This is a genomic window from Ruminococcus sp., assembly GCF_017549005.1.
GTDB lineage: Bacteria > Bacillota > Clostridia > Oscillospirales > Ruminococcaceae > Ruminococcus.
On sequence record NZ_JAFYYT010000040.1, the window covers coordinates 1 to 57,671 of the forward strand.

The 57,671-nt window shown below is 43.2% G+C and carries 56 protein-coding genes, 4 tRNA genes, 1 other RNA gene and 1 other annotated feature; of the genes, 20 read left to right on the plus strand and 41 right to left on the minus strand.

Going from position 1 to position 57,671, the window contains the following annotated elements; all coding sequences use genetic code 11:
- The coding region (locus tag IKW96_RS10275) for a recombinase family protein (protein ID WP_296574142.1) at positions 1-1,618 on the plus strand (1,618 nt) is incomplete at its 5' end.
- Positions 1,619-1,719: 101 nt separating this feature from the next.
- Here IKW96_RS10275 and IKW96_RS10280 read toward each other — a convergent pair.
- From IKW96_RS10280 to IKW96_RS10295, 4 genes are all read right to left on the minus strand, one after another.
- A tRNA-Leu gene (locus IKW96_RS10280) sits at positions 1,720-1,806 on the minus strand.
- 408 nt (positions 1,807-2,214) lie between these two features.
- Positions 2,215-3,408: a dockerin type I domain-containing protein gene (locus IKW96_RS10285; RefSeq protein ID WP_296574144.1), complete on the minus strand. Its 1,194-nt coding sequence runs from the start codon at positions 3,406-3,408 to the stop codon at positions 2,215-2,217.
- Positions 3,409-3,493: 85 nt separating this feature from the next.
- Positions 3,494-4,597: a hypothetical protein gene (locus IKW96_RS10290; protein WP_296574148.1), complete on the minus strand. Its 1,104-nt coding sequence runs from the start codon at positions 4,595-4,597 to the stop codon at positions 3,494-3,496.
- Positions 4,584-5,138 (minus strand): sigma-70 family RNA polymerase sigma factor, encoded by a 555-nt coding sequence (locus IKW96_RS10295; protein WP_296574150.1) that lies wholly within the window; start codon positions 5,136-5,138, stop codon positions 4,584-4,586. The genes IKW96_RS10290 and IKW96_RS10295 overlap by 14 nt, the downstream gene beginning before the upstream one ends.
- Before the next feature lie 264 nt (positions 5,139-5,402).
- Here IKW96_RS10295 and IKW96_RS10300 point away from each other — a divergent pair, with 264 nt between their 5' ends.
- Positions 5,403-6,266, plus strand: a complete 864-nt coding sequence (locus IKW96_RS10300; protein WP_296574154.1) for a radical SAM protein — start codon at positions 5,403-5,405, stop codon at positions 6,264-6,266.
- Between the two features lie 69 nt (positions 6,267-6,335).
- Here the strand turns inward: IKW96_RS10300 and IKW96_RS10305 are convergent.
- A tRNA-Pro gene (locus IKW96_RS10305) sits at positions 6,336-6,411 on the minus strand.
- A gap of 231 nt (positions 6,412-6,642) precedes the next feature.
- On the opposite strand from IKW96_RS10305, the gene IKW96_RS10310 reads away from it, so the two are divergent.
- The 9 genes from IKW96_RS10310 (at position 6,643) to IKW96_RS10350 (ending at position 13,460) form a co-directional block, all read left to right on the plus strand.
- A complete protein-coding gene (locus tag IKW96_RS10310; RefSeq protein WP_296574158.1) occupies positions 6,643-6,894 on the plus strand; it encodes a hypothetical protein in 252 nt (83 codons plus the stop codon).
- A 19-nt stretch (positions 6,895-6,913) separates the two neighbouring features.
- Positions 6,914-7,192, plus strand: coding sequence for a hypothetical protein (locus IKW96_RS10315; RefSeq protein WP_296574161.1), 279 nt, complete (start codon positions 6,914-6,916; stop codon positions 7,190-7,192).
- A 9-nt stretch (positions 7,193-7,201) separates the two neighbouring features.
- The gene (locus tag IKW96_RS10320; RefSeq protein WP_296574164.1) at positions 7,202-8,203 is read left to right on the plus strand and encodes a dockerin type I domain-containing protein; all 1,002 of its coding nucleotides are present in this window, start codon (positions 7,202-7,204) and stop codon (positions 8,201-8,203) included.
- Positions 8,204-8,347: 144 nt separating this feature from the next.
- On the plus strand, positions 8,348-9,604 hold the full coding sequence (gene glyA / locus IKW96_RS10325) for a serine hydroxymethyltransferase (protein ID WP_296574167.1): 1,257 nt from the start codon (positions 8,348-8,350) through the stop codon (positions 9,602-9,604).
- A 92-nt stretch (positions 9,605-9,696) separates the two neighbouring features.
- On the plus strand, positions 9,697-9,933 hold the full coding sequence (locus IKW96_RS10330; protein ID WP_296574170.1) for a hypothetical protein: 237 nt from the start codon (positions 9,697-9,699) through the stop codon (positions 9,931-9,933).
- A gap of 52 nt (positions 9,934-9,985) precedes the next feature.
- The gene (locus IKW96_RS10335) at positions 9,986-10,336 is read left to right on the plus strand and encodes a VOC family protein (protein ID WP_296574173.1); all 351 of its coding nucleotides are present in this window, start codon (positions 9,986-9,988) and stop codon (positions 10,334-10,336) included.
- 18 nt (positions 10,337-10,354) lie between these two features.
- Positions 10,355-11,629 carry a replication-associated recombination protein A gene (locus IKW96_RS10340; protein ID WP_296574175.1) on the plus strand — a complete coding sequence of 425 codons (1,275 nt, stop codon included), beginning with the start codon at positions 10,355-10,357 and terminating at the stop codon, positions 11,627-11,629.
- A gap of 174 nt (positions 11,630-11,803) precedes the next feature.
- Positions 11,804-12,247 carry an ACT domain-containing protein gene (locus tag IKW96_RS10345; RefSeq protein WP_294754523.1) on the plus strand — a complete coding sequence of 148 codons (444 nt, stop codon included), beginning with the start codon at positions 11,804-11,806 and terminating at the stop codon, positions 12,245-12,247.
- A 19-nt stretch (positions 12,248-12,266) separates the two neighbouring features.
- The gene (locus tag IKW96_RS10350) at positions 12,267-13,460 is read left to right on the plus strand and encodes a homoserine dehydrogenase (RefSeq protein WP_296574179.1); all 1,194 of its coding nucleotides are present in this window, start codon (positions 12,267-12,269) and stop codon (positions 13,458-13,460) included.
- 107 nt (positions 13,461-13,567) lie between these two features.
- Here IKW96_RS10350 and IKW96_RS10355 read toward each other — a convergent pair whose 3' ends face one another.
- The 6 genes from IKW96_RS10355 to IKW96_RS10380 form a co-directional block, all read right to left on the minus strand.
- Positions 13,568-14,356: an MIP/aquaporin family protein gene (locus IKW96_RS10355; protein ID WP_296574182.1), complete on the minus strand. Its 789-nt coding sequence runs from the start codon at positions 14,354-14,356 to the stop codon at positions 13,568-13,570.
- A gap of 128 nt (positions 14,357-14,484) precedes the next feature.
- Positions 14,485-15,381, minus strand: coding sequence for a hypothetical protein (locus tag IKW96_RS10360; protein WP_296574184.1), 897 nt, complete (start codon positions 15,379-15,381; stop codon positions 14,485-14,487).
- Positions 15,378-16,064: a class D sortase gene (locus IKW96_RS10365; RefSeq protein ID WP_296574187.1), complete on the minus strand. Its 687-nt coding sequence runs from the start codon at positions 16,062-16,064 to the stop codon at positions 15,378-15,380. Before IKW96_RS10365 ends, IKW96_RS10360 begins: the two co-directional genes overlap by 4 nt.
- Complete coding sequence (locus IKW96_RS10370) at positions 16,065-16,880, minus strand: hypothetical protein (RefSeq protein ID WP_296574191.1); 816 nt, start codon at positions 16,878-16,880, stop codon at positions 16,065-16,067.
- A gap of 178 nt (positions 16,881-17,058) precedes the next feature.
- Complete coding sequence (locus IKW96_RS10375) at positions 17,059-17,478, minus strand: hypothetical protein (protein ID WP_296574193.1); 420 nt, start codon at positions 17,476-17,478, stop codon at positions 17,059-17,061.
- Positions 17,479-17,738: 260 nt separating this feature from the next.
- Positions 17,739-17,812 (minus strand) — tRNA-Arg (locus IKW96_RS10380).
- Positions 17,813-17,989: 177 nt separating this feature from the next.
- Here IKW96_RS10380 and IKW96_RS10385 point away from each other — a divergent pair.
- The 3 genes from IKW96_RS10385 (at position 17,990) to IKW96_RS10395 (ending at position 20,685) form a co-directional block, all read left to right on the plus strand.
- Positions 17,990-18,065: transfer RNA gene (locus IKW96_RS10385), tRNA-Lys, on the plus strand.
- A gap of 136 nt (positions 18,066-18,201) precedes the next feature.
- Entirely contained in the window at positions 18,202-19,218 is a 1,017-nt protein-coding gene (locus IKW96_RS10390; protein WP_296574197.1) for a glycosyltransferase, read from the plus strand.
- Positions 19,219-19,233: 15 nt separating this feature from the next.
- Positions 19,234-20,685 (plus strand): lipopolysaccharide biosynthesis protein, encoded by a 1,452-nt coding sequence (locus tag IKW96_RS10395; RefSeq protein ID WP_367112957.1) that lies wholly within the window; start codon positions 19,234-19,236, stop codon positions 20,683-20,685.
- 68 nt (positions 20,686-20,753) lie between these two features.
- On the opposite strand, the gene IKW96_RS10400 is transcribed toward IKW96_RS10395, so the two are convergent.
- From IKW96_RS10400 to alaS, 12 genes are all read right to left on the minus strand, one after another.
- Positions 20,754-21,659: a dockerin type I domain-containing protein gene (locus IKW96_RS10400; RefSeq protein WP_296574203.1), complete on the minus strand. Its 906-nt coding sequence runs from the start codon at positions 21,657-21,659 to the stop codon at positions 20,754-20,756.
- 14 nt (positions 21,660-21,673) lie between these two features.
- Positions 21,674-22,351, minus strand: coding sequence for a 5'-methylthioadenosine/adenosylhomocysteine nucleosidase (locus tag IKW96_RS10405; protein WP_296574205.1), 678 nt, complete (start codon positions 22,349-22,351; stop codon positions 21,674-21,676).
- Between the two features lie 134 nt (positions 22,352-22,485).
- Positions 22,486-23,025: a hypothetical protein gene (locus tag IKW96_RS10410; RefSeq protein WP_296574207.1), complete on the minus strand. Its 540-nt coding sequence runs from the start codon at positions 23,023-23,025 to the stop codon at positions 22,486-22,488.
- Positions 23,025-23,804 (minus strand): SDR family oxidoreductase, encoded by a 780-nt coding sequence (locus IKW96_RS10415; protein ID WP_296574210.1) that lies wholly within the window; start codon positions 23,802-23,804, stop codon positions 23,025-23,027. The genes IKW96_RS10410 and IKW96_RS10415 overlap by 1 nt, the downstream gene beginning before the upstream one ends.
- 4 nt (positions 23,805-23,808) lie before the next feature.
- Positions 23,809-24,954: a DHHW family protein gene (locus tag IKW96_RS10420; RefSeq protein WP_296574214.1), complete on the minus strand. Its 1,146-nt coding sequence runs from the start codon at positions 24,952-24,954 to the stop codon at positions 23,809-23,811.
- A 16-nt stretch (positions 24,955-24,970) separates the two neighbouring features.
- Positions 24,971-26,350 (minus strand): MBOAT family O-acyltransferase, encoded by a 1,380-nt coding sequence (locus IKW96_RS10425; protein ID WP_296574217.1) that lies wholly within the window; start codon positions 26,348-26,350, stop codon positions 24,971-24,973.
- Positions 26,340-26,939: a toprim domain-containing protein gene (locus IKW96_RS10430; protein WP_296574220.1), complete on the minus strand. Its 600-nt coding sequence runs from the start codon at positions 26,937-26,939 to the stop codon at positions 26,340-26,342. The genes IKW96_RS10425 and IKW96_RS10430 overlap by 11 nt, the downstream gene beginning before the upstream one ends.
- 11 nt (positions 26,940-26,950) lie before the next feature.
- The gene (gene holA / locus IKW96_RS10435; protein WP_296574223.1) at positions 26,951-28,033 is read right to left on the minus strand and encodes a DNA polymerase III subunit delta; all 1,083 of its coding nucleotides are present in this window, start codon (positions 28,031-28,033) and stop codon (positions 26,951-26,953) included.
- Positions 28,033-30,078, minus strand: coding sequence for a ComEC/Rec2 family competence protein (locus tag IKW96_RS10440; RefSeq protein WP_296574225.1), 2,046 nt, complete (start codon positions 30,076-30,078; stop codon positions 28,033-28,035). The genes holA and IKW96_RS10440 overlap by 1 nt, the downstream gene beginning before the upstream one ends.
- An 11-nt stretch (positions 30,079-30,089) precedes the next feature.
- On the minus strand, positions 30,090-30,629 hold the full coding sequence (locus IKW96_RS10445; protein ID WP_296574229.1) for a phosphoribosyltransferase family protein: 540 nt from the start codon (positions 30,627-30,629) through the stop codon (positions 30,090-30,092).
- Between the two features lie 12 nt (positions 30,630-30,641).
- Positions 30,642-30,995 (minus strand): histidine triad nucleotide-binding protein, encoded by a 354-nt coding sequence (locus IKW96_RS10450; RefSeq protein ID WP_296574232.1) that lies wholly within the window; start codon positions 30,993-30,995, stop codon positions 30,642-30,644.
- A gap of 48 nt (positions 30,996-31,043) precedes the next feature.
- Positions 31,044-33,671 (minus strand): alanine--tRNA ligase, encoded by a 2,628-nt coding sequence (gene alaS, locus IKW96_RS10455; protein WP_296574235.1) that lies wholly within the window; start codon positions 33,669-33,671, stop codon positions 31,044-31,046.
- A gap of 59 nt (positions 33,672-33,730) precedes the next feature.
- Positions 33,731-33,926 (minus strand) — a binding site (T-box leader).
- A 190-nt stretch (positions 33,927-34,116) separates the two neighbouring features.
- Here alaS and IKW96_RS10460 point away from each other — a divergent pair.
- A complete protein-coding gene (locus IKW96_RS10460; RefSeq protein ID WP_296574237.1) occupies positions 34,117-34,707 on the plus strand; it encodes a sporulation protein YunB in 591 nt (196 codons plus the stop codon).
- Between the two features lies 1 nt (position 34,708).
- On the opposite strand, the gene IKW96_RS10465 is transcribed toward IKW96_RS10460, so the two are convergent.
- The 10 genes from IKW96_RS10465 to nrdD form a co-directional block, all read right to left on the minus strand.
- The gene (locus IKW96_RS10465; RefSeq protein ID WP_296574241.1) at positions 34,709-35,341 is read right to left on the minus strand and encodes a class I SAM-dependent methyltransferase; all 633 of its coding nucleotides are present in this window, start codon (positions 35,339-35,341) and stop codon (positions 34,709-34,711) included.
- Between the two features lie 60 nt (positions 35,342-35,401).
- Positions 35,402-37,240, minus strand: a complete 1,839-nt coding sequence (gene glmS / locus IKW96_RS10470; protein ID WP_296574243.1) for a glutamine--fructose-6-phosphate transaminase (isomerizing) — start codon at positions 37,238-37,240, stop codon at positions 35,402-35,404.
- 140 nt (positions 37,241-37,380) lie between these two features.
- On the minus strand, positions 37,381-37,863 hold the full coding sequence (locus tag IKW96_RS10475; protein WP_296574246.1) for a hypothetical protein: 483 nt from the start codon (positions 37,861-37,863) through the stop codon (positions 37,381-37,383).
- 12 nt (positions 37,864-37,875) lie between these two features.
- The gene (locus tag IKW96_RS10480; RefSeq protein ID WP_296574250.1) at positions 37,876-38,961 is read right to left on the minus strand and encodes a hypothetical protein; all 1,086 of its coding nucleotides are present in this window, start codon (positions 38,959-38,961) and stop codon (positions 37,876-37,878) included.
- A gap of 44 nt (positions 38,962-39,005) precedes the next feature.
- Positions 39,006-40,244 carry a hypothetical protein gene (locus IKW96_RS10485; protein WP_296574252.1) on the minus strand — a complete coding sequence of 413 codons (1,239 nt, stop codon included), beginning with the start codon at positions 40,242-40,244 and terminating at the stop codon, positions 39,006-39,008.
- A gap of 74 nt (positions 40,245-40,318) precedes the next feature.
- On the minus strand, positions 40,319-41,662 hold the full coding sequence (locus IKW96_RS10490; RefSeq protein WP_296574256.1) for an SPFH domain-containing protein: 1,344 nt from the start codon (positions 41,660-41,662) through the stop codon (positions 40,319-40,321).
- Between the two features lie 254 nt (positions 41,663-41,916).
- Entirely contained in the window at positions 41,917-42,258 is a 342-nt protein-coding gene (locus tag IKW96_RS10495; protein WP_296574260.1) for an arsenate reductase family protein, read from the minus strand.
- Positions 42,258-45,035 carry a glycoside hydrolase family 3 C-terminal domain-containing protein gene (locus IKW96_RS10500; RefSeq protein WP_296574263.1) on the minus strand — a complete coding sequence of 926 codons (2,778 nt, stop codon included), beginning with the start codon at positions 45,033-45,035 and terminating at the stop codon, positions 42,258-42,260. Before IKW96_RS10500 ends, IKW96_RS10495 begins: the two co-directional genes overlap by 1 nt.
- A gap of 134 nt (positions 45,036-45,169) precedes the next feature.
- A complete protein-coding gene (locus IKW96_RS10505) occupies positions 45,170-45,721 on the minus strand; it encodes an NADH peroxidase (RefSeq protein ID WP_296574266.1) in 552 nt (183 codons plus the stop codon).
- A gap of 74 nt (positions 45,722-45,795) precedes the next feature.
- Positions 45,796-46,062 carry an anaerobic ribonucleoside-triphosphate reductase gene (gene nrdD / locus IKW96_RS10510; RefSeq protein WP_296574268.1) on the minus strand — a complete coding sequence of 89 codons (267 nt, stop codon included), beginning with the start codon at positions 46,060-46,062 and terminating at the stop codon, positions 45,796-45,798.
- Positions 46,063-46,165: 103 nt separating this feature from the next.
- On the opposite strand from nrdD, the gene IKW96_RS10515 reads away from it, so the two are divergent.
- Both IKW96_RS10515 and IKW96_RS10520 read left to right on the plus strand, forming a co-directional pair.
- On the plus strand, positions 46,166-46,834 hold the full coding sequence (locus IKW96_RS10515) for a Crp/Fnr family transcriptional regulator (RefSeq protein ID WP_296574270.1): 669 nt from the start codon (positions 46,166-46,168) through the stop codon (positions 46,832-46,834).
- Between the two features lie 62 nt (positions 46,835-46,896).
- Positions 46,897-47,760, plus strand: a complete 864-nt coding sequence (locus tag IKW96_RS10520) for an undecaprenyl-diphosphate phosphatase (RefSeq protein ID WP_296574271.1) — start codon at positions 46,897-46,899, stop codon at positions 47,758-47,760.
- A gap of 36 nt (positions 47,761-47,796) precedes the next feature.
- Here the strand turns inward: IKW96_RS10520 and IKW96_RS10525 are convergent, their stop codons facing one another.
- From IKW96_RS10525 to IKW96_RS10545, 5 genes are all read right to left on the minus strand, one after another.
- Positions 47,797-48,033 (minus strand): YdbC family protein, encoded by a 237-nt coding sequence (locus IKW96_RS10525; RefSeq protein WP_296574273.1) that lies wholly within the window; start codon positions 48,031-48,033, stop codon positions 47,797-47,799.
- A gap of 100 nt (positions 48,034-48,133) precedes the next feature.
- Positions 48,134-48,436 carry a hypothetical protein gene (locus IKW96_RS10530; RefSeq protein WP_296574277.1) on the minus strand — a complete coding sequence of 101 codons (303 nt, stop codon included), beginning with the start codon at positions 48,434-48,436 and terminating at the stop codon, positions 48,134-48,136.
- 136 nt (positions 48,437-48,572) lie between these two features.
- Positions 48,573-49,265: a GTP pyrophosphokinase family protein gene (locus tag IKW96_RS10535; protein WP_296574279.1), complete on the minus strand. Its 693-nt coding sequence runs from the start codon at positions 49,263-49,265 to the stop codon at positions 48,573-48,575.
- 31 nt (positions 49,266-49,296) lie between these two features.
- Complete coding sequence (locus IKW96_RS10540) at positions 49,297-51,153, minus strand: ABC transporter ATP-binding protein (RefSeq protein ID WP_296574282.1); 1,857 nt, start codon at positions 51,151-51,153, stop codon at positions 49,297-49,299.
- 27 nt (positions 51,154-51,180) lie between these two features.
- Positions 51,181-52,041 (minus strand): TPM domain-containing protein, encoded by an 861-nt coding sequence (locus IKW96_RS10545; protein ID WP_296574285.1) that lies wholly within the window; start codon positions 52,039-52,041, stop codon positions 51,181-51,183.
- Positions 52,042-52,153: 112 nt separating this feature from the next.
- Here IKW96_RS10545 and IKW96_RS10550 point away from each other — a divergent pair, with 112 nt between their 5' ends.
- Together IKW96_RS10550 and IKW96_RS10555 are read left to right on the plus strand one after the other, a co-directional pair.
- Complete coding sequence (locus tag IKW96_RS10550; protein ID WP_296574288.1) at positions 52,154-52,963, plus strand: DNA glycosylase; 810 nt, start codon at positions 52,154-52,156, stop codon at positions 52,961-52,963.
- 13 nt (positions 52,964-52,976) lie between these two features.
- Positions 52,977-53,840, plus strand: coding sequence for an AraC family transcriptional regulator (locus IKW96_RS10555; RefSeq protein ID WP_296574290.1), 864 nt, complete (start codon positions 52,977-52,979; stop codon positions 53,838-53,840).
- A 38-nt stretch (positions 53,841-53,878) separates the two neighbouring features.
- Here the strand turns inward: IKW96_RS10555 and rnpB are convergent.
- From rnpB to IKW96_RS10570, 3 genes are all read right to left on the minus strand, one after another.
- Positions 53,879-54,225, minus strand: an RNA gene (gene rnpB / locus IKW96_RS10560) — RNase P RNA component class A.
- A 32-nt stretch (positions 54,226-54,257) separates the two neighbouring features.
- Positions 54,258-55,721, minus strand: a complete 1,464-nt coding sequence (locus IKW96_RS10565; RefSeq protein ID WP_296574292.1) for a PH domain-containing protein — start codon at positions 55,719-55,721, stop codon at positions 54,258-54,260.
- Entirely contained in the window at positions 55,711-56,163 is a 453-nt protein-coding gene (locus IKW96_RS10570) for a PH domain-containing protein (protein ID WP_296574294.1), read from the minus strand. The genes IKW96_RS10565 and IKW96_RS10570 overlap by 11 nt, the downstream gene beginning before the upstream one ends.
- Before the next feature lie 97 nt (positions 56,164-56,260).
- Between IKW96_RS10570 and IKW96_RS10575 the strand changes: the two genes are divergently transcribed.
- On the plus strand, positions 56,261-57,517 hold the full coding sequence (locus IKW96_RS10575) for a sodium:alanine symporter family protein (protein ID WP_296574298.1): 1,257 nt from the start codon (positions 56,261-56,263) through the stop codon (positions 57,515-57,517).
- Positions 57,518-57,671: the final 154 nt, after the last annotated feature.

The following is a 57,671-nucleotide window of genomic DNA, read 5'->3' on the forward strand; positions in this document are numbered from 1 at the left end:
CCGGACAAGGTGCTGCGACTGCCAAAAAAAGGAGAGTGATTATATGAGAGCATGGCTCTATTACAGACTGTCCCGTGACGAGGACACTGAGATGAACAGCTTACAGAATCAGAGGCAGATACTTGCGGACTACGCAGAGCAAAACGGCTACGACATCGTAGGAGAAAGCTTCGATGATAACGTTTCCGGTATGACCTTCAATCGAAAAGGCATTGGTGAGCTTGAAACAGCTGTTGATGAGGGAAAGATCGACATAGTTTTAGTCAAAGACTTATCCCGACTCGGCAGACATCGAACTCAGACTGCACTGTTCATCGATCACCTGCGAGAAAACAACGTAAAGGTCTACTCGGTGACCGAGGGCATAGACTCAACCAATGAAAACGATGATATGCTCATCGGCTTCAAGCAGCTATTCAACGACTTCTATGCAAAAGACATAAGCAAGAAAGTACGCGCAGGAGTGCGGCAGAAGCAGAAAAACGCAGGACTTGTGGAAACGCTTCCATTGGGATATCTGAAGGATAAAAATACAGGAATCATAAGTATCGACGAGGAGACAGCGTGGATAGTACGAGAAGTTTTCAGGCTGTACATAGATGGATATGGACTGACAACCATAGCGAAGAAGATGAACGCAGAAGGGATCAGGTCGCCTGACTTCTACTTCAACAGAAAGCTTGGCGACCATAAGCCTGACATCTCGAAGAAATATCTGTGGGTTCAGACGACTGTGAAGCGCATGCTGACTAATGAGCTTTATCACGGAACACTTGTTAATCACAAGACTGTCAGCTCAAAGATATACAAAACTATAACAGCCGTGCCTGATGATGAACAGTACCGCCACGATAATTACTGCGAACCTATAATAGACGAAACTACATGGAAACAGGCGCAGTTCATGCTGGAGCAGAGGTCAAAGATCAATCCACGCTCGCAGTGCGGACGTAACATTCACAGATATGCAGGAATTATAAAATGTGCCGAGTGTGGTGCGAGTCTTATCGCACGGCGAAGGAGGTGGAAGGACAAGGAGTACGTTGAATACACCTGCAACAGCAACCACCGTTATGGTAAGGAATACTGTACACCACATTCAGTTCGCGAGGAGCAGCTTGATGAACTTATCAAAATTGAAGTTGTGTCGCTGCTTGAGTTCATTCAAGATGAGAGCGTAAAATATGAAAAGATCGTCAAGGACTGGCTGAAAAAGAAGCCTAAGTTTGACAGGGAGATAAACACTCACACAGAACGTATAAAGCAATGCCGCGATGAGATCGAGCAACTCATCATAGAGCGTATCAATGACCGCGAACACGCCAAGGTCTATAATAATATGATCGAAAAGAGAGAAGCAGAGATACAGACAATCGAAAATAAAATTGCAAACCTCAGGAATTATGATGAGGTCTGCAAGAAGCGCCGTGATGAACTGAAGAATACTTCAGAGCTGATAGAAACTATACTTGCAGACGGACATATCTCAAATGTCAACATGAGAATGCTTGTACGGCAGGTAACAGTCCACCAGAATGCAGACAAGTCCATTGACGTACGATTTGAGATGAACGGCAGCTTCAACAATGGCTCGATAATTGAAATCGAGCCTGATTGACAATACATCAGATATGTGATACAATGACAAAGAGTGCCCAGCAAACTTTATGAGCTTTTTGATGCTTCCTCATAACTTTTGCTAAGGCACTCTTTGATTTCTGGTGCGGATAACAGGACTTGAACCTGCATGTTCTTGCGAACATATGGACCTGAACCATACGCGTCTGCCAATTCCGCCATATCCGCTTGTATAATTGAGTCGAAAATTTTAGACGGTACGACTCTTGACCGAGGTGGACTTATTACAAGTTGCTCTACAGAAATGCTGATAAGTAATGCGAAATTAATTTTTACACTGACGTAACGTAACCTGAACCATACGCGTCTGCCAATTCCGCCATATCCGCATATGTCTGATAATTTTTACACGGTACAGACTTACCGAGGCGGACTTTATTAACAGTTGCTCCGCAGTACCTAAACATTTTATCATAAACGGAGTGATTTGTCAAGCGTTTTTTTCAAAAAAAGTTATGACCGACTTGCTGTTATTTTATTGAGCTCGGAATTCGTTTTATAATAAGCGTAAAAAGCCGACCCTGTTTTTCACAAGGTCGGCATATAGCTATCCTCTCTCAATATAGCGTCCGCAATTTATGTCTGAGGTACAGTTGCGAGCTTTGCATAGCAGGAAAGAATGGTCGCGGCGTCAACTGCATTGATGACGTTATCGCCGTTTACATCTGCCGCGTCTGACTGTTCGCTGCTGAATATACCTGTTTTATTTGTTGAGATATTGGCGTAATGGGCAAGTACAAGCGATGAGTCAACTGCATTTATGAGTTTGTCACCGTTTACATCGCCAAGGAGATGTTCACTGTCCGGGGACGTGAGCCCATTTACGGTGAACTTAACAACGAGATAAGGCACTTCCTTCCATATGCCCTCACCGCTGCTGTTCCTGAGAGTATTGGACATTTTGATAATGTTGCCGTTGTGGTAACCGTCTGTTCCGAAAATATAGATTGAAGGATTTATCTTGCCGAAGTACTTGAATCCGCCCTGATATATCTCATTGACGGTAAGCGTCACCTTGTCTTGCTCGCCGAGTTCAAAGGGCTCGATGTTCTGAATGGTGAAATTAAGGTAAGTAGAATCCGCTATTTCGGGGTAGTTATGGAGATCCCATTCAGCCACATAGTTTCCGTCGTCGGATATTGCGATACCTTCTATACAATGTTCTCTGTCGGTCTTGTATTCGAGGCAGGCAGTACCTATGGGAGTCCCTTCGTGCTTCTGCTTATAATCGGTAGTATCAGGAACTGCAAGTCCTGAGATGGAGAATACCACCCTTACAGTATCATCTGCCTTAAAATCTGGAATATCACTGTTTTTCAGCGATGTAAGTATCCATATATCGGCTGTACCGATAGAAGTGTCTGTCATATAGCCGTAATTCGTCTTAATCTCTTCAGGAATGTCATACTTCTCGCCGTCCAGCCATATTTCTCCGATGCTGAATTTTACATCGCGGTATTTCCCAAGAAAATAGGGCTTTATCCTCTCGACCTCGATATAGATATCCTCAGCTTCGCCGAAATCGGGCATATCCTTTACGTTCCAGGTCATGTCGTATTTTCCGTCGGTGGTAATTTCACCGGCTTCTATCCGCGGCATCTGCTCTATATCCTTCGTGCCTTTGCCTTTCCCGTATCTGAGAGATACCGTTCCGATAGCCGTTTTCTGAGTTGGCTCCGTACTTGTCTCTGCGATTGAAGTCATGCTGATAACTGACGTTATTCCCATAACAATGGAAAGAACCGTCGATAAAACTCTGGCTTTTTTCATAATGATACCTCCTTTTCGGAAAGCGGCGTTACTGCCGCTTTAATACTTCTTTTACTTTCATTTCAAAAGAGCAATTATGCTCATTTTAACGTGTGAAAAGCTCCTTTATGTCGCCGATTATGTCCTCTTTTCTGAAACGCAGGTGTGTAGAGTATTTTGCTTCCTCGGGGAGAAGCTCCTGAACGTCCTCATAGGGAATGTCCTTTGCAAGGACGCTTTCGTTATCCTTGAAAAAATCATAGTACGGCAGTACTATATCGTTGATAATGGGTAATGCGTTTTCACGGGTGCCGTTGATATACATATCCGCGTGTTTATAAGGCTCCGTCCTGTCAAGCGGATTTTCCGCAAGATGTGCGTAGTAGTCGTTGTCGAAGGCGTTAGCGATAAAGATATACTCCTGACTGTCGTTAAGTCCGAATATACCGTCGCCAGATTGTCTGAAACACGACGGGAAGTATATTTTCAGAGTCTCCTTGTCACTCTGTCCATAGTACACCTCGTCAACTCTGACCTCGAAAACGCCGTTTCCATAAGGTCCCCAGTTTTGACCGTTGTCGTCAGTCCAGCTGACTTCGTATTCTTTTCTGTCGGTGATAGTGCCTCTGAAAACAAGGTCTGCGTTATTTACGACTTCATCAAGTTTAAAGGGCTTGAGCATAGTCGAACCATGCTGATTCGGGTCTTTAGGCTTGATATCCACCTCGTTCCATTCTGTACCGTAATCGGGCGGACGTGGAACGAATACAGTCGTTGTAACAGGCGAAGCTGTCACTTCTGTGGTGATATCAGTTTGAGTGGTCTCAGTTTCCACGGTGGTGACCTTTACGGTTGTTGATGTGGTATTTGCAGTTGATGTAGTAGTTTTTGCGGTAGTCTTTGAAGTTGTTGCGGATTTTTGTGTTGTTTTTCCTGCGGTTGAAGATGAAGTTGTTGTATCAACGATGTTTTCAGTAGTTACAGAAGTAGTGACCGGGGTTGAAACAGGCTCGTAAATGATGTTGTCAGGCTGCTTTATCTCAAAACCCGGAGCATTTTTCCAGGCAAGGAAGCCTATTAGAACTGCTGCAAAGACGCCTGACGCGCTGAATACAGAACGACGAACGGCAGCGTTTTTTCGTCGTTCAGCTATAACTTTTTCGTCATACTTGCGAAAAATGCTTTCGATCCTTTCGTCATAATTCTTCATATTCAAAGTCATCCTTTTCAAGTTCTTTTTTCAGTGCCTGTTTGGCTCTGAACACGAGGTTTTTCATTTGCTTATCGCTTTTTTTCATTATTTTCGCCGCTTCTGCGTTGCTGAATCCCTCGAAAAAGAGCAGATACAGTACCTGCTGATAATCAGGAATGAGTCTGGCGATGATCTTGTGGAGCTGTATCTTGCGTTCCTCGCGGATATAGGTCTTTTCCAGATCCTGTTCATCGCTGATATTATGCATTTCATCAACGGGGATATCGCTGTATCTTGCATTCCTTTTCAGGCAGTCTATGGAGGTATAGCGAGCTATCGCATAAAGCCATGTCTTGAAGGAGCTTTTTCCTGAAAATTTAGGCTTTCTGAAAGCAATCTCCACGAATACGTCCTCCATTATCTCCTCGGAAAGGCTGATATTCTGTACATAGCTGTTTATATAGAAGATGAGTCCGTCGCTGTACTCACGGACTATCTCCGCTAACCCTTCATTATCTCCTGCAAGGAAACGGCGGTAGCTACTTGCACCGTTATCCATATATTGATTCTCCTTTTGTGATATTTTGTCGTCTATAACTTAGTCTTTTTTATAGGTCAAAGGTCTCACGAGAAAATATATATAATTTTATTTTAACATATAATATTATTTTGTCAAGTATTATCGAAAAAATGGGCCCCGATTATCGGGGCCTATTGGATAAATGACAAAAAACAGTTGATGTTTTTTTACGTTTATGATATAATGTTCGTAAAATGAACATTATAAAATGCTTTACGGCTTTATTATATGTAAGGAGAAAATATGCACCTTGTTGAAGCTAAAGGGATTCTTTCAAACACAAACGGTATCAATATCTACAGGGGCTGTACTCACGGATGTATTTACTGTGACAGCAGAAGCCTCTGCTACAATATGACTCACGCATTCGAGGATATAGAGGTAAAGATAAATGCGCCCAAGCTTCTGGAGAAAAAGCTGGCGGCCAAAAGGAAAAAATGCATGATAGGAACCGGCTCGATGTGTGACCCGTATCTTCCTGCCGAGAAAGAGCTCAAACTCACGCGCAGCTGTCTTGAGATCATAGAAAAATACGGCTTCGGAGCGGCAGTTCTTACGAAATCAGACCTGATACTGCGCGATACAGACATACTGGCGTCGATCAACGAGCAGACGAAGGCTGTTGTGCAGATGACGATGACAACCTTTGACGAGGCGCTTTGCCGGATAGTTGAGCCTAATGTCTGCACCACGCAAAGGCGCTTTGAAGTCCTTATGGAGATGAAAAAAAGAGGCATTCCGACGGTGGTCTGGCTCTCCCCTTTTCTGCCGTATATCAATGATAATGAGGAAAATCTCAGAGGATTGCTGAACTATTGTGCTGAAGCAGACGTAAAGGGCATTGTGTGCTTTGGTATAGGCATGACGCTTCGTGACGGGAACAGGGAGTACTACTATGCCGCTCTTGACAGACATTTTTCCGGGCTTTCAGAGGTATATCGCAGAGAATACGGCAATTCCTACGAGATAGTGAGCAGAAATAACGACAGGCTTATGAGAATGCTCAATGATTTCTGCGATAAGCGTGATATTATATGTGATGTGCAGAAATGTTTCGGTTATCTCAATGAGATGCCCGAGAAGTATGAACAGCTTTCGTTCTTCTGAAATGTATATAACGTAAAAAGAGTCCTCAGTAAAACTGAGGACTCTTTTTTGGGGTCGCTAATCGCAATCTGGTCTGAGTGACGGGACTTGAACCCACGGCCTCTACCACCCCAAGGTAGCGCGCTACCAACTGCGCCACACCCAGACAAGTAATCACTGCAATCAACGTTAATTATTATATCACACTGATTTTGTTTTGTCAAGCATTTTTTGAAAAAAAACATGATTTTTTGTTTTTGCGCTTCATACGGCGTTTTATTGCGGCTTTTGCGAAAAAATGTTCCTGTTATCGTTCATAAAAAACGTTTTACTATGGACAAACACAAAAATTTATGATATAATACATTTTAAAGGTTCAGATCAGGGAGTTGATGATATGCGTAAGTTGTTAAAAAAGACTTTGTTCAGCTTTATTTCCGTATGTTTTGTATGCTTATCGCTCTCCTGCTGTCCGCTGTACGCTTTTGCAGCTGATGATACTTCGGAAAAAGGCGTATCAAAAGGTCTTACAGCCTTTATAATGATCGCTGTATTTCTTGTTACAGCCGCTGCGGCAGGATTTATTTCCTATAAGCTCAAGGTAAAGAAAATACGTAATAATAAGGAAGATTCATCGGATAACGAATAAAACGGGTCTGGTGCTGTTTATGGATATTGATCTTTATATTGACTCCGTTTATCACGGCTTTTACAGGCTTGCTGATATAGAGGCAAGATTCGAAGAATATCGCTCCATTGCTGAGGAAGCGGCAAAGGATATCTCTGATGACGAGGTTATCCTATATGCCGTATATGCATTTGACGAAAAGACTCAGCGCTTCCTTTATGCTAATTTTATGATAAAAAAGCTTAAGCTCGCACATTACGCCGGCGTTTGCGGAAAGCTTTCGCATTTTTGTCGGTTATTTTGTACTGGGAACGGTTAGGTGGAAAAAATGCATTTGAAAAACATAGTGGCTGCTGTTTTCTCGGCAGTAATAATGACAGGCGCAGGGATAGCTGTTAACGCAGCTTCATCAGTCTGCACACATAAGATTGGCGGTCATGCCTCGGCTGCTACTGAGGCTGCAAGTACTACTGTTTCAGACAGCGGCACTGCAACGACTAAGACTTCTTCGACTACTGTTTCTTCGACATCATCTGCTACTGAAACAGCGACCGAACCTACCACAGTTAAGAAATACACCATCACCTTTCTTGATTTTGAGGGAAAGGTACTGACGACCCGCGAAGTTGAAGAGGGCGGAAATATAGATTACGCTTCCGTTGATACAAGTCCTCTCCACAAGTATCTTGACACAAACACAGAAAAGGACTTCTCCTCATGGGATATAACGCCTTTAAAGGCGGATAAGGACTATACTCTCCGCGCTCTTTCAAAGGTAGCTACTATTTATTATAAGAAAAAGCCTGACAAATATAGGTACTTCTCCACCAAAGGCAAGGTAAATCTTGACGGTTTGCAGGCTTATATCGACATTTCCGTGCAGACTCCGCAGAAAAACAAGGACGGCACTTATATCACCGAAGAACAGACCATTGATATTTCCTCGAGCTGTGTTGCTAAGCCTGCCGCTCTTTCCGCTGCTTTTGCTCAGAATGATAAGGCAACGATATCTGTTTACCCTATCGGCGCTAAAAAATCACTTTTTTCCTTTGATATCATATGCTACAGGAACCTCGGAGATATAAATGAGGACGGTACGATAGATTCTGTTGACGCTTCGATGGTGCTTACCATATATGCAAATCTGGCAGCTTCAAAGAGCTACAAGGCTACGGAGCAGATGAAAAAGCTTTCCGACGTCAATATGGATAACAAGATAGACGCTCTTGACGCTTCATACATTCTCAAATATTATGCCATTACTTCGACTGCTAAGAACGTTATGGACTGGGAGAATATCCTCGATTACGACAAAATATTAAAAAAATAATCCTATTTCCCCCTGCTTTTGCAGGGGGTTTTTAGTATAAAATCACTTTTTTCTGTTTTCCTATTGAAATTTTACAAAAACTAATGTATAATTATAAGGTAATGCATTTGCGTAAATTCACTAATTTTTAAAGGAGTGCTTATAATGTACAACGATCTTATGGATTCAATCGGCTTCGTAACAGGCTATGATCCGGCTGTAGGCGAAGCTATGGGCAAGGAGCTTGCTCGTCAGCAGAGAAATCTCGAGCTTATTGCAAGTGAAAATATCGTTTCTCCCGCAGTTATGGCTGCTATGGGAAGCGTTCTTACTAATAAGTATGCAGAAGGTTATCCCGGAAAGCGTTACTACGGCGGATGTCAGTGTGTTGACGAAGTCGAGTCTATTGCTATCGAGAGAGCTTGTAAGCTTTTCGGTGCAAAGTACGCAAACGTTCAGCCCCATTCTGGTGCTCAGGCTAATACAGCTGTATACTTCGCAGTTCTTCAGCCCGGTGACACAGTTCTCGGTATGAGCCTTGCAGACGGTGGTCACCTTACACACGGTTCACCTGTAAACCTCTCTGGTAAGTACTTCAACTTCGTTTCATACGGTCTTGATGACGAGACAGAGACTATCAACTACGATGAGCTTTACAAGCTTGCTAACAAGGTAAAGCCCCGTCTTATCGTTGCAGGTGCTTCTGCTTATCCGCGTGCAATCGACTTCAAGCGTCTCTCTGAGATCGCAAGGGCTGTCGGCGCGCTCCTTATGGTAGATATGGCTCATATTGCAGGTCTTGTTGCTGCAGGCTGTCACGAGTCACCTGTTCCCTATGCTGATATAACAACAACTACCACACATAAGACTCTCCGCGGACCAAGAGGCGGACTTATCCTTACAAATAATGAATTCCTCGCCAAGAAGATCAATTCTGCTATCTTCCCAGGAACACAGGGCGGTCCTCTTATGCACACTATCGCTGCTAAGGCTGTATGCTTCGGCGAGGCTCTCAAGCCCGAGTTCAAGGACTATCAGCAGAGAATAGTAAAGAATGCCAAGGCACTTGCCGACGGACTCCTCAAGAGAGGCTTCAACCTCGTATCAGGCGGTACAGACAACCACCTCATGCTCGTTGATCTCCGTCCTTTCAACATCACAGGTAAGGAGCTCGAGCGCAGACTTGATGAAGTATATATCACAGTTAACAAGAATGCTATCCACAATGACCCTGAGAAGCCTTTCGTAACAAGCGGTATCAGAATCGGTACTCCTGCTGTTACAACAAGAGGTCTCGGTGTTGAGGAAATGGAAAAGATCGCTGAGTATATCTACCTCTGCGCTACAGATTTCGAGAACAAGGCTGATGAGATCCGTGCAGGCGTAAACGCTATCTGCGAGAAGTTCCCGCTTTACAAGTAATCAATAAGTATCAAGGGACGGACAGGCTGTCCGTCCCAATATTTTTATATGTGATTTTGATGCTATAAATCAGGGTTTGATGAGGAAAATATATGGATAAATATATTGAGATGTTAGGCAGTATCAATTGCAAGGAAGACTTTATTGAATTTATGCACCTTTATACGTCAGCAACACAGGATAAATCTCTCAGGACCTATTTTGAAGCTTTAACAGCTTGGGCAGAGGATATGGACGGATATTATCATAATACTGATAATGATATGCCTGAAAATATCAACTGGGATTTTATTGCCACTTTACTTTATGCAGGCAGTATTTATGAGTGATATATAAAGTTACACAAATTCTGTTTTATAGTATCAAAATAAGGGAATAGCTATGGAATTTCATATAAAATCACTCTATCTGTGCGTTAAGAACATGGAAAGAGCTATAAAGTTCTATGAGGAGCTTTTTGAGCGGAAAGTCACCGAAAAAGATGACATCTACAGCGTTTTCGATGTAAACGGTTTCCGTCTGGGCTTGTTTGCCTTTGAAAAGACTGATGAACCTCATACTTTCGGCAGCAATTGTCTGCCCAGTATCAGTGTTGAGAGTCTTGAATGTCTTAAAGAAAAGCTTAACGGGAAAGAAATATGTTTCCCCATAACAAAAATAGGCAGCAACTGGGTCGCTGAATTTGCTGATTCCGAGGGAAATCATATCGAGATGACCGCCCTTGCAAAGTAAAATGAAAGGAGAACTGCTATGTCTGCGCCTTTAGCTGATAAAATACGCCCGAAAACTCTTGCTGATGTGGTAGGTCAGGAGCATATACTCGCAGAAGGTAAGCCCCTGCGCCGAATTATAGAAAGCGGTACTGTTCCCAACATGATTTTCTACGGTCCGTCAGGCGTGGGCAAGACCACTGTTGCACGTATCATCGCGGAAAACTGCGGAATGTCCCTGTACAAGCTCAACGGCACCAATGCTTCACTGGCGGATATCAAGGATGTTGTTGCCGATATTGGCACCTTTGGCAGCGAGAACGGCATACTCCTTTACCTCGATGAGATACAGTACCTCAACAAAAAACAGCAGCAGAGTCTCCTTGAATACATAGAAAACGGCGATATCACTCTTATTGCTTCAACTACTGAAAATCCTTATTTTGCTGTTTATAACGCAGTTATCAGCCGGAGCACTGTGTTCGAGTTCAAGCCTGTGACCGCTGAACAGCTCGTCCCTGCAATAAAACGTGCATTCCGTATAATGTCTGAGGAAAACGGCTGCGAAATAATCGTGTCCGATGAAATTATTAAAACTATAGCCTACAGCTGCGGAGGAGACGTCCGCAAAGCTATGAATACAGCTGAGCTCGCCGTTGTCTGCGGCGAACCATCTGACGGCAGGATAACTATCACCGAGGATTCCCTCGAGGTGCTCGCGCAGCGCAGCAATATGCGCTATGACCGTGACGGTGACCAGCATTACGACATATTGTCGGCTTTTCACAAGTCCGTCCGCGGTTCGGATGAGAATGCGGCTCTTCACTATGCAGCACGTCTTATCGAAGTGGGTGATATCATTTCCCTGTGCAGGCGTATGCTCTGCATAGCCTCCGAGGACGTGGGCCTTGCCTATCCTATGGCTGTTCCTATTGTAAAAGCCTGTGTGGACTCGGCACTTCAGCTGGGACTTCCCGAAGCGAAGCTTCCTATTGCTGAGGCAGTTATACTTATGGCTACTGCTCCGAAGTCCAACAGTGCCTGCATGGCTATTGACGCGGCGCTGGACGACCTTAGAAGCTGCGACGCCCTTGACTTCCCGCGTCATCTGCAGAACGTTCACTATGACGGAAAGGGGGCAAAGGTCGTGGGACAGCATTATCTTTATCCCCATGACTTCCCGAACCACTATGTCGAGCAGCAATATCTCCCCGACGCTCTGGCAGACCATGTTTATTACAGATTCGGAGACAACAAGCAGGAGCAGTCGGCATTGCAGTACAGACTGAAAATCCTCGGAAAAACTGACAAATAAGCATATCCCACGTTTTTTTGCGTGGGATTTTGTCATCTTATATAAAATATTGCCTTTATACTGTAATTATTTGGTCTTGACAAAAGTGTGAAAAAATGTTATAGTAATTAAGTAGTGTACAATTGTTCACCGTAGGCGGACGATTTTGCACAATAAACATTAGGGTGATTTATTATGGATACAAAATCACAGCTTATTGTTGCCGATTCAAAGATACTTCCCGAGGTCTTTACCAAGGTCCTTGAGGTCAAGAAACTTATGGCGCAGAAAGGCGAAAAGAGCTTTGCTTCTGCCTGCAAGCGTATCGGTATTTCAAGAAGCGCTTATTATAAGTATAAGGACAGCGTTTTTTCATATGAGGAGCTCTTCAACAGGAAGATAGTGAACATTTATCTCCTGCTCAGCGACAGCCCGGGTATTCTTTCAAGTGCTCTCGTGTTCCTTCATAATCTTAACGCTAATATTTTGACTGTCAATCAGAGTATCCCTGTGGATGGCGCAGCGGCAGTCAATATTTCACTCAGACTTACGGGCGAATCCGAAAGCGAACTCGCTCAGCTCAATTCAATTACAGAACTTGACGGTATTTTAGAGTGCAAGATACTCTCTGCCGAATAGTTACGGAGGTTTTCTTTTTATGTCAGTTAAATTTGCGGTTTTAGGTCACGGTGTTGTTGGTTCAGGCGTTGTCGAGCTTTTCTACAAGAACAGGAAAAGCATTGAAAAGCACGCAGGTACTGAGATGGATATAAAGTATATCCTCGATCTCAGGGATTTTCCTGATTCTCCCTACGCTGACAAGTTCACCAAGAACTTTGATGATATAGTAAATGATGATGAAGTCGTATCGGTTGCCGAGTGTATGGGCGGCGTTGAACCTGCTTTCACATTCGTAAAAGCTTGCCTCGAAAAAGGAAAGAGCGTTTCCACTTCAAATAAGGAGCTCGTTGCCGAGAAAGGCGATATTCTTCTCAAAACAGCGAAAGAGCACAACTGCAATTTCTTCTTTGAAGCGAGTGTTGGCGGAGCTATTCCGATAATCCGCCCTCTTCACAGATGTCTCGCAGCAAATGATATTTCAAAGGTCGCAGGTATACTCAACGGTACTACGAACTTCATTCTCACAAAGATGTATAACGACAATATGCCCTTCAAGGAAGCATTGTCACTGGCTCAGCAGCTCGGATATGCCGAAAAGGATCCTACAGCCGATATTGAGGGGCATGACGCCTGCCGCAAGATATGTATCATATCTTCTCTTGTATTCGGCAAGCATGTTTATCCCAGGAGCGTATACACAAAGGGCATTACTGATATACAGCTCTGCGATGTTGAAGCTTCAGACGTACTAGGCTACGCTATCAAGCTTGTTGCTTCGGTAACAAAGCTCGATAACGGAAAGATTCTTCCTGCTGTTATGCCTATGCTCGTATCATATGACAGTATAATGTCAGGAGTCAACGATGTTTTCAATGCAGTTCTCGTATACGGTGACGGTATCGACCAGACAATGTTCTACGGCCGCGGCGCAGGAAAACTTCCCACAGCGAGTGCTGTTATGGGAGATGTTATAGAGGCTGTAAAGCATAAGGTAACTGTATTCTCTCAGTCCTGGGAATCTGCTTCAGACGATTCATTCGTAGAGAAGATTGATAATTTCTCTTCACGCTGGTATTTCCGTATGCCTTCAGGCACTGAGATCAGCGGAGTAGAGGTATACAATAATGAGAACGGTCTTTCATATGTAACAACTGAGAAACTTACATTTGCCGAGGCTCAGGCAAAGGCTGAAAAGCTCGGCGTTCTTGCATACTTCCCTGTTCTCGACTAATACATATTTTTTGCAGCCCGGAATACTTTTTCGGGCTGTTTTGTATCATAACGGCAAATAAAAAAGCAGTATGACGTATTATCATACTGCTTTTTATTTATAAGAAATTACTTTTTCTTTTTCTTGTTATTGTTCGTATTTGCCGGCTTTTTAGCAGGAGTTGCAGCTTTCTCGGAAACTGCCTTTTCGACTGCTGCCTTAACAGGCTTGGCCGGTCCCTCAAGAGCCTTGTAAACTACTGCTGCAAGAGCTGCACCGATGAACGGACCGATAATGAATACCCAAAGATCGCTGAGAGCACTGCCGCCTGCAACGAGAGCAGGTCCGAGGCTTCTTGCAGGATTTACAGATGTTCCTGTAAGGCCGATTCCGAAGATATGAACGAGAGTAAGTGTAAGACCTATGATAAGTCCGCCGAATGAACCGTGATTTGCCTTTTTGGAAGTTACGCCAAGTATCGTCATAACGAAGATAAATGTAAGAACGATTTCAACTATAAGTCCTGCGCCAGAGCTTCCGTTTACACCTGCAAGACCGTTTGCGCCGTAGCCGCCTGTCATATCTTCAACACCTCCGAGGTCGAAGATAAGCTTTAATACTCCTGTACCTGCGATAGCTCCGACGCACTGTGAAACGACATAGCCGACAAAGTCAGTGAATGTCATTCCGCCGCTGATAAGAACTCCCAGTGAAACAGCAGGATTGATGTGACAGCCTGAGATGTTTCCGATACAGTAAGCCATACCGACGATAACGAGACCGAAAGCAAGCGCGGTAAGCACGTATCCGCAGCCGTTAGCCGAATCACAGCCTACGAGCATAGCTGTTCCGCATCCGAGAAGTACAAGTACGAATGTACCGATAACTTCTGCAACGTATTTTTTGATTGATTCCATGTTATTGCCTCCTTAAAGAATAAAAATATAGCGGTCGAACCGATAAGTCAATTATATCACCGTTATTGGTTTAATGTCAATATTTTCCAATAAAACAGCCAAAATTAATTTGTTAGTCCGAAAAAACATCAGTTTATCTGAGTAGGTTTTGTATCGGGGTACTTTTTCTTTTCGCCTATTATGCCATAAATTACAGCCATAGCAAGTCCTAATACTATGAGAGCTATCTGTATTGCCATGAAAGCTTCCGTATATTTGTACATTGCGCTTGTAAACGCTGTGAATACTGCTGCTTGTTTTACGGAAAATGAGTTATAGTATCTCGTTGCGATGAGATAAATGCTCGGGACAGTTCCGATTATACCTGCCACCATAGCAGATATGCCGCACCAGTACATAGCGGTAATCTTTTTTTTTCGGTTGAAAAAGATAAGGAGCAGAATCAGAAAAAGCGTTGCACCAAGGTAAAATGCGGTATGGAGTATTCTCTTCGAGTAGACGTCTGCGACCTTTTCGAGAACTCCCTTGCCGGCCATGGCTGAAAACTTGTAGACATCGCAGAACGACCCTATAGTTGCATATGCGTTTTCCTTTGTAGTGCTTAATTTGAGTTCAAAGTTTTCGTCCTTTTCGTAATTGTTCTTATCTGCAAAATCATTGAAAAAGTTGTCGATACTGTTTTCGAGCTCCTTGTTCTGAGGGTAGACTGTATTCATTATGCCGTCATTGCTGATAGCTTCAAATGCGGAATCTATATAAGCCTCCTCAAAGCTTCTGATATAGTTCTTATCAATGGAGTTCATATAAACCTCGGCAGGAATGCCCGTGGTATTGTATTTATCCGTGAAATACTTTTCAAGTTCGGTGTATATCTTGGTTTCAATATCTTTTTTTTGTGAAATGCTTTTCAGCTTTGCGGGAGAAACGTTTATATCCACCAGTAATAAAGCCGAACTTATGATAACTGCAAATACGAGCAGCACGGAAACTATCAGAGAAGGAAGATATGAGCCTGGTTTCTTCATTTTTTACTCTCCTCTGCTTTTTTATAGAATTTTTTCACTGTAGGCTCGCAGATTACCCCGAGCCTTTCGTCAGAATTTCCGAGCACGTCCTTTTTGCAGGTGTATAATGTAAGCTTTGACGTTTCAGACGGAGAAACATACTTGTTTTCCTTTTTGTTGAATATTATGATGTCTGTGACTTTATATTCAAATTCGCCGTAATTCGTCTTTAAAGCAATAGTATCATCTTTTTTGAGTTTGTTAAGGTCTGCAAAATATGTGTCCTGATGAGCGCTTATTACGGAGTTGCCCTTGTCCCCTATTATCGCCGAGCTTGACGACTGGCAGGCGCCTCTTTCGTAAAGTTCAGAACTGCTGCCCCAGTATACGGGGATAGAAATGTCAAAAGCCGATGTTGTGAGCACAGCGTACATTTCACCGAATTTCGGACGGATAAACTCGCCCTCTTCAAATGTTTCACCACTGTATCCGTCGATAATATCGTTATCTCTGATGACAAGTCCGGAACCAGCGGATTCGGGCGTGTTTTTCAGATTGTCCATAAAAGCGATATTAAGGTAAACTTTAAGCTTGTCCGCAGGCTTTATCATGGCTGCTATCAATACGCCGACACAAATAAATAGAAGTATGAACGGAGTTACTACATGGATAAGAGCTCCGTCTTTAGCTTGTTTATTGTTCATTCAGTTCTCCGATCTTTCCATGCGGCGCATAAGAAGGAATGCTGCGGCAGTTCCGACGCCTATCAGTGCAGCAGAGACTGCAAGAAGTCCTCTTCTGTCATAGCCTGTATCTTCAACGGCGTTGCCTGCAGTTGATACGTTAAGAAGCTCGCCGTCATCGTTCCTCATGGCAACTGTTACAGAATCGTCAGTTATCTCATCGACTGTGACATTGATTCCCATTTTTTCTGCTGCTTCGGAAATTTTCCCGATTATCTGCATTTTCTGGTCAACAGGACTCTGCTTCATGAGGGACTTGTATTCCTCAGGACTGAGATCATCGATTATAGCCTGCTGCTGAGCCTCTGTAAAACTATGAACATATGCCATTTTGTCTTCGTATTCCATGTTTATGAATTCTTCGCGGCTTATTCTTGTAAAAGTCGTTCCGTCTGAAGCAGTAAGAGTAATACCGTTAGCCACAGACTGTTCGGGAGCTGTGGGAGCTTCCTGCTGCTGTCCTTCTGTCGGCGTCTGAGCAACTGTTGTGGTTGTAACAACATCTGCAGGTTCCTGAGGTGCTGTAGCGATAATCTGAGCTCCTGAAGCGTGAAGGCGTTCGATCACCATATCAAGGAGCTCAGGCGGATATTTGTCAGGATTTTCATAATATGCATTGTATCCTGCCTGTATCTGGGCTTCTGAGTAACCATATGATCTTGCAACGGCAGCTACATCATCAACTGTAGCTGCATTAGCAGATAAACCGATAGCAAAAGAGCTTATTGCTGCAGCTGTAATGACTGAGGCATAAGCGGTAATTCTTTTTATGAGCATAAGATCCCTCCATTCACTTATACAGATTTATTATACCCTTTTATAGCGGAAATGTCAAGAAATCATGTGTATGAAAGAATTGTTTTTTTGAAATGTTATAAATATACAAAGCCCCCCTGTAATTGATACAGGGGGGCATAACACTTGATTCTATTGCATAGGAGTATAAACAGTATTATTAGTAGCTATAAACAATTCTCTTACCACCGTAATATGCATTATACCAGTTTGTTTTTTCTAATCTATAATGACCGCTACTTTTTTGATAATGATTGTAACAAGATTCGGCATCAACGATTAAATCTCCATATTTATTGTAAATATAACCACTGTCGCCAACATAATAAACTACATCGTACTCAACACCCCATTCATAACTATTGAGCGCATCACAAGGCCATTTTGCAATATAGTATGTATTAGTAGTAAATCCAGCATGAGGTTTATAATAAGTGTCATTTGGAACATAATCCAACATATCGGCAACAGCCAAATTAGCATTTGAGAATTTTTGGTCAATTGTCTTGATTCCTGTACCTGTTAATGTTACCATTGTCATTGCAGCAGCCACAATACCGCTTATAAATTTGATATTCATAATAATTCGAAGTCCTTTCCGTTATTAGTTTTGAATTTTATTAAAAAAATAGTGCTATAATGATATATCATTTGTAACATACCCGAGTATGTTTTTATTATATCATATAAAAAATATAATGTCAATATTATTTTTATCAACATAATGAATAAATTTTGTTTGCTAAGTTTGTGTATTTTATTTGTGGCTACTATAGACAAATGGCAGAAGAATATTTATTACAAATAAAAAAACCCTACGTAAAACGTAAGGCTTTTAAGCGTGCCTGGAGGGATTCGAACCCCCGACCTACTGGTTCGTAGCCAGTCACTCTATCCAGCTGAGCTACAAGCACATCTTTTCAACGACTCAATTATTATATCATGTCCTGAGAAAAAAGTCAACACCATTTATTAAAAACGTCATATTGCACTAATTAACTTCAAAAATGTGAGGTTTATATTTAAATCTATAAAAAGATAGAAAACATCTTGACAAGTTACCGGAAATTTGATATAATTAATTTTGTTGTGAGACATTAGCTCAGTCGGTAGAGCATACGCCTTTTAAGCGTAGGGTCGAGGGTTCAAATCCCTCATGTCTCACCAGTGGGAAATTCCCACGGGTCGATTCGCGTTCACATTATGTGTAACGCGAATTTTTTTCCGCTTACAGCCGCAAAAGTATTCAAATGATGAATAAAACGCTTGACAGCCTGACAAATATGTGATAGTATTAAAGTGTTTGAAAAATACCATTTGTTTAATAATATACGATTTATACAGAGGTGTGGTTATGACAGTAAGTATTGTCTGCAATACGTTTAATCATGAAAAATATATTCGGGACGCATTGGAAAGTTTTGTTACACAAAAAGTGGATTTTGACTATGAGATATTGGTCTATGATGACGCTTCTACTGACGGTACAGCTGATATTATAAGAGAATACGAAAAAAAGTACCCTGATATTATCAAGCCTGTTTACCAGACGGTAAATCAGTATTCACTTAGATTGAGACCTTCACTGCAGAATTTGAGGAGAGCTACAGGAAAATATGTTGCGATATGTGAAGGTGACGATTACTGGATAGACTCTTATAAGCTGCAAAAACAGGTAGATTATATGGAGAAAAACGAAAAATGTACCTTCTGCTTCACAAACGGAAGGATCCGCTACGGTACTGACGAGAAGCTGTCTGAAAAACAGATCATTCCTTGGGACAGGACTTCCATTATAAAAGATGACTTCGATTATGATGTAGGCGAAGTAGAAAAAATGGGCTTTATACCGACTTGCTCATTTCTATTCAGAAACGGTCTTGAATTATTAAATGTATCCGAAAAAGCTTTTAAAGGAGATCTTTATATCAAGCTTTCGGTAACAAAATATGGTTATGCACATTTTATAAATGAACCAATGGTAGTATACAGACGCGGTGTCAATGAGTCTGCAACTGCTTTGTGGGTCAAGGAACCGAAGAAGTATGCAGTTCAGTGTGATAAGTATATTCAGCTATTTACTGATGTTCGCAGTCAGATTGATAAAAAATACGAACCGATCATGAATATGCGTATTTGTCAGTGGAAAATACTTAAATATTATTCGTTGAATGATTATTCGGAGTTAAAAGCGCTTCGCAAAAGCGGCGAAATAAAATATCTGAAATACGGTAATCTGTACAGTCGTATATTTTATGTTTCAAAGGGCAGATTTCCGAAATTACTGAGATTTATACATAAATTTGTATCTTCAAGATGATAGGTGGATTTGGGTTTGAAAAAGAATTCTTTGGTTTTAAGTAATATGCTCTGGCGTCTTGGCGAACGACTTGGTGCGAAAGCTGTAGCATTCGTAGTTGAACTTATCCTCGCAAGAATGCTTGGCCCCGGAGCATTTTCCATAATTGCTCTTATAACGATTTTTACGGCGATATTACAGGTTTTCGTAGACAGCGGACTTGGCAATGCGCTGATACAGAAGAAAGATGCGGATGATGTCGATTTTTCTACGGTTTTCTATGTGAACATGGGAATGTGCCTGTTCCTTTATTTTTTGATATTTTTGATAGCTCCGCTTATTTCATCATTCTATAATAATCCCGATCTTACTGCTCCTATACGTGTTTTGAGCTTGACTATAGTGATCTCAGGAGTAAAGAATGTTCAGCAGGCATATGTGTCAAGAAATATGCTTTTCAAGCGTTTTTTCTTTGCAACTCTTGGCGGAACCATTGGTGCAGCTGTCATCGGTATCTTACTTGCATATTTAGGTTTCGGAGTATGGGCATTAGTTGCACAGATGCTTTTCAATAACCTTGTTGATACTATCATACTTTGGGTTACAGTTAAATGGCGCCCCAAAAAAGTTTTTTCATTTGAACGCTTTAAAGGTTTATTTTCATATGGCTGGAAGCTTCTCGTATCAAGTCTTATAGATACTGTTTATAATGATCTAAGACAGCTTATCATAGGCAAAAGGTATCTTCCGACCGATCTTGCACAGTATAATCAGGGAAAGAAATTCCCTATGTATCTTGTAACGAACATCAATACTTCCATTGACAGCGTGCTACTACCGACCATGTCGGAGGTACAGGATGACAAACAAGCTATTAAAAGCATGACAAGACGCGCCATAAAGACGAGTACCTATATCATGATGCCGTTTATGGTTGGACTTGCGGTTTGTGCTTACTCACTTATACACCTTATATTAGCCGACGAATGGCTGCCTTGTGTTCCTTTTCTGAGAATATTCTGTTTTTCCTACGCCTTTTACCCGATACATACTGCTAACCTTAATGCTATCAAAGCTATGGGCCGAAGTGACCTGTTCCTGAAGCTTGAAGTAATAAAAAAGATCGTAGGTTTTCTTGCTATCCTGATAACGATGTGGATAAGCGTTATGGCAATGGCTTATAGTCTTCTTTTTATATCTGTGGCAAGTCAGATAATCAATTCATGGCCGAATAAAAAGCTTATGAATTACAGCTATTTTGAACAGTTGAAGGATCTTATGCCTCAATTGCTGCTTTCACTGGTAATGGGAGCTATAGTATACTGTGTACAGCTTTTAGGACTCAATGATATTCTTACATTACTTATACAGATCCCTCTTGGAGCCGCTATCTATATTATAGGTTCAAAACTGCTTCATCTTGATAGCTTTGAATACCTTATTTCTACTGTGAAAGGACTTTTAGGTAAAAGAAATAAAGCAAATTGATCATATTTCGCTTATAAATGAAACAGCCGCCCGAAAAAATCGGGCGGCTTTAAATATTTCATCAGATATCAGTCCTTGTTGATGAACTGGTTAAGTGTAATATCTTTCTTTCCGCTGGAAACAGAAGCGTAGAATGCAAGAACTCCGCTGGCGTCAACTGCATCGATTATCTTATCGCCGTTGATATCTGAAGCAGCTGTCTGCTCCTTTGTCATTGTAGAATCCTTTTTAGCAGAAAGTGTAGCATATTCCTTGAGGATAGCTGATGCGTCAACTGCGTCTATGAAACCATTATTGTTAACATCGCCAAGCTGACGGTCAGAAACATTAACTCTTAGATTCTTGCTGGTCTTGGACATATCAACGCTGCCGATGATCTCGGGCTTGTCGACATATCTCGGACTTACTGTGGAAGAAAACTCTTCCTTGTTGATGATGTTGATATCGTAGCTTCCGAAAGCTGCGTCCTTTGCAAGTTTTGCATTGAAGCAAGCAATCGGATATGCGTCAGATGTCTCGCCTGTCAGTTTCATCGGGTCAGCTGATGTGTAGGTCGAATAAACTACGGAAAGAATATTAAGATCGTCAAACTGCTTGCTTAAAACACTTTTTTCACTTTCATTGAAATCAGCATAGGCAGTTTTTCCGTATTTTTTCACAGTCACTGGTGATGCAAGGTCTTTAAGAGCAAGCGACTTGTCCTCGCACTGCCATTTAGCAACAACAGCGCCTGCAAGCTTCTGGTCATCCTTGACAAAAAGAGCGCATGGGATAACAGTTCCGTCTGCGGAAGCGGTTTTTGTGTTTACAAAGACCGTACCATATTTGAGAACCTCTATACCTGTTCCCTCGTCTGCTTTAAAATAGTAGCTGGGTTTGTAATCAGCAGGGAGCTCCGCTGCGCTTGCAGCAGCTGATACTGCCATGCTTGCAGCCATAACAGCTGCTGAAACGAATGATAATGTCTTTTTCATATATGTTTCTCCTTTCAGAGCAGCTCAGACATACGCAGAACGATTTCTGCTACGCGCTTAGCTGCAATTTTTTCAAATTCATCAAATGACATTGCTCCCTCGTCATCGGCATTGTCTGAAATGCAGCGAACACTGACATACGGAAGCTTGTTGAGGTAGCAGCAGTGGCCTACTGCCGCACTTTCCATGTCAACTGCATACGGGTCAAATTTTTCGAGTATAGTATTCTTAGCTTCGTTGCTTGAAATGAAAGCTTCACCAGAAACTATCCTTCCTCTGAATGATTTTACGGAGAACTCCGAGCAGACCTTTTCGGCTGTTTCGATAAGTCCGTCATCAGCTCTGAATATACCGCAGTACGGCGGATAGTCCTTGAGGAAATGAAGGTCAAGGTCATGAGGAAGCACCTCAGTTGATATTACTATATCGCATACCTTTACAGAGCTGTTCATACCGCCTGCAATACCTGTATTTATGATACAGTCGGGGTGAAAATTATCTATCATTACCTGTGTGCAGAGAGCAGCGTTTACCTTTGCGATACCACAGCAGGCGTTTATCAGTGTTTTTCCGTTTTTCTCATTGATATAAAAATCAAAGCCTGAAATATGCTTTATCTCACCAATACCAAGCATTTCTCGTATGTCGGTAAGTTCCGATGGCATAGCTCCGATGATTCCTATTGTGTCCATTGTGATCACTCCCAAAATTAAATTCTGTAATCATTATAACATATAAAACAATAAATAGCAAGGAATGAGGAGAAAAAAGTTTGTGTTTTCGTTCGATAAAAAAGACCGCACGATTTATGTGATAAATGTGCGGTCTATCTTTTTTTACGGAATTTTGGCATAAGCCTTTTTTTGTATAGCATATAAGTGAAATCAAGGTCAAAATCGTAGAAAAGGAACACGAGATTTGATATCCCGAGCATTATGTAGGCTCCGTATCTGCCCAGATCGTCAAATTCCTCAAGCATTTCTTTCAGTCCGAAAATATATACCGTAACATAGAAAAATGCGATGATGCAAACGTTGAATAATAAAATCTTGACAGCAAATCTCAGTAATTTCACTTTTATCTTCTGAATGTAGAATCGTATTATCGGGTAATGTCCGAAGAACATTATGAATATCAGGGCGGCTTCCTTGTCAAATGTTATGAACATCGCAAGAAGACCTACTGCAAGGTACGTCAGGAACGCCCAGCCCGTATTTACCTCAACGGCGATTATCATAAGGAGTATCCCTGCGATACCTGGCAAAAGCAGGTAAAGCGCAGGGAATATTCCCGCAAGGAACATGGTCACGAGACAAAGCGCGGAAATTATTCCGCCCAGTGCTACTCTATAGCTTATATCTCTCATTATTTAAGAGCCTTTTCCTTTCCGTCGGAAGTCTTCTTTGCGTTCTGTATGTTGTATACGATGGCTGCAAGAAGCTTCTGAGGCAAAAATCGCTGTCCGAAAGTTCCGAACTTTACAAAGAGCCCCGGAATCGCAAAGAGTTTTCCGCTGAATGCTTTTTTCAGGGCATATTCCGCTGCCTGATCGGCTGTTATGGGCTTTACCGAGAAGCTCACCCCTGCCCTGTTGTTGAAGTTGGTATCAACAGGCCCCGGGCAAAGAACGGTTATCTTTACATTTGAACGGTCTCTGCGGAGCTCCTCATATATTGCAACAGACAGTCTGAGGACATAGTTTTTTGAAGCGTAATAAGCCGCCATTAGAGGTCCTGACATAAAACCTGCGGCAGAAGCTACATTCAGTATTGTGCCGTGATCTTTCTTTTTGAAATCACGGAGAAAAAGCTTTGTTAGTATATGAAGTGCTGTGATATTTACATTTATCATGTTGACTTCGTCTTCAAGATCGGTATCCTCAAACTTTCCGAAAAGGCCGTATCCTGCGTTATTAATGAGCATATCGACGTTTTTGCCTTTGCAGAAATCGTATACTCTGAAAACGTCGTCGCGCTTTGAAAGATCGGCGGCTATAACTTCAATATTTCCGCCGAGACTCTGCTGCATTTCTTTAAGTCTTTTCTCGTTTCTGCCTGTTAGAATCAGAGACCAGCCTTTTCGTGAAAGCTTTGCCGCAAAGCTTTGTCCTATGCCGGATGTGGCGCCTGTTATCAATGCTTTCATAATATCAGTTCCTTTCGATTATCTTTTCGAGATTTGACCTGTTCCCGAGATTTTCAACGCCGAACATAAACAGCGTCTGGCTGTAATCGTTTATATTGATGTACTCGGAGAGCTCTTTTTGCATATCCTCGGGTGAAACGACTGCTATTTCGCTGTAATGCTGGATAAGAAACGGAATAAAGCAGTCTGCATAGCTGTCCTTGATGACAAGGAGCTTCTTGTCGTTTTTTACTGATGTCCTGATTTTTATGAGAGGTGCGCTTTCTCCCAGAAATACTGAATACATATCGCTTGAATCAAGCATATCAAGGTCGTAAAGCTCAGACTCAACGGTATCGCCGCTGTTTGTTGTCTTTTCACATGAGAGTACCTCGGCGCCGTCGGGATAGCTGTAGATATCAATGATATCCGGCTTAACTTTTGCAGAGAGCACCTTTTTATAGAGATTTCCTCTGAAATCGTCGGTGATATGCTGGATACTGTACTTGTCATACAGTGTCGGAAGAAATCCGAGCTTCTGGATAACGGTCTTATATACACAGTATGCCCCGTAAGTTGTCCATTTAGTATCGGTTCTGTAATAAATATAATTCTCGTTCAGCATTTTCAGTATATTATAGGCGTCTATCTTCCTGATATCGTTGCTCAGGAACTCATAAAATGCAGTTATCTGCTGACTGTCCGACCTTGAGATGCCGCGTGCCTGCAACAGGTCGCCGTATACTCCCGAAGAGCTCGGTATCGCCGCAAAATATACTGTTCCGTCGTAATTTTCAGCATAGCGGCTGAAAATATCCGCATTTACCGATGCAGGAGTTCTCAGTGAAACCTCTGCGTCAAGGAGCCTGTCCTTGCCGATGTATATTCCGTTTACTATCTGCTCTGAGAGCTCTGCCTGCATGATTGTTTTAGCGGATATCCATTCCTCTCTGCCTGCAAAATGGTCTGTAACATAATATCCGAGCTGGTCAACGTCAGAGCCGTCGTACAGTCCGTCAAGCGATACTTCGGGGATATCTGCGAGCTTTCGGTTTTCGGCAATGGAAAAGCTTTCTTTTTTGCCGAATACTGTCATAAAGAAGAAAAACGCAATGACAGACAGTGTCAAAACAGCGGTTATCCTGCTAGTGAGCTTTGTAAGCTTTGCCATTTTATCCCCTCCCCTTTTATAGCTTTAACAGCAGCATTTCTGAGCTGCCGCTGTAAGATATAAGCGCTGTACAGATTATCAGAAGAACTGCCACCACCATCGGTGATACGATGTTTAATGCGATCTTCAGCTTCTTCTTGCCGGACCTTGTCATCATGTTCCTGAAAAGATCGGTTGAAGCGTACATTGCAAGCAGAATAAGAACTATATACGACTTTGTGAGGTAAAATGCCTGCGTATCTGCTATAGTTCCGTTTCCACCTATCATTACAAGGAAGTATTTTACTGAGTACGAAAAACTGCTGCCCGAAAGGAACACTGAGCAGAGAATGACTATCAGGAATGTGTAAAAAATTCCTGTGAGTTCCATTATCTTCTTTTCTCTCAGACGGGCTTCCGTTATGATGAAAGCTCCCATAAGAGCACCGAAAACCAGTCCGTTCAGATCAAATGTATACCAGAAGCCGAAAAGCGACCAGCCGAATATGAAAACAGCTTCCCAGAGCCATTTTTTCTCAGATGAATTGTAAAGCGGTTTGGTTATGTACCGCCTGAGCCACTGAACCACCTGTGACTGCCAGCGTGCTGCGAAATACTTTATCCTTGAGCTGAGCAAGGGATAATTGAAGCTGTGAGGCAGGCGTATCCCGAAGCAGTAGGCTATGCCTGTACCCATGTCCGCAACTCCGGAAAGAGTAAAATACAGACAGAAAATATAAGCTGTTATTCCGAGCCATGCGGTAACTGCGGATATTTCATTGAAATTGCTGCTCTGCACAGATCTGTACAGCATATAGAGATTATCGGCGATTATCACTTTTTTGGCAAGTCCTTTTACAAAGACTGTCATTCCGACTCCGATTCCCGACAAACTTGATTTTCTGCTGTCAAGAAGCTTTGAAAATGAGCCGTATCTGAGCAGCGGTCCCATAATGAGCTTCGGAAAGAACATTATATATATTGAGAACCTCATGAGACTGCATCTGCAGCTCAGTCTTTTCTTGTAAACGTCAATAAGAGTTCCTGTAGCCGAGAGTACAAAGAACGAGATTCCAATCGGAAAGAAGCCTTCCGGAGCTTTTATCAGTCTGTGGAGCCATGTGAAGTATTCGGTCCTGAATGCAAATAGTGCAAGAAGATCAAAAACAATGCCGAATACGAGAGGGACAGAAGCAAGTTTTTCGTTTCTCCGGAATTTTTCTATCAGCTTTATGCAGCAATAGTTTATTATGGTAAAAACTGAGATAAATATGAGGAAATACAGACTTATCATGCCGCAGAATGCTATACTTAGCAGCAAAATGGTTATTTCACGCCATTTTCTGGGTGTAAGATAGTACAGCATGAGCGAGATCGGCAGAAAGCCGTATATATACAGTAAACTGCTATATACCATTGTTTTCCCCCTTTATTTTTTCTACTGTTTCCGCAAGCTCGGAGCTGTCCATCATGGTACATAGCACCTCGATAAGAGCAGTCGATGAAAGCTGCTGAGGGAGCCCGAGCTTTTTCTGGAGCAGCAGTCTCAGCTCTCTGCTGTTGGCACCGCCGCTCAGTCCCAGCTCATATAGAGTGAGCTTTGTTATATCCGAAGTCCTGACATTTTCGGAAGCAGTTATGCCCGATCTCTGAAAAGCTTCAAGGAGAATTTTAGTGTCAATTCCTTCGACTCCGAGCTTTCCCTCGGCAGAAGGTTTGGTTTTACGCTTTTCCTTGCCGAAAATGTCTGGAATATATACGTTTGTTATCTTTCCGTCGCCTATAGCGCCCTTTATATATCCACGTATCTTCCGACCTGCTGCATCCGAGTCGGTAAGTATGATTATACCCGTCTTTTTTGCATAATAGCGTATGAGCTCAAGTTTTTCGGTGTCCTTGAATATTCCGAAGCCGTTAGTGATTATGATAACGGCGTCAACGATGGAAGAAAGCTTTATTTTATCATATTTTCCCTCAACGATTATAGCTTCACTTATCTTTATCATTGGTTTCACCACTAATTTTTGGTCATAAGCATTTTGGTAATGCACTGTTCAAGTATTGTTTTTTCATCGCTTCTGCTGAAATTGAGAAGCATATTCGTATCACGGAGTATGGTTATGCATTTCCTGAGTCTTTTTATGCTCATTCGCGAACTGTCACGGAAAGCGTTTTTAACCTTGAAATCAAGAATATAGGAAAAATCCTCTTTGACGTCGTTTATCTGTTTTCCTTTTTTACGTGCACAGGCTGCGCGGTACATATCAATAAAAGAATTTGAGATCGACGCAAGAACGGCGCCCCTGTTGTTTTTGTCCTGCATGAGCTCATCAAGAGCTTCAAAAGCCATTCGCTTGTTAAGAGCTGCAACGGCGTCTGCAAGCTTGAAAATAGTCGCGTCACTCTGCCTGTGTACAAAATTATTGAGGATATCCCTGGTTATCTCGTTTTTTCCTGCATATGAGCACAGCTTATCTATCTCATTGCGTATGGCAAGAGTGTCGTTCTGGCACATTTCCGCAAGTTCACGGGCGTTATCAAGTGAAATAAGGGAGCCTCTCGCTGAAACGCTTGCAGCGATATCCTTTGCGAGTTCGCTTTCGGTCTTGACGGGACATTCAATGAGAACTCCGTTTTTCTCGGCGAAATCGGCAAGCTTCTTGTTCCTGTCCTTGATAGTGTTCTTTTTTGTCCTGAAATCAGTTTTTACAGCTATTTCAAAGCCTGTAACGTTAAATATGACCAACGTATGCGGAGGAATATCCTTAATAGCCTCTATAAGCTTTTTGTTGATATCCTCTGCCTTGAGACCCGCCATGTTTTCACGCGGCTTTTCACAGTTATAGTCGTTGATAAGGATACAGTTGTACTCTGACATCATCGGCATCATCTGTATCATATCATAAAGCTCGGAAAAATCAAGATATCTGCCCTCGAGCCTGTTGAGGGCAAATTCTTCGTTATCCCCGACAGCTGCCTTGATTATATACTTTGTCAGCTTTTCAACATCGGGGATGTTCTGACCAAATATATAGTAAAGATTACTGAGCTCGCCTTTGTTCAGCTGAGCCTTTAATGTTCTGGCGTCAATTTGTGGCATTACAATCTCCTTATGGTGAAGCTGTCTGAGTCTGACAGCACTATCTCAAAATTATTGTTTTCACTAAGATCAAGAATATTTTCAGCTTTATCCTCCCCTTTTGCAGCTTTTCCGCACAGGACTGTGAGTTCAGAAGCTGCTGCGTGTTCTTTGCTGTCTGAAATAAAGCGTACTTTTCTGCTGTCAGTGCTTATAGTTATACCGGTGTCTGTAATGTTTATGTCGTATCCGTTCTCGAGGATTGTAATATCATTGCTGTAATAAGTGATATTATCGCTTTTCAGAGGAATTTCAGTTTCTCCCGAGATTATCCAGTTACTGATGTCGGTAAATTCCAACTCTTTCCCATAGCTCACATATCCGGACTGTACTTTCTGAGTTAGGACAGCATAATCAACATGACTTATACCGTTTACAGTGAGGTACTTCCTGACGTAGTCAGCAGAGCGGTAATGTCCGCTTATGTCGATAATATCAGCGGAATTATCGCGGCTTACGACTACAACGGCGTTGCTCCCCTTTCCGAGGACCGCGATCACAGTATGGCTGTTGCGTCCGAGCTTTACGGCAGCCGACGCTATAAACAGAAAAGCTGCGGAAAATGCGGCAGCTCCGCATATGAATTTCCTGTTTCGGAACATTGCAGCTGTCAGCACAGTAATTATCATGCATATCAGCAAACCGTATATTACAGCTCTGTTGCTGCCTGAGAAATATGTGAAGCGTATACGCGATATACTGTCCGAAAAGCGCAGAATAAACTCGTTTATCACTTTCGGAATGAACAGTAAGTCAAATATTCCGCCTGTAAGAGCATATAGCAGTCCGATTGTCATTGATACGGAACAAAGCGGAACTACAAGCATATTCGTTATTGGAGAAATGAGAGAGGTCTCATCAAAATAAAGAAGTGAAAACGGAAATACGCACAGCATGGTACACAGCATTACTGCCGTTTTTTTCGTAAAGCTTTGCAATGCAGTATCATCAGGCATATTTTTCGTCATATATGGTGCAAATACGCCGATTCCGAAGGTTCCTGCAACAGAAAGGATAAAACCTTCATCGTAGACAACATATGGCTGGCAAATACATATCATCAGCACAGCACCTGCAAGTGAATTGAAAGTGTCGTTCTGTCGTCTGAAAAGCCCTGCGGCATAGAGGAAATTCATCATTATTGCAGCTCTTACGGCTGAAACCGGATAGTTTGCCATTGTAACAAGAAACAACAGCAACAGTTCCATTACGGCGAATGACAGATATTTATTTACTCGAAGCAGCCTGAGAAGGCTCATAAGGATAAATACAGCAATTGAAACATGAAGTCCCGAAACTGCAAGGATATGGCCGATTCCACAGCGATATACGGCAGTTTTTACGTTATGATCCATACCTCTTTTCTCACCGAAAACCATTCCGGCAAGAAGGTCGCCGCTGTCCCTGCCGAGTGCAACATGAAAATCGTAGATAATCTTCTCTCTGTAATCGTTAACAGCTGCTTTTATGCTTCTTTTTGATGGACGGAGTATATTTATATCCGAAGCTTTGGTTATTTCAAGAAAAATCCCGTCGGATCTGTAGTATTTTTCACTGTCGAAGAGATAATCCTTTGAAAGCTTCTCAAAGGTACAGCTGCCGATATCTATGGTATCTCCTGTCTCTGCTTCAAGTGAATTGGCAAAGAAACTGAGTTTTGCTTTTTTGATACCGTTTATACTGCCTTTAAGGACATAAGATGTATTATCTCCGCTGTAATGCTGAACGCTCAAAACTTCTCCGCGGAATGAGCCGTCCTGCCCGTCCATTTCAACGGCAGGAGCATATCTCATAGCGGTATACGCGTTGAAAGCAAGCACAGCAGCTCCGAAGAATACAGCCATTATGCAGTGATCGACCGCTCTGAAGTCATACTTTCTCCCTGCGAGCAATGCGGTAGCTATCACAGCCCCAGCAATGATCATCAGAACGGGATCGGTAAAAAATGAAGCGAAAAACAATCCCGCCATATACGCTGCCGCAGCTCCAATCATTTTTCGCTTCATAATTCTATTCCTTATTTAAAGAAAAGCGGTAGCTTCTCAAGAAAACATATGTCTTTCCTCTCGCCTGCGTCGCCCTCTGCAAGTACGGCAGATCTGCCCGATATGATACCGCCTGCCTCAGTTACAACCTGTTCAAGGGCACGAAGCGACTCGCCTGTGCTGATAACATCGTCTACTATAAGCACCTTTTTGCCCTTGAGCATTGCAGCTTTCTCCTGAGAGAGGTAGAGTTTCTGCTCAGCAGCCGTTGTTATGGACTTAACGGTAACGCAGATTGGGTCTGTCATGTAGAGCTTTACGGATTTTCTTGCTACAACATAGGGCTTTCCGCTCTGTCTTGCCATTTCGTAAGCAAGAGGGATACCCTTGGACTCGGCTGTAATTATCATATCGAAATAAGGTGATTTGCTCAGGAGCTTGCCTGCAACGGCAACAGTGAGCTCTACATCGGAAAACATAACGAATGCAGCAATGTCTATCTTGTCATTGAGCGGACAAATAGGGAGTTCTCTTTCAAGTCCTGCAATTGTCATTTTATATGTTTCAGCCACGATGTTACCTCCTTATTCTGTCTTGCCGAGAGACTCAGGTCCCCAGCCCATTTTTACGCCTGCTAGCATATGGAAATGCAGGTGCTTTACTGTCTGTCCTGCGTCGTCGCCGCAGTTGTTGATAATGCGGTAGCTTGCGATACCTTCAGCCTTTGCTATCTTCGCAGCAGCTTCAAACACCTTTGAAACTGCGGAAGAATTTGCTTCTGTGATATCGTTTGCAGAGGTTATATGAACCTTCGGGATTATAAGGTAATGAACAGGTGCAATAGGAGCTATGTCCTTGAAAGCGTAAACAAATTCGTCCTCGTAGACCTTTGTGCTTGGTATTTCTCCGTCGATTATTTTACAGAATAAACAGTCCATATTGATTCTCCTTTGTATCATAGTACAGGTCATTTCGCCTGTCGGTTATTACATTGTTGCGGAAACTACATCGGCAAATTTAGCCATTGCCTCGTCAATCTTGGCTATGTCGCCTGCGCCTGCCATAGCTCCGTCGGGCTTTCCGCCGCCCTTACCGCCTGTTACAGCAGCTATTTCGCGTACTATCTTACCTGCGTTAGCGCCCTTTGCAACAGCTTCCTTTGTACATACGCAGTAGAATGTACCCTTATCGCCCATAGTTCCGGCGAAAAGAGCTATGATAGCTTCTTCCTTGTCCTTTACGCTGTCGCCGAGCTTTCTGAGAGCGTCAGGTGCAGAGCCGTCCATTCTTGCGGAAACTATCTTTATGCCGCTGACTTCCTTGGCGTTGTCAAAGAGAGCGGCTGTTTTTGAGTTTGCGATCTGCTGAGTAAGGCTTTCTATCTTCTTGTCCTTTTCCTTTGTCTCAGCTGCAAGAGCTGCACACTTTTCGGGGAGTTCATTGACATTTGCAAGCTTGAGAGCCTTTGCGGAACGGAGAATGGTATCCTTGAAGCTGTTCATGAGTTCAAGCGCTCCTGTACCTGTAACAGCTTCGATACGTCTTACGCCTGCAGCTACAGAGCTTTCGGAAACGATCTTGAAAAGACCTATCTGAGCGGAATTTGATATATGTGTACCGCCGCAGAACTCAACTGACTTGTTTGCGGTGACAACACGGACGGTATCGCCGTATTTTTCACCGAAGAGAGCCATAGCGCCCAGCTTTCTTGCTTCATCTATAGGCATTTCCTGCATTGTTACAGGGAATGCTTCCATTATTTCTGAGTTTACGATAGTTTCGACCTTTGCGATCTCTTCCTCGGTCATTGCGCTGAAGTGATTGAAGTCGAAACGGCAGGCTTTTTCGTTTACGAGCTGACCTGCCTGATGAACGTGGTCGCCGAGTACCTGTCTGAGTGCGTGCTGGAGAAGATGAGCAGTAGTATGGTTACGCATGATAGCCATTCTGCGGTCTTTCTCTATCTGAGCAAGCACCTTGTCGCCCTTGGCGATACTTCCCTGCTCTACTGTAGCAATGTGGAGGAAATGTCCCTCGGACTTGATGGTATCATCAACAGAAGCAATATTTGCTCCGTTGATAAGCATACCTGTGTCGCCTACCTGTCCGCCGCTCTCAGCGTAGAAAGGAGTTACATCGAGAACTATAACTACATCGTCGCCCTCAACAGCAGTCTCGACTTCTGCGCCGTTTTTATAGATAGCAAGTATCTCGGCGTCCTGGGCCTCAAAATCGGTATAGCCTGTGAATATAGTTGCAGGAGCGTCAACCTTTATACTGTTGTCAGCCCATGAGGAGCCAGCCTTTGCAGCGTGGTCAGCCCTTGCTCTTGCTCTCTGCTCCTTTGCAAGCTCCGTGAAGCGGTCACGGTCAACGGTAAAGCCTTTCTCCTCGCATATTTCCTCTGTGAGGTCTATCGGGAAACCATAAGTGTCTGAAAGCTTGAATGCGTCGTCGCCTGAGAGTACCTTTCCGCCCTCAGCAGTAAGCTTGTCCGTAAACTGATTGAGGAGCTCCGTACCCTTGTCGATTGTTTTAGCGAAAGCTTCTTCCTCAACGCCTATGATCTTCTTGATATAGTCGCGCTTTTCTGCAAGCTCGGGGTATGCGTTTGCATTTTCATTAATAACTGTATCGCAAACCTCTGTAAGGAAAGGTCTCTTAACGCCTAAGAGTCTGCCGTGACGGGCAGCTCTTCTGAGAAGACGGCGGAGAACATATCCGCGGCCCTCATTTGAAGGGAGGATACCGTCGCCGACCATGAAAGTAGTGCTTCTGATATGATCGGTGATAACACGGAGAGAAACGTCCTTCTTTGCGTCTTTTTTATACTCGATACCTGCTATTGAAGAGATATGCTTCATTATATTCTGAACGGTATCGACCTCAAAGATATTGTCAACACCCTGCATTACACAGGCAAGTCTCTCAAGACCCATGCCTGTATCAATGTTCTTGTTCTTCATTTCAGCGTAGTGACCTTCTCCGTCACTGTCAAACTGGCTGAAAACGAGGTTCCATATCTCGATTACTCTGTCACAGTCGCTTGCCTGTTCAAAGCTCTCAAAAGGACCGTAAGCCTCACCACGGTCGAAATGTATCTCAGAGCAAGGACCGCAGGGACCGGAGCCGTGCTCCCAGAAGTTGTCCTTTTTTCCGAGACGTATAATTCTGTCATGTGGGATACCTATGTGTTTCTCCCAGATCTGCTCTGCCTCGTCATCGCTCTCAAATATAGTGATCCAGAGCTTTTCAGCGGGGATCTCGAGAGTTTTTGTGAGAAACTCCCAAGCCCACTCGATAGCCTCTGTTTTGAAGTAATCGCCGAATGAGAAGTTGCCGAGCATTTCAAAATATGTACCGTGACGAGCTGTTTTACCAACGCTTTCGATATCAGGAGTTCTTATACACTTCTGACAGGTGGTAACTCTTTTGTTCGGAGGTGTAGCCTGTCCGAGGAAGAATTTTTTGAGCGGAGCCATACCGGAATTGATAAGAAGAAGGCTCTTGTCGCCCTGAGGTACTAAAGAAGCACTTGCCATCCTTGTATGGTTTTTGCTCTCAAAAAAAGATAAATACTTTTCACGTAGATCGTTAAGACCTGTCCACTGCATAAATATATCTCCTTTAATAAAAATATAAAACTTAGCAATACAAAAAAAGCCCCGTCGCCCAATGGGACGAAGGCTCTCGTGGTACCACCCAAATTTGAGAAAGATATACTTTCTCCTCATGATTCCTTAACGCAGAAATACGCCGCAGTTTCCCACGGTAGCTCAGGGGGAGCACCTGCTTATCACGAAAAGCTCGCACCGACCGCTTTTTCTCTGTATCGTAATTTATACAGTCATTCCCATCAACGCTATACATTTAATATTATAACGCTGTTTTATTAAAAAGTCAATGCTTTGAGGGGATTTTTTCAAAATATTTATAGTATAACTGTCACTTTGAACTTGTGCACGGAATATAATAAATCAACAAATAATGCAGGGCGGTGAAGCGATGAGGACGAAACGCAGAAAAAAGAATACGAAAAGGTCCGTAATATGCGTTTGTATGCTTATATTTGCAGTGATAATGCTGTCAGTAAGGCTGAATGCTTCACTGAAGCCTGTTATCAGGCAGCAAGCGTGTCATTTCGCCGAAAAAGAAGCCTCGGAGCTCATAGAGAGCTGCGTTTCCGAGTTCCTCGACAGGAATAAGTACTGCTACAGTGATTATGCAGCCGTACTTTACAATGATCGTAAACAAGTCACTTCAATAGAAACAATATCCTATGCCGTGAATAAGACTCAGTCTGAACTAACTCTTGCAATAAACAGCAAACTCAGGCAGATAGGCTGTAAAAGCACAGAAATACCGCTTGGTTCGCTGACAAAAACATTTCTTCTGAACGGAAAGGGCCCTAAAATACATATAAAGATAACTCCTGTGGGCTGCACTACGGTCAGGCTAAAAAGTGAGCTTGTCTCCGCGGGGATAAATCAGACAAAGCACAGGATAACCGCCGTTATAGGCATAAACATGAGTTCATCTACTCCCCTGATAAGCTTCAGTACAGCTTCGGAGTTTGAATTTTTAATTGCCGAAAGCGTGATAATCGGGGAAGTTCCGGACATTGTACCTTATAACGGAATAATGCGGTAGTTTACTTGTTTCCCTCGGCGCACACCCATTTTTCGCCGTCCTTTGTGTGGATAACTATGTCCGTAAAACCTGCGTTTTCTAAAAGTTCTTTAAATTCTGAAAGCGAGGGATTATAAAGGGAATATTTCCGTATGCCCTCAATATCCTTTTCGTCGAGCTTAGCGTCACCGTGGATATCCGCAGCTATAAGGAATTTTCCTCCTTTTCTGAGGACGCGATACACTTCTTTAAGGCATTTTTCAGGCTCAGGCCAGAAATAGAAGCTCTCTACCGTAATTATCCTGTCAATGCTGTCGTTTTCAAAAGGGAGAGCTTCTACAGAAGCTTTTGATACCTTTACTTTTCCACATTTGACATTGCACTCATTGTTGAATGTTGACAACTCTACCGATACATCAGAATGATCTATACCATATATCATTTTTGCTTCTGTGGTATCGGCTATTCTTTTAATGGCTGCTCCTCCGCCGCAGCCGATATCGAGGACTGTATCACCTTTTCTGACATTAAATAAACCAAGTGCCCATTCTGTAACGGGAGAATGATGCTCGTTCATGTCTCTGAGCATTTCAAATCCTGCCTCTCCGTGCGGATTTGAAGGATTTCCAAGTTCAGTTACGGATTTCTTTTCCATACTTATCACCTTTTCCGATATACAAAAAGGCTGACGAAAAACGGCAGCCTTTTTCAATAATTATTCTACTGTAACGCTCTTTGCAAGGTTTCTCGGCTTATCAACGTCGAAGCCCTTTGCAACTGATACATAATAACCTAACAGCTGGAGCGGTATTACTGAGAGACTTCCTGCAAAATGCGGGTCAGTCTGAGGGATATATACCGTGAAGTCTGCAAGATCTTCAATGCTGTAGTTCCCATATGTTGTAAGTCCCATAAGTGAAGCTCCGCGGCTCTTTACCTCTACCATGTTGCTGATAGTCTTTTCATAAAGATCCTGCTGAGTGAGAACACCTATTACAGGGATACCACTCTCGATGAGGCTGATAGGACCGTGCTTTAACTCACCTGCAGCGTATGCCTCGGAGTGGATATAGCTTATCTCCTTCATCTTGAGGCTTCCCTCAAGTCCGATAGCGTAGTCTATGCCGCGTCCGATAAAGAATGCGTCCTTAGCGCCTGCAAGCTTGTTTGCATACCACTGGATACGCTCCTTATCCTCGAGTATCTTCTTGATCTTATCAGGGATAGTGAACAGCTCCTTGAGAAGCTCGTCGCACTTTTCCTCTGTCATCTCTCCTCTTGCAACCGCAAACTGGAGAGCGAGGAGATAACCTGCGATAAGCTGTGTGCTGTAAGCCTTTGTTGTTGCAACAGAGATCTCAGGACCGGCAAGTGTATAGAATACATTATCAGCTTCACGAGCAATTGATGAGCCGACAACGTTAACGATACCCAGTGTCTTTATGCCCTTTTCCTTTGCTTCTCTGAGAGCAGCAAGGCTGTCTGCTGTTTCGCCTGACTGGCTGATGATTATAACAAGGCTGTCCTTTACGAGGGTCATCTTTCTGTATCTGAACTCGGAAGCGAGTTCAACTCTTACAGGGATAGATGTGAAGTCTTCGATAACATACTGTACAGCCATACCTACGTGATAAGCGCTTCCGCAGGCTACAATATAGATCTGGCTTATCTTCTGCATTTCCTCGTCTGTAAGTCCGATATCAGAGAAATCTATCTTGCCGTTCTTGATAACTGAATTGATAGTATCACGTACTACCTTTGGCTGCTCGTGGATCTCCTTGAGCATGAAGTGCTCATAACCGCCCTTTTCAGCAGCTTCCGCATCCCACTTGATCTCTGTAAGAGGCTTTTCGATCTCTTCACGGTCGATATTGTAGAATGTAACAGCTCCCTTGACAAGCTTGGCAATCTCCATGTTGCCGATATAATATACGTTTCTTGTATACTTCAGTATAGCAGGAACGTCTGAAGCTACATATGTTTCGCCATTTGTAACGCCGATGATCATCGGGCTGTCCTTGCGTGCAGTGTAGATCTCGCCTGGGTAGTCCTTGAACATTACTGCGAGAGCGTATGAACCTCTGATACGGATCATAGCACGGGCAATGGAATCAACAGGGCCGAGACCATACTTCTTGAAATAGTAGTCGATAAGCTTTACAGCTACCTCTGTATCAGTCTGAGAATTGAAGGAATAACCGCTTTTTGTGAGCTTTTCCTTTAATTCCTGATAGTTTTCGATGATGCCGTTGTGAACAGCGATAACATTCTCGTCATCACTTGCATGTGGGTGAGCGTTGAGGGCTGAGGGTTCGCCGTGAGTTGCCCAACGTGTGTGGCCGATTCCACAGTCACCTTTTACTGCGTCGCCGTTATTTGTCATTTCCTTGAGGACTTTAAGCTTTCCCTTAGCTTTAACTACCTCGGTGTCCTTTTCTCCGTCCCTTACAGCGATTCCTGCCGAGTCATAACCTCTGTATTCAAGTTTTGAAAGTCCGTCAAGCAGAATAGGAGCTGCCTGCGCGCTTCCTGTAAATCCAACAATTCCGCACATAAATCTGTTTCCTCCATAGAATTTATCATTCTCACTGAAAATAATAAGGCGATTCGTATTTTGCCATATCAGGTTTATTATACATCAAAACAACAGCTTTGTCAACAAAAAATCCATAATTATCTGTAATTCAGTATTTTTTACTTCTGTGAGCCCGTATTTTCAGCTCTCATGACAGGAGTTTTTTCCACTCTTTTACCGAGAAAGTTATCCGTTTTAACATCAAGCTTGAATCCGTTCTGCTTCCTGTAGTCAGATGCTCCCTGCTTTTTGTGCACCGATTTCATGCTTGACTTCATTATGGAAACTGCTATGAATGCAGCAGCAAGTCCGATCATAAGGCAAATAATGAATGCAGAAACAGGATTATATGAGCGTACAGCTGTTTCCGAAGCAGTGTAGCTGTCCGAACTGCTGTTCTGATCTATTTCTATGGTTTCAAACTCAATAACATCGTTGTCGTAAGAATATTCATTGCTTTCGGAACTGTTTTCATCATCAATCAACTCAAATTCATAATCGGCACGAGCTGTCATGCTTCGGTCAAATGATTTTGTACTAAAAAATACAACTGAAAACATGAACAGTGAAGCGATCACTGCGGCAATTCTTCTTTTTTTCATAATCTTCACTCCTTATGCAAGCCCCAACAGCAGAGAAATACCAAAACTTACAGCTGTAACGGCTGCCGCAATCCCCAGGAACCACCTTGCAGAAGCTCCCTTGTCTATGGGAAGATTGCCCACGAATTTTCCTGTCTGACCGTTCATTGCGAAAATATACTTTTGGTTTTCCCAAGTAGTATTAAGTATCCACACAGGATATAGAGCGTATTTTGCTTTTGCGCTGTTGAGCCTGACAGAGCTGTTCTCTCTTGACACAGTGTTGTATCCCTGCACAGTTCCTGCAATGATCTGCTCAGTAGTATTCTTTATTCTGTCGTTGGCCCGTTCTATGCTTTCCTCAGCCGAAACATCATATCTGTCAGCAAGAAAACCAGATAAATAGGCAGTTTTGAAGTCAACTGCGTCCTTGAAATCAAAAGGCTCTATAGACTCCATAAGCTCGTCCTGCATTTTTGTTGAGCCGTCAACGGGAACTCCCTCGAACTCCACATTTCCTTCTCTCTGAATGGAATAATAGTTCCTTTCAACGTAATTGAACTTACCGTCGGACCAGCTTCTGATCTTTTCGCCCTTGAAAAGCATTTTGGCCTCTGCGTTTGCGTCAAAGAGCCACACGGGAACGTAAACTCCCTTTATTTCGTCGATATGGTTCTGATCCCTGAAAACCTTCGGCAGAAGCTTTCTGCCCTCGATATGCTTGTTGAGAGCAGCTTTTGCAGCTTCTTTGTCGAACTTGAAAGGGATTATGTAATCGGGCTTTAGATCGCCTGAAAAATTTCCCGACATTACGACGGGATTATCGCAGTACGGACACTTTGAAGCGGAAGTCGTCTGGTCGGTGATTATCTCTCCGCCGCATGACTTGCACTTGTATACCTTCATGTTGTCGGCTTCGCCCTGCTGCCACTGACTGCCTGCGTCGGAATCCCAGTTCATATCGTCTTCTTTTATGTTTTCGAGACAGTTATCATGATCTTTTATGGAATCAACTTCAAATTCGGATTCGCAGAAGGGGCATTTCATCTTTTGCGAAGAGGAGTCAAATTCCAGCTTGCCTCCGCAGGCAGGACATTTATATTCTATTATATCAGACATTGATTTCACCTTCGTAAGTATTATTACTTATTGTTTCTGTCATTTCACCAATGCTCCCATTCTATATAATCTTTTACGCTCCGTATCTTTTGCCTGACAAATTGTTTCGGCTTGAAATATGCTTTTTTTAATGGTAACATATTAAGTATTCCCTTTGCAGCGTAATAACTTAAAAATATCCAAAAAGAAACTGGAACAACCAAAGTCGGGATCATATCGTTTGTTAGATTTATAGCAATAAAAAAAGCTATCAATAATTGTATTATTAAAAATATCAGCCAATAACAAAATTTAAATCTTGATTTTTTAGGTATTTTATCTACACGCATCTGCCCTGTCTGACCGTTCATGGCAAAAGTAAATTTTTCTCCATCACAAATAATGTTAAGAAGCCATACAGGCATGAGATAATAAGATAGCTTTCTGTAGCTTGTATTTTCAGTATCGAGTTTTATTCCTTCGAGCTTGTCTATAAACTTTTCCGTTGATATGTTTTCGTCAGGTTTCTCCACAGAATTGTACTTGTATTTGACTTTTTTCTGTGAATAATAGATCTTTTTTATTTCAAAATCAGCAGTTTTCATCGCATTTTCAGCTCCGATGATATACCTGCTTGCATAAAAGCCTGTAAGGCACGAATCGGTAAATTCCATCGCTTCACTGTATTCATAGGGCAGAAGTGTGTAAAATACCTCTTTACTGATATCTGTATCATTGGCAAGTATGGGATAATCCCTTACCCAAAGCTGCTTATATGCAGGATCGCTGTTCCCTTCACCGCATAAACAGCTGTAACGCCATACAGGGATATAAAAACCGACTATCCCCTTTACAACATCTTTATCTGTAAATTCATTGGGAGCCTTTCTGAACTGTTTGATGTATTCTGTGTATTTTTCTGCCAATTCACCTGACGTTATTTTGAACGGAATTACTTTATCAGGACGTATATCACCGTCAAAATCAGAAGAAATTATCACATCATGCTTGCAAAAAGGACATTTTGCGGTTCCGTAAAATGCTTTTGTCACAATCTTGCCACCGCATGACGGACAGCGGAATTCTTCAAGATAGTCCTGATCATATGGTTCCCATACATACTTAGTCCTGTCTACCCAGTCAAAATCAGAAAGCTTTTCATCGGTAACCTCATTAAAATGTGAGCGTATATACTCAAGATCATATGTATTACAGCAAAAACGACAGCTAAGCATCTCGTTTTTGATACTATACTTCATCGGAGCTCCGCAATTTGGACATTTATATTCTATTATCTCCGACATTCAGTCACCTCATTATAGCAGTACATTATCTAAAACGGGCGGACCCTGGCGTCCGCCCGTTATGTATCATTACATTACTTTACAATATCATCATCTGTGAAAGGATCGCCGCACTCAGGGCAGAACTTTGGAGGATTCATCGGATCCTCAGGTTCCCAGCCGCACTTGTCGCACTTGTAGAGCGGAGCGCCCTCAGGCTTCTTCTTTCCGCAGTTAGAGCAGAACTTGCCCTTATTTACAGAGCCGCAGTCGCAAGTCCAGCCGTCAGGTGTAAGAACTACGGGCTTGGGTTTGCCGCAGCCTGAACAGAACTTGCCTGTATTTGTCTCGCCGCAGTCACACTTCCATGAATCTGCAGAACCGGCTGCAGCTACGGGAGCAACAGGTGCCTGTGGCATCTGTGCCTGATTCTGCTGAGCCATTCCGAAGAGGTTCTGAGCGTTGGTTCCACCTGCCTGCTGAGCCATTCCCATACCGAAAAGTCCCATGGCAGCACCATTAGGGTTTTTTGCAGCATTCTGCATAGCCTGAGCCTGAGCCTCAACAAGTGATGCGGCTGCGTTGCCGGGATCGCGGTTCCAGGCTCTGTCCTCAAATTCCTGGATTCTCTTTGTATCTTCATCTGAGATCGTTGCGGAATTGATATTGACAGTCCAGATCTGGAGACCTCTCTTTTCCTTCCACATCGGATCAACTTCTGTCTCGATAGCAGCCTTGACCTCTCTCTGTCTGCCGGGGAGCTGATCATATCTTATGCCCGAAGCAGAAATAGCTGCAAATGCAGGCTGGAGTGAGTCAAGGAACTCGCTCTTAAGCTGATTATCGATCTCGGAGCGGAGGAAACGCTCCTTGACGTCGCCGCATACATTCACATAGAAAAGTACAGGATCGGCGATCTTATAGGAGTAGATACCGTTGCAGCGTACACCTACGGTAAAGCTTCTTCCGAGGTCCTCATATGCAACTCTGAAAGGAACAGGGTTCTGTGTTCCGAATTTATTGTCAAGGATCTCCTTCATATTGAAGTAGTAAATTCTCTGATCCTTTGCAGCTGTTCCGCCGTGCTTGATACGATCCCACATTTCCTTGAACATATCCTTGAGACCTGTACCGAAGCTGCTGTTGAAGATACTCGGCGAAGTACCTGTCTGATACTTATATATACCAGGCTGTGTGGCGATTTCGGTGACCATACCCTGGTCTACCATGATCATTGCCTGACCTTCGTGAACTACGATTCCGCTTCCGTCGGAAATAACATTTTCATTTCCTTTGGTGTTTGAAGAATGTTTTCCAAGCTGTTTCTTTGCTCTGACAACGAGAACATCAGAAGGAAGAGCGTCACAAGTATAGAACTCTTCCCATGTATCAGCAAGAGTCTGAGATGCTCCGACGAGAGCTGCCTGAATAATACCCATAATTATAGCTCCTTTCGGGAAAATAATCCCTATTTAAATATTATCGTGCGAAAAATAGCTATTTTTCGTCATTTTCGTGTCAGCTGAAAAACTAACATAACATAATTATAACATATAATTACAAAAAAAGCAACAGTCGCGGAATAATAATGGACAAATTTATTGTTTATGCCGCACTTATAGCGTATTTAAAGAAAAATACAATGCTTTTTATCAGTTTTTACTGCTGAAATATATTTTTATTTTTTAACATTTTATTCCCAGTCTTTCCATGTGTCAGGCTGATATCCTATCGTTGCCTTTGCACCGTTCCTGACGATCGGAGTAACGATTATCTGCGGATTTTCCAGTATCTTTTCCTCCTTGTCCTCATCGGAAAGATACTGGAGCAGTGCCAGAAGGTCTTTGTCCTTGTGCTCGTGGTTTATGAGCTTATCTGTGCCGCCGACAGCTTTTTTGACATTGTTGAACTCGCCGCGGCTCATGCCTTTTTCTTTCATGTCAATAAACTGGTACTTAATATTACGCTCCTTGAAGTAACGCTCTGCCTTTTTGCTGTCAAAGCACTTCTTAGTGCCGAATATCTGTATATTCATCAGTTTTCCTCCGCTGCAAATGCAAGATCGATATTATCATCTTCTTTTTCAAGCTCGAATTCAATGCTGTGGAGTTTCAGTCCGTTCTGAGCGAAATAAATCCTGATAGCAGAAAATCTTGAGAATAACGGCATTGAACACGAAAGAGACACGGGCTTTCCGTCTGTTCCGTTCCATGTGAGCGTGCCGCTCGGAGTACCAAGCGTGAAAAGCGTAATGGGAAGCTGTGCCAGCGAGCTTTGCGTTGATGAAGCTGTTACAGTTACCTTATACCAGCCGAGCAGCTTCAAAATCAGAGCAAAAGCATAATTCTCGCCCTTTTTGCTCTCCAGATCATCGAGATCTATCTTGAGATACCTGTCAACATCGTAAAAAACAACAGGTTCATCGGAAGAACTGTCCATCTCTTCCCTGTTTATTATTTTTACCTTTATATCGTTACCTGTGATACGCTTCATCGCATGAGTCGTCATCGCAAATCTCAGAACATTCTCAGCATTGCGCTGTAACTCTCCCCTTGTGATAGTACCGTTTCCGAGAGCGTTCAGTATATCTTCATCAACTGAGGAACTGTCGGCGCATACCATATAAACATCGTTCTGAGCTCGAATCATTGGAATATAATAGCTTCTTTTCGGCTCTTCGCCGCGGAAGTTGACATTTGCCCACCAGTCAGTCATGGTAAGTCCTCTGAAGCCCCACTCATCGCGGAGGATAATGGTGTTCAGGTCATAATTGCCTGCTGTCCATAATCCGTTCAGAGAGCCGTAGGTAGTCATGATAGTGCTTGCATTCCCCTCTTTAACGGCTATTTCAAAGCCTTTGAGATATATCTCACGGAGGGCTCGCTCGGAGACTGCAGAATCTATGAAATGGCGGTTGGTTTCCTGATTGTTGGCACAGAAATGCTTTATCGTACCCGTTACACCTACGCTGTGAAGTCCTTTCAGCTCTGCGGCTGCCATCTGACCTGTGAGATACGGATCTTCCGAAAAATACTCGAAGTTTCTTCCGTTAAGTGGGTGACGATGTATATTCATACCCGGACCGAGGAGGCAATCAACTTTATTTGCGACCATCTCTGTACCCATGAAACCGTAAAGCTCCTGTATGAGTTCGCGGTTGAACGTTGAAGCAATAAGCGTACCGTTTGGCAGGCTGAATGCCTTTGTGCCGCAGTCCAGTCTCATACCCGAAGGACCGTCGGAGCAGCAGCAAGCCGGAACTCCCATCTCGTTCAGTTTGTCGGAAACTCCGCCAAATGCAGAGGCTGTACCTGCGGTAACCCTCGGACTTCCCATGCCCTCGCCGCGCACTATGCAGGAAAGGTCATAATCGGAAAGCTGTGCGATAAATTCGGTCATAGTGTTATTTCCGTTCATTACATCGGAAAGCTTTATACCCTTATCACCTGTATATTCGATATCTTCGGGAAGCTTGTCTTTTCGGCGCTTTTCTTCATCTATCCTGTTTGTCGGTACTGCTTCTGTGGCAGCCTCAAAACCTGTATCTGTTTTCCGCGGCTTGATACGTTCAAATTCAAGAACAGGCGCCAGTGCCTGAGAGCACTTTTCAACAACTGCTGTCTGTGACTGCTCAAATGTGTGAACTTTCTCAGCCTTTCTTACGTCGGAGCCAGCCCAGAAGCTGTACTCCCCTTCTTCAAGTACCCAGCAATTTACATTTCCCGAAGCTCCCGAATCGTCATATGTGGAGATATCCTTTTTATTCACACATATGGTAAGCTCCTGCGACTCTCCTGACATGAGAGCCTTTGTCTTTGCAAAGCTGCAGAGAACTCTTGCAGGCTGTCCGAGTTTGCCCTGAGGCTTTTCGACATAAAGCTGAACAACTTCTTTTCCTGTATATTTTCCTGTATTTGTGACTTTGAAACTGAATGTGAGCGTTTCGCTTCCGCTTACAGATAAAAATTCTGTGTCAAAGGTGGTGTATGAAAGTCCGAAGCCGAAAGGATAAACAACTTTTTCCTTTGCAAAGGTCTCAAACCAGCGATAGCCTACATATATATCCTCTTTATAGTAGGATCTGTCCTTTTGTCCGAAATTCGCGTCCGATGGATAATCCGATATCTTCTGTGCGATAGTGTCGGGAAGCTTTCCCGAGGGACTGACCTTGCCTGTGAGGACGGCGGCAGTACCTGTACCTCCTGTCATACCGCCCTGCCATACGTAAAGCAAAGCGTCTGTGCCTATTTCGCATATATCCGAGATATCCACAAGGCTTCCGACGTTAAGGAGCACTATCACCTTACTGAAGTACTTACGTACCTTTTTCAGCATATCCTTTTCGGCTCCCGAAAGCAGATACGAGCCCTCTTCAAGCCTTGCGTCCTGTTCCTCGCCTGCTGTTCTGCCTATAATAACAATGGCGCGGCTGCTCTCCTTTGAAGCTGCTTCAACTATGTTGTCGGTCAGCGGCATTTCCTTCTGCGACCAGGGTTCATTGCCCCAGCCTTCGCCCTGATCGAAAGGATTTTCTTCGTCCCACTTTTTATATATTTCCAGCAGTTTTTCGTTGAGCTTTACCCCTGCCTCAAGAAGTCCGTCAACGATACCTGTTACCTTTGAAACGTTTACCATTCCGCCCGAACCAGTTCCGCTCTTGTAGTAATGCAGCTGTATCCTGCCGAAAACTGACACATTTTCGTTCATATCAAGCGGAAGAGCGTTATTGCCGTTTTTGAGCATTACGATTCCCTCGGAAACCGCTTCTACTGCTTTTTCGAGATATTTGCTCCAGTCAAGTGTATTCTCCATAATTTCATCCCTCCTTGAAAAATGTAACTTTATTATAACAAATCGTTGATCGTTTTTCAAGTAGTTTAGTTAAATTTAAACAAAACATTAACAAAAAACGGTGGGGAAATTCCCCACCGTCCGATATGTATTTATCAGCCGAAGTATCTCTTGAGAAGACCCTCGAACGCTTTGCCGTGACGAGCCTCATCTTTTGCCATTTCATGAACTGTATCGTGGATAGCGTCAAGATTGAGCTCCTTAGCCTTCTTAGCAAGCTTGAGCTTGCCCTCTGTAGCGCCGTGCTCGGCAGCAACTCTCTTTTCAAGATTCTCCTTTGTGGAAGAAGAAAGAACTTCGCCGAGAAGCTCGGCAAACTTAGCAGCGTGCTCAGCTTCTTCATATGCAGCCTTTTCCCAGTATGCGCCTATTTCGGGATATCCCTCTCTGTATGCGACTCTTGCCATAGCAAGATACATACCGACCTCCGTACATTCTCCGTTGAAGTTTGCGCGGAGTCCGTCAAGGATCTCCTTATCAGTTACAGCCTTAGCAACTCCGAGCTCGTGCTCGCAGGCAAATACAAGCTTATCACCTGTTTCCTTTTCGATGAATTTTGAGCCGGGAACGCCGCACTGAGGACATTTCTCGGGCGGTGCATCTCCTTCGTGAACGTATCCGCAAACAGGACATACATAAGTCTTCATAATTTTTTACCTCCATTATTATTAATATATTGTTGAGTCCGAGCTAAGACACTGCCTTGCTTATATGGACAAAATCAAACCGAGTGTTTTACTCTGTCATGTTCTTCGGCACGCTTTCCGTTATTGAAACGGTCAAGAGTTCCGACAAGATAGCCTGTTATCCTTCTTATTCTGTCAAAGGGTACATCTTTGGCAAAATCATACTCAAGATCAACATAATCTCCGTCGATCCTGACAGTCATACCGAGTATCTCCCTGTCGCTGTACTTTTTCTTGCCGTAATCAATGTACGCATTGATCTCGTCCTGAGAAATCTGTTCTCCGATAACGTTTACCTTCATTGTTTTCGACCTCCGTAGAAATAGTATTGACATTTGACTGAATATATTGTATCATATAAGAAACAAAAAATCTGTTGCATATGCAACAAAGGAGTGATTTTTTATGCTTCCCGAGGATAATATCCTGTTTAAGGGAATAGAACAGGATGACTGCCGCAGAATGATAAGCTGCTTCAACGCCGATATCAGGAAATTCAAGTCGGGAAACCGCATTATGGACTATTCCGATAATCCTGACAAGCTGGGCATAATTCTCAGCGGCAGTGCGGTCATGGTGAGATATGATATCAACGGAGTACGCTCTATTATGGAATCCCTCGGCGAACAAAGCGTATTCGGCGTTTATTTCACATTTACAGCGTCACAGCGCAGCGGCATCGAAATAATCGCCGAGACCGAGTGCGAGGTAATGTTCGTAAGGCGCTCGGAAATCACAAAAAGGTGTGAAAACGCCTGTCAATGTCATTCGAGAGTTGTTGAAAATCTTCTTGATCTTATGTCGGAAAAGGCTATATCCCTCAATGAACGAATAGAAGTTCTCAGCCAGCGTTCGATCGAGGATAAACTCATAAGCTGCCTTAGCATAATCGAGGAAAAGACTCCGAAGGGCAAAGCTCCGCAGATACCATTTTCGACTACTGCTTTGTCCGACTATCTCTGCGTCAACAGAAGCGCTCTCCAGCGCGAGATCACACGGCTGAAAAATGAGGGCGTTCTTGCCATTTCAAAGCGGAAATTCAAGCTTTACAGGTATCCCGACCAAAACGATTGACAGCTAAGAGCAAATGTGATATAATATCACTTGTATTTTTACTTGAAAGGAACAGATTAACTATGATATGGGAAACTATCAAAACCATAATACTCGGAATCGTTGAAGGTATAACCGAATGGCTGCCCATAAGCAGTACGGGACACCTTATTCTTGTGGAAAACTTCTTGAAGCTCGATCAGAGCGATGATTTCAAGGAGATGTTTGATGTTGTTATACAGCTGGGCGCGATAATGGCAGTAGTTGTCATATTCTGGAAAAAACTTTGGCCTTTCGGCAAAAAGGATAACGCTCATCCGCTGAACAAGTCGCCGTTCGGTCAGATGATAAAGACCGACATCTTCAGGATGTGGTTCAAGGTGCTTGTTGCCTGCATTCCTGCTGCTGTGATAGGATTTCTCCTTGATGACTGGGTAGACGAGCATTTGTACAATCCTTGGACAGTTGCTGTAGCTCTTATCGTTTTCGGTGTGGCATTCATTGTTATTGAAAACTGGAACAAGGGCAGAAAGCCGAAAATCAACACGATCGCAGAGCTTACATACAATGCGGCGCTTATTATCGGCGTGTTCCAGCTTATTGCAGCTCTTTTCCCGGGAACATCACGTTCGGGCGCAACTATTGTAGGAGCTCTTCTTATAGGCGTTTCGAGGACTGTTGCGGCTGAGTTCACATTCTATCTTGCTATCCCCGTAATGTTCGGTGCAAGTCTGCTAAAGCTCGTAAAATTCGGATTCAACTTTACAGGAAGTGAGATAGCGGTTCTTCTGACAGGCTGCATCGTAGCATTCGTTGTGTCTGTATTCGTTATAAAATTCCTTATGGACTACATAAAGAAGCACGATTTCAAAGTGTTCGGCTGGTATCGTATAGTACTCGGAATACTTGTTCTTGCATATTTCGGTATAAAGGCAGTCGCACATTAAAAGCAAAAGGCAGCTCACAATGAGCTGCCTTTAAAATTATTCGTCAAAAGAATCGAGATCAATTCCTGCAAGAAGCTCCTTGAGCTGTGCAAGCTCGTCTGCTGTAAGGGTAACACCCTTACCCATTCTTGAATGATCCGGCGACCATTCGCGTATGTCGTACTTAGGCTCGTGATCGTTCCAGCTTACCATATTTAGCTCTTTTGTCCAGCCCTTGGCATTTTCTGAAAGAACGCCTAATTTCTCGGTAATTTCGTATTTTAACTCTGCCATAAATGATATCTCCTTTCAAGATCAGGCTTTTTAAACCATTCAATTTGATATTATAACATAAAAAATATGATTTGTCTATACCTGAATTGAAAAAAATATATCAGATCGACACTCTGAGATAATCGAGTGCTCTGCTGTAAAGCTGCTGCGGCCGGCTCTTATTGGTGATGAGCGACTCTGCAAAAGCAACTGCGTCCTCGATATTTCGGGAGAAATCAGCTATACATTCCATATCGCCGCTTTTCTTGTCCACGACCTCTATCCCGTATGTAATGACTTCGTCTCCGTACATCAGCATTTTGCCGCTCAGCACCCTGTATGCCACCTTATTATCGCCGAAGATCTCCATGTATAAGGTCTTGTCGCGTACATCGTGCTTTATCTTTTTTACTATCCCGAACATTTTTATGCTCCTTCCTGTGTTCTTTTTGATATTTTCATTATAACACCGGAAGTCATGGATGTGAACGGGGATTTTTTTGTAAATCAGTAAGTTTTAACGCGGAATTTGGCGAAATACGCTTTGATACAACGTTTTCTTACTCCATATCGTTTATCTGCATATATATGCGCTGCATCTGCATATCTGTTTCCGCTATCCTCTCAGCACATTGGCGGAGCTCCTCTGATATCTCGCTTGGTATTTCGGAGGCTGTCTTGTATTTCAGCTGGTGCTCAAGGCTTGCCCAGAAGTCCATGGCTATGGTGCGTATCTGTATCTCGACGGGAGCGTACTCCTTGTGAGTCGACAGATAAACGGGTACATTCAGTATGATATGATAGCTCCTGTATCCACTTGGTTTAGGCTTTTTTATATAATCCTTGCGCTTGATGACTGTAAAATCGTCGCGTCTGCCCAGCATTTCCACGATAGCGTAAATATCCGTTATGTAGTAACAGGTCACTCTTATGCCTGCGAGATCGAGAAGATTTTTCCTTGCGGCGTCCGTGGTTATAGGAAGTCCTTTCTTCTGTAGCTTTCCTATTATGGATTGGGGGGATTTCAGCCTGCTTTCTATGTTATGTATGGGATTTCGCTGAAATTTCACTCCGAATTCGTTGTCCAGTATATTAAGGTAGGTCTTTACGACCTCGATCGCAGAGTCGTAAAGGTGCTGAAGCTGCAGAAAATCATAAAAGACATGGGAAAACATCTCTTTCATGGATTCACTGTTGTCTGTTAACGCAGGAAGATTATCAAATGCTTCAATGTAAAAATCTTTTTCACTCATCTGTCTCAAACCTTTCTTTGTTATTGTTTCTTTAGTCCTCGCCCTCCGTATAATCGAAGTTGCTTGCCGTATTCTCAGCCTTGCTGAACTGCGTCTTGTAAAGCTCGGAGTAAACGCCGCCGCGGTTCACAAGGTCAATGTGAGTTCCTCTTTCCGAGATGATACCGTCCTTTATGACCAGTATCTCATCGGCAGCAAGAATAGTGGAGAGCCTGTGTGCTATAAGTATACTTGTTCGTGAGGATATGAGCGGCTCTATGGCGTCCTGTATCTTCTGCTCGGATATGGAGTCGAGAGCTGAAGTAGCTTCATCGAAAATCATGAGTGCAGGGTCTTTCAGAAGCACTCTTGCAATAGAGATACGCTGCTTTTCGCCGCCGGAGAGCTTGAGTCCCCTGTTTCCTACAACAGTATCGAGACCTTTTTCCTGTTTTTCTATAAATTCATAGATATTTGCCTGTTTGCAGGCTTCGACAAGCTCTTCTTCCGTAGCGTTAGGCTTGGCATAAAGGAGGTTTTCACGTATAGTGCCGTTGAAAAGGTAGGTCTCCTGACTTACAATGCCGATATGCTCCCTAAGGTAAGAGAGGTCGAGCTTTCGTACATCTGTGCCGTCAAATAGCACTGAACCGGCAGTAACGTCGTAAAGCCGGGGTATAAGGTTTACGAGAGTGCTCTTGCCGGAACCTGAAGGTCCTACGACGGCTATGCATTTTCCGCTGTCGAGCTTGAATGTGATATCATCAAGTATCTGACGCTCCTTATCGTAGTAAAAGCCTACATTCCTGAACTCTACTTCTCCCTTCGGTTCGCCTTCCGGAATTATCGCGTCGGGAGCGTTCTCGATCTCCGCAGGCATATCGAAATACTCGAAAATACGTGTGAACATTGCCATTGAACGTATCCAGTCCACCTGTATGTTGAGAAGCTGATTCACAGGACCGTACATCTTGCCGAGAAGAGCTACAAGAACTGTTATATCGCCGACAGTAAGGTCAGAGTCGAATCTCATCATGAGTATGCCGCCTGCGAGGTAAATAAGCATAGGGCCGATACTTGAGAACGTTGTGAGTGCAACTCTGAACCACCGGCCTGCCATACCCTCACGTATATTCAGCTTTATCATTTTATGATTGACTTTCTCGTATTTTTCGTACTCTGTCTTTTCCATACCGAAAAGCTTAACAAGAAGCTGACCGCTGACAGACATTGTCTCGTTGAGAATGCCGTTTATTTCATCGCTGCAAGCCTGGGACTCCTTTGTGATAGACCATCTTGTCTTTCCTGCGCTTCTTGTAGGGATAGCAAACAGGGGAACAACAAGTATGCCGACTATGGCAAGCACCCAGTTCTGTCTGAACATGACTATCATTGCTACGATGAGCGTTATCGAGTTTGAAAGTATGCTTGTGAGTGTATTGGTGATTATCTGCTGGACTCCCGAAATATCACTGGTCATACGTGTAATGATATCGCCCTGGTTGTTTGTGGTGAAGAAGCGCTGTGACATCTTCTGGAGATGCGCATACATCTTATTGCGCATATCATAGGTTATATGCTGTGCTATCCATGTATTCATGTAGCTTTCGAGCACGCCTATCAGATTTGCCGCAAGAGTTACCGCCAGGGACATTACTATGAAGAAGATCAGCTTATTAAGGCTCCTTCCGATAAGTCCCTCGTCGATGATCTTACCAGTAAGCACTGAGGGAAGAAGATTGAGAACTGATGATATGATTATGGCAAGAAGAACCAGCATCATCTGCTTCCAGTACGGCTTCAGGTAAGAAAAAATCCTTTTAAGAAGCTTTTTGGTGACTTTCGGGCGATTTTTCTTCTCTTCCTCGGTGAGATAGCCCATTCCTCTCGGTCCGCCTACAGGTGGCATAAAATATCAACTCCTACTGTGATAGTATTACTTTTCAACAAGATCTATAGCTTTGTTTACTGCAGCTATGTAATCATCGTGTAATGCAAGCTCGTACGCTGATTTCAGCTGTGCGCTGAGCTTGTCGGGAAGCTTTCCGTCAGAATATGCTATTATTGTCCTGGAATTAATGTCAAGCATGAGCATAATTCCCTTTCCGTCATTATATCTGCGCTTATAGTACGTTTTCAGTATCTCATCATTCGGTAATGAGGAACCATTCCTGGTCGAAAGCACTGTAACGTCCTTTTTAAGTGAAGAGAGCCGCTTTTCAATAGTTTTTATATCCTCATATGCGAAAACCTGCGAGTTGTCGATCATATGCCCGGGGCAAAGCTCACCAAGCTGTAAAAGTCTCATCACAGCGTTACGGTAACTGTTCCCCATTATTTCCTTTGTTGCCCAGAACATTGCATTATCAGCGGATTTCTGACTGATATTTGTTAGACATGAGCCTGTTCTGTAAACTATGTCCTCATTTGTTGCGTTATTTATAAGGATAACAAGTCCGCTGCCCTTTCCCTCATAAATCTCGTTAAAGCTGTCAACAGCGTAATCCCACGGAGACTTTCCTTCAAGGTCGTTTGTGGTGACAACTGCCGCGTTTATGAGCTTATTCTCATAAAGCCAGCCTGCGTAGTCGTTGCAGGCCTGTATATCCTCTGCGCTGAGTAACGAAGCCTTGTCGAAAATGTAAGTTCCTTCCGAGTGCTCCACGTTTCTTTCAGTAAACGGCTGACTTGTAGCTTCCGGGCTTTTTTCTTCTTTCGGAACAGCCTTTTCCGATGAACAGCCGAACAGCATTACGCAGGCAGCAGCTGTAACGCCTGCCAAAAAAATTTTTTTCAAAAAATCATCCTCTGCTCTTGTATTTATACTTATATTTTAGTATAATTTAATAGAAAAATCAAGTGCAAAACTTCATTTTGTTTGTATAATGTTTTACCAAAGGAGCTCTTCTATGGATTATAAAATAAAAGGAAATGATATTATCGTTTCCGAAAGCGACCTTGACCTCGATGAGACTCTCGACTGCGGACAGGCATTCAGGTGGAAAAAGATACCGTCGGACTACTGCTGCACATATACGGGAGCTTTTGTAAACGACAAGCTTACTGTCTCGCAGACCGATAAGGGAATGTTTATATTTCACGATACCGACGAAAAGACTTTTCTTGAAAAATGGACGGGTTATTTCGATTTTGAGACGGATTATTCAGAACTGAAACGATGCTTTTCGGAGGACGAAACGCTTTCAAAAGCCTGTAATTATGCAGGAGGTATAAGACTTCTCAGACAGGACAGCTGGGAATGCCTTATTTCCTTCATTATTTCCCAGAACAATAATATCCCCAGGATAAAAGGCATAATAGACCGTCTTTGCGGACATTACGACGGTGAATTTCCGACGATCGAGGAACTTTCAAGAGAAAACGCGGATTCCCTTGCTTATCTCAGGAGCGGCTTCAGAGCAAAATATCTTGAGGACGCCGCAGTAAAAACAGCTTCCGGTGAGATAGAGCTTGAAAATATTGCAAAAATGCCCATTGATGACGCAAGAAAGGCCCTGAAAAGTATAAAGGGCGTAGGTCCAAAGGTAGCGGAATGCGTACTGCTCTTCGGAATGTACAGAACCGAAGCGTTTCCCATTGATGTATGGATAAAAAGAGTTCTTGCACAGTATTATCCCGACGGTTTTCCTGCATTTGCTCAGAAGAACGCAGGAATAGCCCAGCAGTATCTTTTCCACTACATAAGGAGCATTTCGTAAAAAGGAGTAACAAATGGAACAGAAAATACCTGACGATATCGCAGGCAAAGCCTCGCGGCAGATAATATGCACGCCCAGTCCTTCTGCGAAAAATACCTTTTTCTATGTACAGGAGGCAGGATATTCCATCAAGGACGAAGCTTCGGTCTATCACAAAAATAACCTCGATTCTTTCCTTATCGCCGCAGTTGTAAGCGGTTTCGGTGAGCTCATGGTCGGCGACGATACATTTCCGTTGATAAACGGCGACTGCTTCTTTGTGGACTGCTGCCAGCCATATTACTACAAAAGCTCCGAAGCCGAGCCATGGGAGCTTTTGTGGATACATTTCAACGGCGGTACCTCGCAGCAGTATTATGAATTCTTCACTTCACAGTCAAAAGCAGTATTCCGACCGCAGTTTTTCGATAAAGTTGTCTCTGTTATCACTAAAATAATGGATATCAACGACGAAAAGCTTCCCGACGCAGAGATCATCAGCTCGAAGCTCATAGTCGATCTTCTTACCATTGCACTGACTGTCAACCAGAACGACCAGCAGTTCGACTCTGCTCTTAAGCAGAAACTTCTTGCGGTACATAATTACATCGACGAACATTTTGCCGAAGATATTTCTCTCGAACAGCTTTCTTCGCAGTTTTACATAAGCAAATACTATCTTACAAGAGAATACAAGCGAATATACGGCAAGACGATTTTTCAGCATATAATCACTGCAAGGATAAACTATGGAAAAAAACTGCTGCGTTTTTCGGACAAGACCGTTGAACAGATAGCGCACCTCTGTGGCTTCAACGATCAGAGCTATTTTGCAAGGCAGTTCAAGAAATCGGAAAATCTCACCTGCTTTTCCTACAGAAAAAAGTGGAGAGAATGACGCATAAACCAAAAAAGAGAGCTTTCGCTCTCTTTTTTGTTGTGACCAGACCGATAAGCCGTGTTCTGTCGAGTGCGGTAATTTATCTAGTCTTACCGTCGCCAGTAAGCTCAAGCCGCCATTACTTGTTATCCGCCGAGCAGACGTTGAGATAACAAGCACCAATAGGCGTTACATCGGATAGGGTTTACATAGCAGCGCTGTCTCCAGCGCTCTGGTGAGCTCTTACCTCGCCTTTCCACCATCACCGCCATAAAAGCGGCAGTATATCTCTGTTGCACTTGCCCTAAGGTCGCCCTCGGCTGCCGTTAGCAGCTACCCTGCTCTGTGATGCACGGACTTTCCTCGTAAACTATAACGTTTCCGCTACCGCATAGTCTGCTCACCTGATAATAATACCATTTCCTGCACAAAATGTCAAGCCTTCACTTTGTCTGCAACCTTATATCCGAGAATATGAGCTATTTTCCTTGCTTCCTTAACGCTCATTGCCTTTATCTTGAATCTCTTGTGCTCCTCTCCTCCGAACCATATGCTGAGGGCACATCTGCCGCTCAGAGCCTGCAGAAGATTCTGTTCGACCTCGAGCTTTACTATTTTATCCCTTGATGATACAACTGTGTGAAATTTCGTCCATTTAGAGCACCTTACCATTATTTTATCGTCGTAAATGGCGATTCCGCTTGTCATAAGAGCAACAAGCTTCACAATAACGAACCATACGGCAGGTATCTCAAGCATAACAGCCACAAAGAGCGAAAGTTCGGCGAAACGCGGAAAAAGCCTTGCCGCCCAGTCATGCGACGGAATTATAAGAGCGGCTACAATGAGCGGAATAAGCAGATATGAGCCTATTCCTGCCGCCTGAGCACTGTAATTGTTTTCTATGCCGCTGTACACGCCTATTACCTGCAAATTCTTGCCGAGACTCTTCTCGTTTTTTACGGGGAGCAGAACAGGCAGTCTGTTTTTTGAGGCACCGTAGCCTGCACAGCTGATATTTACCGCTACGGCTCCTATGACCTTCATAATGAGGTTTTGCCTCATGTCCGTGTAATTTATATGGGAGTTCTTGATTCTGTATTCCTTGCGCTCGATTATTCCGTAGGCTATTTTCATGGAGTTTTTATCGCATTCGATCGAAAACATACCGTATCGAAAAAGATTGACTATAAACGAAACAAACCACGAACCCACAAAGAAAACTCCGATAAAAATAGCGGCTGTTGGTATCCTCAGGAGGAGTTTGTCTGTGATTTTTGCGGTCTCCTCGGTTATGAGATTAAGAGAGCGCATTATGATATTATAGGCGATATCTCCGCCCTTGAAAAAGAATGTAGCAAGATAGACCGTTCCCGAAAAACCGCTGGAAAAGAATACGGAAAACAGCAGTACAGACAGTGAGTTCGGCTGCGGAATACCTTCTATCTTATTCTTTTCGTCTATATCGGGCATACGCTGCATAATTGCTTCGCGCGCCTTTTTGCCTACAATCAGTTTCATATCCACTGTTTTGAAAATACCTGCACGGGTATCACAGCGAAAACGTACTGCATTAAAAGGAAGCATAAAAAACGGACACTCTATTGTCGCCGAGCTGATATTTCTGAACGGGATATAGGTATTTACACGGACAAAAACGCCGTCGCGGTGTACAAGCTCCTCCGATGTAAAGTCTATACGTGAAAAATACCACCTTATAAAGCCGAAAAGAAGAATAGCTCCAAGAACGGCGATATCGAACCATGCACCCTTTATCCAGCTGTAGAGCCAGTCCTTGTCAAAATGATACGTATAGACTCCTCGGATAAGCGGAAAAATCAGCAGCCATATGTTCTTTGCGGAATATTTCAGAATTTTAAGAGGATGTTCATGGTACATTTTTATCCGCCTTTCCGCTGACGCTTCCCGACATGGCGATTATCTCCTTTGCGTCGGACTGTTTCAGGAACAGAAGTCTCAGCTGTCCGCCGTAAACGAAGAATATTATAAAATTCAAGCCCGTATAATGTGAAAAAGGACTGCTGATGACAGTGGTGTACTGTATCGAAGAATATCGCACGGATTGATGAACTTTTATAAAAACGCCGCTGCTTTTGGTTATTTCTGTATCAGTGGCAGAATATTTTATCGAAGAAAAGAAAAGCGGAAGATGCACGAACATCTCGGCTAAAGCTGCAAAAATCACGATTATCTCGGTAAAAAACACGATTCTGTCAAAAGGGACAAAATACCTGACAGCTGAAATGATAATGATGACCGCAGCTGTAATGAGTATTCTCATCGTTGTCAGACAATGTTTGTCAGGTTCATATTCCTTCATTTCACGCCTCCCCTTTTAAAATCTAATACATTATAACACATTTTTTTACTGATGTAAAACTAAAAATAAAGACAAATTGTAAACTTTAGCGCTAAAAATGGCAGAAATGCGGTGTACTATGCTTGAAAAGGTCAATTCCTACATATGGGGCAAGGGTCTTATGATGCTGCTTCTGCTTACAGGAGCTGTTTATACTGTAAAAACAGGATTCGTCCAGTTCAGAATGTTCCCGTATATATTCAAAAGGCTCAGAGTCTCAAAGAATAAGCGTTCGCAGTTCAGGACTTTTTCAATGTCTCTCGGAACAGCAATGGGCACGGGTAATATTACCGGAGTGGCCTCTGCTATCGGAATCGGCGGTGCCGGAGCAGTTTTCTGGATGTGGATATCAGCTTTTACAGGTATGGCTTTGGTATATGCCGAAAACTGCCTGTCTGCAAAATACAGCCGGAAAAGCATATGCGGACCTATGGCGTATATACGCTTCGGCGTAGGGAGCCGCCTGCTTTCCGTAGTTTTTGCCGTATGCTGTCTGCTTGCCTCATTCGGCATGGGCGGAATGGTACAGATAAACGAAATGGCAAATAATATCGGGAGAATTGCGGATATTCCGGTGTTTTTTATGTTTACGGGAATGTTTTCCGTTATTTTCATTTCGATTAGCGGCGGCTCACGAAGAATAAGCAGCATAGCGCAGTTTCTGCTCCCTGTTGCGACGCTCTCTTATTCATTTCTGTGTGTCTCTGCGATAATCAGTTCTGAATGCGGCGTTCCTGATGTTTTTGCACGTATTTTTGCCGAGGCTTTGGGTATAAAACAGGTTTTCGGAGGAGTTTCGGGTTACAGCATATCCAAAGCTGTATCAGTCGGTATAAGACGTGGTATCTTCTCAAACGAGGCAGGGCTCGGAAGCTCACCTATACTGCACAGCTCCGCCGAAAACTACAGGTCGGCAGAGACTCAGGGAATGTGCAGTATGCTCGAGGTATTCATAGATACGTTTTTGTGCTGCACACTGACTGCTGTAACTCTTCTTTGCACAGGAGCACAGACGGTATACGGCGCTTTTGTGCCTGTTACGGGAAAATCGGCCGAGATTATCCTTGCGGCTCAGATGTCGGTATTTGCCTTTTGCACTGTTATCGGCTGGTCATACTGCGGTATGAGAGCTTTCAGTTACATTTTCGGAAGATGCCCCATGATATTTTATTTTCTGTTTTCTGCTGCGGCAGCGTCAGGAGCTGTGTTCCGGACCGGCGAATTATGGATTTTATCGGATATTTTTAACGGTTTGATGGCTTTTGCCAACATTTTTGCGCTCCTGTACCTTGCAAAAGATGTCAGAAAGGAATAACAACGGTCATATCAGTCAATAAATACTGTGACCGTTGTTTTAAGGGACTGGCTGAATGAATATATGCAAATTGGTCAGCCAATCGTAAAAAGTACAAAATAATAATATTTTTATCTTAAAGCCCTGTATACCGACAAATTCAACGCATATAAAG

Coding starts and splice junctions, on each gene's coding strand:
- IKW96_RS10285 (WP_296574144.1), bottom strand. CDS start 3,408: ATGAAAAAAGCCAGAGTTTTATCGACGGTTCTTTCCATTGTTATGGGA.
- IKW96_RS10290 (WP_296574148.1), bottom strand. CDS start 4,597: ATGAAGAATTATGACGAAAGGATCGAAAGCATTTTTCGCAAGTATGAC.
- IKW96_RS10295 (WP_296574150.1), bottom strand. CDS start 5,138: ATGGATAACGGTGCAAGTAGCTACCGCCGTTTCCTTGCAGGAGATAAT.
- IKW96_RS10300 (WP_296574154.1), top strand. CDS start 5,403: ATGCACCTTGTTGAAGCTAAAGGGATTCTTTCAAACACAAACGGTATC.
- IKW96_RS10310 (WP_296574158.1), top strand. CDS start 6,643: ATGCGTAAGTTGTTAAAAAAGACTTTGTTCAGCTTTATTTCCGTATGT.
- IKW96_RS10315 (WP_296574161.1), top strand. CDS start 6,914: ATGGATATTGATCTTTATATTGACTCCGTTTATCACGGCTTTTACAGG.
- IKW96_RS10320 (WP_296574164.1), top strand. CDS start 7,202: ATGCATTTGAAAAACATAGTGGCTGCTGTTTTCTCGGCAGTAATAATG.
- glyA (WP_296574167.1), top strand. CDS start 8,348: ATGTACAACGATCTTATGGATTCAATCGGCTTCGTAACAGGCTATGAT.
- IKW96_RS10330 (WP_296574170.1), top strand. CDS start 9,697: ATGGATAAATATATTGAGATGTTAGGCAGTATCAATTGCAAGGAAGAC.
- IKW96_RS10335 (WP_296574173.1), top strand. CDS start 9,986: ATGGAATTTCATATAAAATCACTCTATCTGTGCGTTAAGAACATGGAA.
- IKW96_RS10340 (WP_296574175.1), top strand. CDS start 10,355: ATGTCTGCGCCTTTAGCTGATAAAATACGCCCGAAAACTCTTGCTGAT.
- IKW96_RS10345 (WP_294754523.1), top strand. CDS start 11,804: ATGGATACAAAATCACAGCTTATTGTTGCCGATTCAAAGATACTTCCC.
- IKW96_RS10350 (WP_296574179.1), top strand. CDS start 12,267: ATGTCAGTTAAATTTGCGGTTTTAGGTCACGGTGTTGTTGGTTCAGGC.
- IKW96_RS10355 (WP_296574182.1), bottom strand. CDS start 14,356: ATGGAATCAATCAAAAAATACGTTGCAGAAGTTATCGGTACATTCGTA.
- IKW96_RS10360 (WP_296574184.1), bottom strand. CDS start 15,381: ATGAAGAAACCAGGCTCATATCTTCCTTCTCTGATAGTTTCCGTGCTG.
- IKW96_RS10365 (WP_296574187.1), bottom strand. CDS start 16,064: ATGAACAATAAACAAGCTAAAGACGGAGCTCTTATCCATGTAGTAACT.
- IKW96_RS10370 (WP_296574191.1), bottom strand. CDS start 16,880: ATGCTCATAAAAAGAATTACCGCTTATGCCTCAGTCATTACAGCTGCA.
- IKW96_RS10375 (WP_296574193.1), bottom strand. CDS start 17,478: ATGAATATCAAATTTATAAGCGGTATTGTGGCTGCTGCAATGACAATG.
- IKW96_RS10400 (WP_296574203.1), bottom strand. CDS start 21,659: ATGAAAAAGACATTATCATTCGTTTCAGCAGCTGTTATGGCTGCAAGC.
- IKW96_RS10405 (WP_296574205.1), bottom strand. CDS start 22,351: ATGGACACAATAGGAATCATCGGAGCTATGCCATCGGAACTTACCGAC.
- IKW96_RS10410 (WP_296574207.1), bottom strand. CDS start 23,025: ATGAGAGATATAAGCTATAGAGTAGCACTGGGCGGAATAATTTCCGCG.
- IKW96_RS10415 (WP_296574210.1), bottom strand. CDS start 23,804: ATGAAAGCATTGATAACAGGCGCCACATCCGGCATAGGACAAAGCTTT.
- IKW96_RS10420 (WP_296574214.1), bottom strand. CDS start 24,954: ATGGCAAAGCTTACAAAGCTCACTAGCAGGATAACCGCTGTTTTGACA.
- IKW96_RS10425 (WP_296574217.1), bottom strand. CDS start 26,350: ATGGTATATAGCAGTTTACTGTATATATACGGCTTTCTGCCGATCTCG.
- IKW96_RS10430 (WP_296574220.1), bottom strand. CDS start 26,939: ATGATAAAGATAAGTGAAGCTATAATCGTTGAGGGAAAATATGATAAA.
- holA (WP_296574223.1), bottom strand. CDS start 28,033: ATGCCACAAATTGACGCCAGAACATTAAAGGCTCAGCTGAACAAAGGC.
- IKW96_RS10440 (WP_296574225.1), bottom strand. CDS start 30,078: ATGAAGCGAAAAATGATTGGAGCTGCGGCAGCGTATATGGCGGGATTG.
- IKW96_RS10450 (WP_296574232.1), bottom strand. CDS start 30,995: ATGGACTGTTTATTCTGTAAAATAATCGACGGAGAAATACCAAGCACA.
- alaS (WP_296574235.1), bottom strand. CDS start 33,671: ATGCAGTGGACAGGTCTTAACGATCTACGTGAAAAGTATTTATCTTTT.
- IKW96_RS10460 (WP_296574237.1), top strand. CDS start 34,117: ATGCTTATATTTGCAGTGATAATGCTGTCAGTAAGGCTGAATGCTTCA.
- IKW96_RS10465 (WP_296574241.1), bottom strand. CDS start 35,341: ATGGAAAAGAAATCCGTAACTGAACTTGGAAATCCTTCAAATCCGCAC.
- glmS (WP_296574243.1), bottom strand. CDS start 37,240: ATGTGCGGAATTGTTGGATTTACAGGAAGCGCGCAGGCAGCTCCTATT.
- IKW96_RS10475 (WP_296574246.1), bottom strand. CDS start 37,863: ATGAAAAAAAGAAGAATTGCCGCAGTGATCGCTTCACTGTTCATGTTT.
- IKW96_RS10480 (WP_296574250.1), bottom strand. CDS start 38,961: ATGTCTGATATAATAGAATATAAATGTCCTGCCTGCGGAGGCAAGCTG.
- IKW96_RS10485 (WP_296574252.1), bottom strand. CDS start 40,244: ATGTCGGAGATAATAGAATATAAATGTCCAAATTGCGGAGCTCCGATG.
- IKW96_RS10490 (WP_296574256.1), bottom strand. CDS start 41,662: ATGGGTATTATTCAGGCAGCTCTCGTCGGAGCATCTCAGACTCTTGCT.
- IKW96_RS10495 (WP_296574260.1), bottom strand. CDS start 42,258: ATGAATATACAGATATTCGGCACTAAGAAGTGCTTTGACAGCAAAAAG.
- IKW96_RS10500 (WP_296574263.1), bottom strand. CDS start 45,035: ATGGAGAATACACTTGACTGGAGCAAATATCTCGAAAAAGCAGTAGAA.
- IKW96_RS10505 (WP_296574266.1), bottom strand. CDS start 45,721: ATGAAGACTTATGTATGTCCTGTTTGCGGATACGTTCACGAAGGAGAT.
- nrdD (WP_296574268.1), bottom strand. CDS start 46,062: ATGAAGGTAAACGTTATCGGAGAACAGATTTCTCAGGACGAGATCAAT.
- IKW96_RS10515 (WP_296574270.1), top strand. CDS start 46,166: ATGCTTCCCGAGGATAATATCCTGTTTAAGGGAATAGAACAGGATGAC.
- IKW96_RS10520 (WP_296574271.1), top strand. CDS start 46,897: ATGATATGGGAAACTATCAAAACCATAATACTCGGAATCGTTGAAGGT.
- IKW96_RS10525 (WP_296574273.1), bottom strand. CDS start 48,033: ATGGCAGAGTTAAAATACGAAATTACCGAGAAATTAGGCGTTCTTTCA.
- IKW96_RS10530 (WP_296574277.1), bottom strand. CDS start 48,436: ATGTTCGGGATAGTAAAAAAGATAAAGCACGATGTACGCGACAAGACC.
- IKW96_RS10535 (WP_296574279.1), bottom strand. CDS start 49,265: ATGAGTGAAAAAGATTTTTACATTGAAGCATTTGATAATCTTCCTGCG.
- IKW96_RS10540 (WP_296574282.1), bottom strand. CDS start 51,153: ATGCCACCTGTAGGCGGACCGAGAGGAATGGGCTATCTCACCGAGGAA.
- IKW96_RS10550 (WP_296574288.1), top strand. CDS start 52,154: ATGGATTATAAAATAAAAGGAAATGATATTATCGTTTCCGAAAGCGAC.
- IKW96_RS10555 (WP_296574290.1), top strand. CDS start 52,977: ATGGAACAGAAAATACCTGACGATATCGCAGGCAAAGCCTCGCGGCAG.
- IKW96_RS10565 (WP_296574292.1), bottom strand. CDS start 55,721: ATGTACCATGAACATCCTCTTAAAATTCTGAAATATTCCGCAAAGAAC.
- IKW96_RS10570 (WP_296574294.1), bottom strand. CDS start 56,163: ATGAAGGAATATGAACCTGACAAACATTGTCTGACAACGATGAGAATA.
- IKW96_RS10575 (WP_296574298.1), top strand. CDS start 56,261: ATGGCAGAAATGCGGTGTACTATGCTTGAAAAGGTCAATTCCTACATA.